We start from the raw sequence: 57,671 nt of genomic DNA, 5'->3' as shown, positions 1-57,671 counted from the left end.
GAAATTCGCCGTCTTTGAAGTGCGCAGCAAATCAAAACTGTAGACACCCCAGTTTGGCGGTTCATGTAAAGGATCTTGCTATGGTGGATAACCACGATGGCAGGGTCCTTTTTCATATGTCCGAAATCGTTGGGAATGGGAATGAAATCCAAACGTATGTTCCACCAATCAGGACTTATGTTATACTAGTAATCAGCATCTTTTTTGATAGAGTCGAACCATCACGCAAGATTTGACATACATTTTTGATCTTGAACTACTAGATTCAAAGGGCATGATTTCACCGGATCAGCAGCTGGTTTTGAAGGTGAATGAGTCTCTTTCGGCAAGATGTAAAGGAGGCATAGCATGGGCGTTCAATTTGTTATCGGCAGGTCGGGCAGCGGCAAGAGCACGTCGATCCGCCAAGAGATGATCGAACGGTTGGAGCATAATCCCAAGGGGGATCCGATGATCCTGATCGTTCCGGAGCAAGGGTCCTATGAAGCGGAGCACGCGCTCGTCAATGCGGGAGGCATTCGCGGCATGATGCGCGCGCAGGTGCTAAGCTTCCGCCGTCTGGCTTACCGCGTCATGCAGGAAACCGGCGGAGCCGCTAAAGTGGCGATCAGCGAGGAAGGCAAGCGGATGCTGCTGTATAAAATTCTGCGGAGGCGCAAGGAAGAGCTCCACATGTTCGGCGCCTCGGGAGAGCAGCATGGCTTTGTCGGCAAGCTGAGCGAGCTGTACACGGAAATGAAGCGCTATTGCATTGACGCCTCATGCGTGGAGGAGCAGCTGGGACAGATGGTATCGGGCTCCGGGAATTCACCGATGCTGCGGCGGAAGCTGGAGGACATCGTAACGGTCTTTCGCGATTTCGAGCTTGAAATTTCACGGTTTTACATGGATGAGGAAGACACGCTGGCCTCATTGGCCGATGGTGTGGCCGAATCGGAATATATCAAGCGTGCCGACATCTGGATCGACGGCTTCCACGGCTTTACGCCGCAGGAGTACCGGGTGCTGCGGGAGATCATCGCAAACGCCAAGCGAGTGACGATCGCGCTGACGCTGGACAAGCCTTACAGGAACGGGACGGTTCCGCATGAGCTGGATCTCTTTCATCCTACTGCGGTGACGTACATAAAGCTCAAAGGGATTATCGATGAGATCGGGCTGGAGGCGGAGCACCGCATTCTTCATCCCGATGTTCTGCCGCGGTTTCAGGAATCTCCCATGCTTGCCCATCTTGAGCGCGGTTATGATCGGAAGAGACGCTGGGCGGAACCGGATGATGGCCCGGACACAGCGAGCAGTCCAAACCGCGGGAGGAAAGGTCTGCTTTTACACGCTGCCAGCCATCGCCGGGCCGAAATCGAAGGAGCTCTGCGCGAAATGCTGCGGCTGGCACAGGAGGAAGGGGCAAGATACCGCGAAATGGCTGTTTTTGTCCGGAATATGGGGGACTATGAGCATCTGATGGGTCCTTTGTTCAGGGAATACGGCGTTCCTTATTTTCTCGATCAGAAGCGGAGCGAGCTTCACCATCCGCTGGTCGAGTTCATTCGCTCTGCGCTTGATGTCATCGGTCGCCGGTGGCGTTATGAGGACGTATTCCGCTGCGTGAAGACGGATCTGCTGCTGCCGCTGGACGGTTCGCTTACCCGTGAGGACATGGACCGTCTGGAGAACCATGCGCTGGCCTCCGGAATCCAGGGCACGCGCTGGACGGACGGCCGTCCCTGGAAGGGAGTTCCAAGCCTTTCTTTAGAAGAGGGGGAAAGCGAGATCCGCAATCAGGACGGCATGGCGGCGATCGAGTACGCCAGGAAGGTGATAACGGAACCGCTGCATGCGTTCGAGAAGCGGATGAAAAAGGCTGCGAGCGCGATGGATCAGAGCACCGCGGTCTATCGGCTGCTGGAGGAGTGCGCTGTGCCCGAGAAGCTGGAGCTGTTAAGCCGGGCCGCACTGGATGCCGGGCGTCCTGAGGAAGCCCGGGAACACCGCCAGGTATGGGGTGCCGTGCTCGGCTTGCTCGACCAAATCGTCGAGATGATGGGCGCGGAGAAGCTAAGCACCGAATTGTTTACCGGCGTGCTGGGTACGGGACTTACGGAAATGAAAATGGCTCTTGTGCCTCCGTCTCTGGACCAGGTGCTCATCGGCAGCATGGACCGGACGCGGACGGGCGGGGTGAAATATGCTTTCCTTCTCGGCATTAACGACGGCGTGCTCCCGGCCCAGTTCCAGGATGACGGCATCCTGACGGAGCCGGAACGGGTTCATCTTGAAGACCGCGGGCTGGAGCTTGCCCCGAGCATATCCCGAAGACTGCTGGATGAACGGTTTCTGATCTATAATGCGCTGACTTCGGCCAGCAAACAGCTGTGGGTCAGCTACCCTGCAGCGGATGATGAAGGCAAGCCGTTACTGCCATCCGAGGTGGTGCGGCATCTGAAGCTGATGTTCCAGCTGGAAGAGGAGCCTTTGTTTCCAAGGCCGCATGCCGGGCAATCGGCCCTTGAGCAGGAGGGTTATGCGGTCCGTCCAGACAAGACGCTTGCTTATTTAGCGGGCCGGCTTCGCGACTGGAGGAATGGGGAGGAGATCCCGGATTTGTGGTGGCATGTTTACAACTGGTATGCGGAGCAGCCGGGTTTGCGGCCCCGCCTTACGACCATGCTCTCCTCCTTGTCTTACCGGAATGAAGCCCGGCCTCTCAAGCTGGAAACCAGCAGACAGTTGTACGGAACGAAGCTGCGGACAAGCGTATCCCGGATGGAGCGCTTTGTTGCCTGCCCGTTCTCCCATTTTGCCTCCCATGGGTTGAAGCTGAGAGAGCGGCAGCTGTACAGGCTTCAGGCTCCCGACATCGGACAGCTGTTCCATGCTGCCTTGAGCAGCATGGCCGTCAAATTCCAATCGCAGCATCGAAGCTGGGGAGACCTGACCGCCGAGGAATGCCTGCGCGAAGCGGAAGCGACCGTGGATCGGCTCGCACCCATGCTGCAGGGTGAAATCCTGCTCAGCTCCAAGCGGTACGGCTATATTTCGCGAAAGCTTAAAAACATCGTGGGCAGAGCATCGGTCATATTGGGAGAGCAGGCGAGGCGCGGCAAATTCGAGCCGATCGGCTTTGAACTTGATTTCGGTCCCGGAAAGCCGCTGCCACCCCTGGCGTTTGAATTGCCGAACGGGACCAAGATGGAGATTGTCGGGCGCATAGACCGGGTCGACATGGCTCGAGGCGAGCATGGCATCATGCTTCGAGTCATCGATTATAAATCGAGCCAGAAGGATCTGCGGCTGCATGAGGTCTATTACGGCCTATCCCTGCAGATGCTGACCTATCTGGACGTGCTGCTGACGTTTGCGGAGGAATGGCTGGGCGAGCAGGCCCTGCCTGCGGGAACCTTGTACTTCCACGTGCATGATCCGGTATTGCAGTCCGCCAACGGCATGACGCCGGAGCAGGCGGCGGAGGAGCTGCTCAAGCGCTACAAAATGAAAGGCCTGCTCCTGGCAGACCGCGAAGCGGTGTCCCTCATGGATTCGTTCCTTGAAAAAGGGCACTCTGCCATCCTGCCCGTCGCCGTCAAAACGGACGGCAGCTTCTACAGCAGCGCGGCCGTGGCAACGCCTGACCAGTGGGAGACCTTGTTGTCCGCCGTGCGGGAGAACATGCTGAACATCGGCTCCCGCATCACAGGCGGCGATGTCGCGATTAAACCGTACCGTATACAGCAGGAGACCGCCTGCACGTTCTGTTCTTTCCGGCCCGTATGTCAGTTCGACGACGCGATTGAGGGCAGCGAATACCAGCTGCTGGGCAAACCGGGCAAAGATCAGGTGTGGGATATGCTTGGACATCCGAAGGGAGGAGAGAGCCGGTGAGAGAGATGATAGCAAAACCCGAGGGAAGCATGTGGAGCGACGACCAGTGGAAAGCCATTGCGCTGTCGGGCGACGATATGCTGGTTGCAGCTGCGGCAGGTTCAGGGAAAACCGCCGTGCTGGTTGAACGGATCATTCGCAAAATCCTGGACGATGCCGCAGGGTTCAGCGTAGATCGGCTGCTTGTGGCTACCTTTACGAAAGCCGCCGCTGCCGAAATGCGGGGACGGATCCGGGAAGCGCTGGACCGTGAGCTGGACCGGGATCCGGACAATGAGCATATCCGGCGTCAGCTCGCTTTGCTTGGCAGAGCGTCGATTACAACGCTGCACTCCTTCTGCATGGAAGTCATTCGGCGATATTATCAGTTAATACCGCTGGATCCGGGATTCCGCATCCTGAACGAACATGAGGCGGATTTAATGCGGCAGGATATGCTGGAGGAGCTGTTCGAAGAGAAATACGGAGAGGCGGAGGGGGACCGGGAAAGCCGGTTTCTGCGCTTGGCGGACTGGTTCAGCGGCGAGCGAACGGACGATGCGCTGTACCGTCTCGTGCAGCGTCTATACGATTTCTCCCGCAGCCATTCATGGCCGTCACACTGGCTTAGGGAGACAGCCGCCGGCTTTCAGGTGGCCGATACGGAAGCCCTTGGTAACACGCCATGGGTCCAGAGCATCTTGGCGGATGCACGCCTGGCTCTGAACGGAGCGGCAGGGCTGCTGCAGCAAGCCAAGGCCATTGCCATGCAGCCGGGAGGGCCAACACCGTATGCGGACAATCTCGATGAGGACTTGCGACTGGTGGCTTCCCTGCTGGAGGCCATCGATACTTCGCCGTGGGAATCGTTGTACGGCATTTTCCGCGAGGCGTCTTTCGGCAAGCTCAAATCCGTTCGTAAGGATGAGGTGCTGCCGGAGCTGCAGGAGCAGGTCAAGGAACTGCGCGACAACGTGAAGAAAATCGTAAATGAGCTGAAAAATGCATTGTTCGGCCGTCCGGCATCGGAGTTTTTGCGGGAGCTTCACACGGCAGCGCCGCTGATGATGGAGCTGGCCGAGACGGTGATCGCGTTTGGCGAGCGATACCGGGAGGCCAAGGCGGCCAAAGGCATGGTCGACTTTAACGACCTTGAGCATTACTGCCTCCATATACTTCGCCATCCCGATTCCGTGCCGGGACATATGATGCCTTCCGATGCGGCGATGGAATACCGCGAGCAGTTTGATGAAGTGCTGCTGGACGAATATCAAGATACGAACAGCGTGCAGGAAGACATCGTACGATTGATTTCCCGGGAGATGCCGGGCAACCGGTTTATGGTCGGCGACGTGAAGCAGAGTATTTATCGGTTCCGTCTGGCGGAACCGGGACTGTTTCTCGATAAGTACAAGACGTTTTCTTCCGAGACAGGCACGTCCCAAACGGGCATCCGTATTGATCTGGCCCGTAATTTCCGCAGCCGGATGGAAGTGGTGGACGCCGTCAATTTGCTGTTCCGGCAGATCATGAACGAATCGGTAGCCGAGATTGCCTATGATGAAAGGGCCGAGCTTGTATGCGGAGCTTCCTTTCCGGAACAGGAAACGAACGGAGGCGCGAATCCCTACATGCCCGAAATGCTGCTGATCGACCGTGCCGGAAAAGGTCCGGAGGAGCAGTCCGATGAATCGGCTTCCGAAGAGGACGGGATTCAGCTTGAGGCTGAGGCGCTCGAAATGGAAACCGCCCAGCTGGAAGCCCGCGCCATCGCCCGCAAAATCCGCGAAATGACAGGCGAAAGCGGAAAACCGCTCATGGTTTACGATAAAGGGTTGAAAACGATGCGGCCCGCCGGGTATGGGGACATGGTCATTTTGCTGCGCTCCGCCATGGTTTGGGCACCGTTAATTATTGAGGAGTTAAGGCAGGAGGGAATACCGGCATTCGGCGAGCAGAACAAGGGATACTTTCAGGCTACGGAAGTGGAGATCATCTTATCGCTGCTGCAGGTGATCGATAATCCGGGGCAGGACATTCCTTTGGCTTCGGTATTGCGCTCGCCCATTCTTGGATTATCCGAGGAAGAGATGGCACAGGTTCGCCTGTGCGCGAAAGGGTCTTATTACGATGCACTGAAGGCGGCGGTCTCGTTAAGCGTCGCGCCGCCGGTCATGGATCCGGCACGCCCTATGGGCTTCGTCGACGGAAAATGGACGCCGGGCGCAGGACTGGAAGGCCTGGCCGAAGCCGCCGCCGGTCATGAGCTCGTAGCAGGCAGCCATCTTTCGGATGTCCCGCTAACGGCGGAGGGCCATGCTATCGAAATATCGGCGGAGCTTGGCGCCAAACTTGGATTGTTTATGGATCGGCTGCAGCGCTGGCGGCAGGAAGCGCGTCAGGGAAGCCTGAGCGATCTGATCTGGGGGATTTACAGCGAAACCGGATATTTGGATTGGGTTGGCGGCTTGCCCGGCGGCAAGCAGCGTCAGGGCAATCTGACCGCCCTATATGACCGGGCCGTGCAGTATGAACAGGACACAGCCTCCAGGGGGCTCTTCCGTTTTCTGACCTTTATCTCGCGTCTCCGCGAGCGCGGCGGGGATCTTGGCACGGCCGGAGGCACGGAAAGCCAGGGCAACGCGGTGCGCCTGATGACCATTCACAAGAGCAAGGGCCTGGAGTTTCCGGTCGTGTTCGTGGCGGGATTGTCCAAAAATTTCAACCAGCAGGATTTGAACGCCCCCTTCCTGATGCATAAAGAGCTTGGCTTCGGACCGAAGTTCGTGGATGAAGGCATGCGCGTAAGCTACCCGACGCTGCCAAACCTGGCGATTCGGCGCAGATCGCAGCTGGAGCTGCTGGCCGAGGAGATGCGGGTGCTCTACGTTGCGCTTACAAGGCCGAAAGAGAAGATGATCCTGGTCGGCACGGTGAAGGATTTGCCGAAAAAGGTGTCCGCTTGGGCACAGGCCGATTTTAACCCGGAGCAGCTTCTGCCGGATTACGTCCTTGCCCGGGGACGGAGCTACCTGGATTGGATCGGTCCGGCCGTGATACGGCATCCGTCTGCGGGTCCGCTCCGCGGACAGGCGGGATTGCCGGAAGAGACGAGCTCGCGCGCGTTAGCGGCAGACCGATCGCAATGGATATTCTCGATTGAAACGCCGGAATCCCTGGCGCAGGGCATGACCGGCATGAGCGATGACGTTCAGGCGGACAGCGAAAATCGGATGACGAAGCTGAATGCCCTACGCAGGCTCGAGCCTGTCCCGGAATCTGCGATTGCCGAAGCGGAAGAGGAGGGGACGGATGTTCAGCGGGCTTCCATCGATCAGCGGTTGTCGTGGAATTATCGTTATGAAGCGGTCAGTCAAATATCGGCCAAAACGTCCGTAACGGAGATGAAAAAGCTGCTCGCCCTGCAGGACAGCCCCTCCTTGGATTTGCTGGAGGAACGGGCCGTGAAACGTCAGAGCAGGGAACGTATAGACGCAAGCACTTCCTTCACGCTGAGCCTGCGGCGGCCGAAATTTATGGAGTCCACGAAGCTGACGCCCGCCGAGCGGGGAACCGTCTATCATACCATCATGCAACATCTGCCGCTTCAACGGCTGGAAGACGCTGCAGAACCGACAGCGGAGATCGAAGAAACCATCCGTTACCTGGTGGAAAAGGAGATCATCACCGGTGAGCAGGCTTCCGCGGTGGAAGCAGCCGAGATTAGACACCTTTTTGATTGCGACCTTGGAAAACGGGTGCTGTCAGCAGAGGATGTCTGGCGCGAGATGCCGTTTTCCTATGCGCTCCCAGCGGCAGAAGCTTATCAGGGGCTGGCTTTTCTGGACCCGATTTCGAAACACACGGCCCAAGGCTTGCCCGCGATGGAGCTGCTTCGGGACGAAACGGTGCTGATCCAAGGGGTTGTGGACTGCATGTTCAGGCATAACGGCCATCTTGTGCTGCTTGATTATAAGACCGACCGGGTGCTGGAGCATCGCGGCGGCCTGGCGGCCTTGGCTGACCAGTATCGTTTTCAGCTGGACCTGTATGCAAAGGCTTTGGAGGATATTTTAGGCGAGCCTGTGCATGAGAAATGGCTATACTTTTTTGATGGGGGACATGCCGTACAGGTATAACCTTTCGGTAAGTTATGTTTTGTTAGACGTTTGAAGCGGGAGAGGAGATTATCGATGCGTATTTTGCATACCGGGGACTGGCATCTGGGGCGCACGCTCGAAGGCCGAAGCCGGCTGGCCGAGCAGGAGCGCTTTCTGGATGAGCTGGTTGAGCTGGCGGACGATCAGCAGGCGGACCTGATCCTCATGGCGGGGGATGTTTATGATTCCGTCAATCCGCCTGCGTCAGCCGAGCAGTTGTTCTACGAAGCGGCCGCCAGACTTACGGAGGGAGGCCGCCCCATGGTGGTCATTGCAGGCAACCATGATCAGCCGGAACGGGTTGCATCGGTTACGCCGCTTGTTGCAGCCAGAGGCATCACGCTGATAGGGACACCTATCGCCGATGCGGTAACGGTTGCCGCAGCCCGTACCGGAGAAACGGCCAAGATCGCAGCTCTGCCCTACCCCTCAGAGGCCAGGCTCAACGAGCTGTTATCGGTCGACGGGGATGAGGATCAGCTTCGCCGCGCCTACAGCGAGAGAGTCGGAAAACTGATGAGGATGATGGCAAGGGAATTTTCTCCGCAGACGATCAATCTGGCGATGAGCCATATCTATGTCCTTGGCGGCGTCGAGAGCGATTCCGAGCGTCCGATTCAAGTGGGGGGAGCGTACACGGTTGATCCGTCGGCACTCGCTGTCGGCGCTGCCTATACGGCGCTGGGTCACCTGCATCGTTCCCAGGCTGTGAAAGGGGAGGGGATGATCCGCTACAGCGGATCCCCGCTGGCCTACAGCTTCTCGGAAGCGGGACAGGCGAAATCGGTGACCATGGTTGACGTATCGCCGGGAGGGGCTCCCATGATTGAGGAGCTGTTTCTCAGCAGCGGCCGCCCGCTCGTCCGATGGAAGGCCAAAGGCGGCTTGGATGAAGTCTACCGCTGGCTGGATGAGGGGCGCGATCCCCAGGCTTTCATTGATCTGGAGGTATCCTTAACGGAGGCCATGGGGCTTGCCGATATTCAGAGGCTGCGCAAGAGCAGGGACGGCATCGTCCACATTCGTCCGGTATACCCGGAGATGGAAGCGTTGGAGCTGGAGAGCGAGCGCTCAAGGCTGCCGCTGCCGGACCTGTTCCGAAAGTTCTACCAACGGCAAACCGGGGGAGCTGAGCCTGAGGATCACCTGGTCGATTTGTTTCTGGAGCTGGTTGAGGAAGAGGAGTCTGAGTCTGACGGCACGGAGGTGAAGTCTTAGAATGAAGCCGATTTTGTTGAAGTTATCCGGACTGCAGAGCTATCGAAGCACGCAGGAGATTGATTTTGAAACGTTGTGCGAAACCGGGCTCTTCGGTATTTTCGGACCGACGGGCAGCGGGAAATCCACGCTGCTGGATGCGATTACCTTAGCCATGTACGGAAAAGTGGAGCGCGCGGTTAACGGAACCCAGGGCATCATGAACCACTCGGAGGACGGTCTGTCCGTCTCCTTTACGTTTGAGTTGTCTTCCGCGGCCGGGCTGGAGCGATACCGGGTAGAGCGCAGGTTCAAACGGGTAAACGAGCTTTCCATCAGCAATACGGTGAGCCGTTTCATTCGCGTTACCCCCGAAGGGGATCAGGTGGTGGCGGATAAATTGGCCGAGGTCACCCGCTGCGTCGAAGAGAAAATCGGGCTCAAAATGGACGATTTTACCCGGGCGGTCGTGCTTCCACAGGGAAAGTTCGCCGAATTCCTTTCCCTGAAGGGGAGCGAACGCCGGCAGATGCTGCAGCGGCTGTTCCATTTGGAACGGTACGGGGATCAGCTTGCGATCAAGCTCAGCCGCCGTGTTAAGGATACGGAGGGTTCTCTGAAATCGGTCGAAGCGGAACAGCAGGGTCTTGGAAGTGCAGGCAAGGAAGCTTTGGCGGAAGCGACTGCGGTGCTGGAACATGCCAAGAAACACGCGGCGTTATCCCGCAATCAACTCCAAGCCGCCATGGAAGCCCATGAAGCTATGGGAAAAATTCGCGAGCTGGATATGGAAAAGCGGCGGCTGCAGGGGAAGCTGGACGAGCTTGCCCAGCATGAGGAAGAGATGCAGCGGTTGGAACGCCGCCTTGAGCTGACAGGGGCTGCGGCCGCCGTTCTCCCCGCGCTCGAGGCATGGCGCGAATCCGGCAAGGCATGGGATCAGCGGCGGCGGATTGCCGAAGGGCTCCTGGCGCAAGCCGCGTCCGCCCAGCAGGCGGCCGAGCAGGCGGTGAAGGCGGATGAAGCCGCCCAGGATGCGCTTCGGGCCGAGGAACCGAAGCTGGTGCTTCGGGAGCAGCAGCTGGAGCAGGCCGTTATATTGCAGCGGGAACGCGATGCATTACGGGAAGAACTGGCCAAGCTGGATGCGCAGCGAACGAAAGCGCGCCAAGAGCGCGAAGGGGTAACGGCACTGCTGCATAAGGAGCAGGAGCTGCTCGAACGAGGCCGCAGGCGGCAGGAGGAGCTGCAGGGCAAGCTGAAAGGGCTGGAGACCCGCTCAGGGGAGCGCCAGGCGCTTCATTTGGCGATGCAGAAGGTTCAAGCGCTTGAGGCTGTCCGAAGGCAAAAGCACAAGTCCGAGCTCGAACTGAAATCGCAGGAGGGCAAGCTGAAGGAGCTCGAGGCCAGATTGGGTACCATGCAGAAGCAGGAGCAGGAGCTGCAGCGCGACTACATACAGCTCTCCATGCAGGCTGACAGCTTGCAGCGTGACGCAGCCGAAGCATCGGCAATTGCCGATCGGATCGCCGCCGCCGCAGTCGAGGTAAGCCAGGCGATGAGCCGATCGCTTCGGGACAGACAGCTTCATGCGCTGTCCCTTTCGCTGGCCGCCGAGCTCCGGGCAGGCGAGCCTTGTCCCGTGTGCGGAAGTCAGCATCATCCGCAACCGGCCGTTTCGGCAGGACAGCCTGAAGAGACTTTGGATGAGGGCATGGACCGGCTGACGCGGATCACGCATCAAATCCAGGAAGCCAGACTGACCCTGCGGGGGCAGCATAACGAAGCGGAGTCGCTGGCGAGTCAATCGCGTTCGCAGATCGGCACTTTCGCAGACGGCGAATTGATTGACGCGATTTCCTTCAGGCAGAGCGGATCGATGGAAGCCGCGGTATCCGCCATGCCTGTCGCTGAAGGGTCGTACGACGCGGAAAAGCTTGCTTCGGATACAGCCTGGCTCATAGAAGCGGCTGATGCTCAAGCTGCTGCCATCGGACAATGCCGAACGGAAGTTTCCAAGGTGCAGCAGAGTCTCCTGGCATGTCGGCAGGAGCTGATGAAACAGAGCGCCGCGCTGGAGAATGGACAAGCGGCAGAGCACCAGATGCGGGATCAGTTAGCCGGGTTGGAAACCGAAGCTGCGGACATTTTGGCTTCCTGGCAGGAAAGCAAGCCGGAATTTCCTTTGGAAGAGGCAGCTGCCCGTTTTCAGCTCATGCAGGAGAAGGACGCGGAATCCGAATCGATTAAGGAAGGGCTCGAGCGCAGCGTTCCATTCATCGAAGAGAAAAAGGAGGCCGTCCTCCGCTTGGAGCAGCAGCTGCTTGAGCTCGAAAAGCTGCAGATTCAATGGGATGCGCAGCGGGAAGGAAAGGCGGATGGCCTGAAGGATAAAGAAGAGCGGCTTCAGGCATGGATCGGAGACCGGTCGGCCGAGGAAATGCTGGGCGAGTGCAGGACCAGGATGAAGCTGCTGAAGGAGTCTGCGGAACAAGCCAGGAGCGAATGCAGGAAGGCAGAGGAGGCGGCTCGGCATGCAGCCAAGGAAGCGGCGCTTGCGGAACAGGCGGAAAGAGCCGCGCAGGAGCAGCACGTGGCTGCCAAGCTTGCCTGGGAGAACCAGCTGGCCGCCTCTCCGTTCGCTACGGAGCATGCCGTCATGGAAGCCTGCTTGACCCCGGAAGAAAGCGAACGATGTGCCCAGCTCGTAAAAGCGCATCGGGACGGGCAGCGGGAATGGACGCTGAGGCTTCGCGACGTCGAGCTGAAGCTTGGCACCCGCCCGTTCCAAGAAGAGGACTGGGAACGGTGCACAGCCGAGCTTCAGGCGGCCCGTGCAACCGACGAGGAAGCGCTGCAGGCGAGAGCCCGGGCGGAGCGGGATTTGGAAGACCTGAACCAGCGTCACGTCCGGTTCATGGAATTGGAAGAGCGGCGCCTAAACCTCCAGCGAGAGAGCGAACGCTTGTCCAAATTGCAGTCCTGCTTGCGCGGCAACGCGTTTGTTGAATATATTGCGGAAGAACAGCTGATGCAGGTGAGCCAGTCGGCTTCCCAGCGTCTTCGCTATTTGACCAAGCAGCGCTACTCGCTTGAGGTGGATTCCGGCGGAGGCTTTGTCATTCGGGACGATGCCAACGGCGGCGTCCGGCGTCCGGTATCCACTTTATCCGGCGGCGAGACGTTCCTGACCTCATTGGCCTTGGCTTTGGCGCTCTCCGCCCAAATCCAGCTGCGCGGGCAATATCCGCTGCAATTCTTTTTCCTCGACGAAGGGTTCGGCACGCTGGATCCGGAGCTGCTGGAGACGGTCATCACCGCGCTTGAGCGCCTCCATACCGATAAGCTAACCGTCGGCATCATCAGCCATGTGCCCGAGCTTCGGGCCCGCCTGCCGCGCAAGCTGGTGGTACAGCCGGCGGAACAGGCGGGAGCGGGATCCCGGATTGCAATCGAATCCATGTAGCCGCAAAACATAAGGCGGTGTGATTTAAATCACGGAAACAGCAACAAGGGGCTGTTATAGTACAGTTAAGCCGACATATAGAAGAAGCACCGGGCTGGCGCTTGATCATGAGAGATTCCTTTCTTTTCCCTTGCTCTCGTGATGAAGCGCCTCCTTACTGGACAGCTGCGTTCCAGGGGTGCTTCTCTTTTTTTATATGGATCATCTTCCATTGATTGGACGCACTGCCCGTTTTCTTATATGATAAAAGCATGTAAACGTATGAAAGGGGTAACCGCGAATGGATTGTGTTTTTTGTAAAATCGTAGAAGGTGAGCTTCCTTCCACGAAGATACTCGAGAATGATAAGGTGCTCGTATTTCAAAACATCAACCCGGAAGCGCCGGTTCATGTCTTGATCATTCCGAAGAAGCATATCGCTTCCATGAACGATATTGGGGATGAGGACCTGCTGCTGATTGGCGAGATGCACAAAGCGGCTAAAGAGGCCGCGGCCAAGCTGGGCATTGCGGAGAGCGGTTATCGGTTAATCAACAACTGTGGTCGCGATGGGGAACAAACGGTGTTCCACGTGCACTATCACCTGATGGGCGGCCGCCGCTTAGGCGCATTAACCGGCATTTCCCCGGCTCATACATAATTTCTTGCATAGGAAGAAATATATCAGCCTCGCAGCGCATGGCCGCCGCGGGGGTGTTTCCATTGCACGGACTATCGTAAATTAAACGCCCAAGGTTGACACCCTATTTCGGTTTGCCCTATAATGAAGTTTGATGAACCGTGTTAATGCTCTTGGACGGTCTGGTCGGAGGGAGGGAAAACTGGTGTCTGAAACTAAAGTTCGCAAAAACGAGACAATTGATGCTGCACTTCGTCGCTTCAAGCGTTCCATTGCTAAAGATGGCGTATTGGCTGAAGTGAAGAAACGCAAGCATTATGAAAAGCCAAGCGTAAAGCGCAAGAAAAAGTCCGAGGCTGCTCGTAAGAGAAAGTTTTAGGAGGATCTGAACTAGCATGAATCTTAGCGAACGATTGAACGAAGATATGAAGCAAGCGATGAAGAGTAAGGACAAGTTCAAACTCTCAACGATTCGAATGGTTCGTTCGACGATAAAAAATCTTGAAATAGATTTGAAACGAAGTTTGGATGACAACGAAGTGCTTGATATTTTTAGTCGTGAAATCAAACAGCGCAAAGATGCCCTCCAAGAATTTGAAAAAGCGGGACGCGACGATCTTGCCGCCGATGCAAAAGCAGAAATTGAGCTCCTTAGCGCCTACCTCCCGGAACAGCTTACTGAAGAAGAAATTAAAGTCATTGTACAGCAGACCATCCAGGAAACCGGTGCTTCTTCAAAAGCCGAGATGGGTAAAGTAATGAGCGCTCTCATGCCGAAAGTTAAAGGGCGTGCAGACGGAAAGCTTGTCAATCAAGTTGTTCAACAATTTCTGTAACAACATAAGTGAAACACCCCTTGTTTTCTCAAGGGGTGTTTTTTCTTTGTCGTGAAGGAGCAGGGCTTGGAGAAGCCGAGCGCCTTGATCGATGGTTTTTTCCATGGATGGGCATACTTTTTGAAACGAAATCGTTTCTGATTCGTAATAACTACCATATGGGTGCAAGTAGATACATATGCTTATGCAAGAGGCAGGCCGCTGAACCTGTTTTGTCGAAATGAAGGTAGAGGTGGCCGAATTAAGTCGAAAAGGAGGGGAAAAGATGAGTAGAAAGTTGTGGATGCGCAGATTCCTGACATTAACGGCAGCGGTCGTGATGATGCTGATATCGATCGGAATGTATGCAGCACCTTTGAAATCGGCGATGGCGGCTAACATCGGGTCGGTGTACGTCATTCCGGTGAAGCAGCCGATCGAACGCGGCTTAACCAGCTTTATGGAACGCGGATTTAAGGAAGCCAAAGAGATGGCGGCAGGACTGATCGTCCTGGAAATCGATACGCCGGGCGGTCTTGTCGACCAAGCGGGTGAAATTGCTACCTTGATGAAGGGCAGCGAGATTCCGATCGTGGCTTACATTACGGGCGATGCGGCATCGGCCGGCAGTTACATCGCACTCAATGCAGACAAGATTGCCATGTCCGAGGGCAGCATGATCGGCGCGGCTTATATGGTGGATGCCAGAGGCAATCGGATCGAAGATGCCAAGCTGGTTTCCTGGTGGAAGAGCAAGATGGCAGGAGCTGCCGAGGCGGGTGGTCGAAACAAAGAAATCGCGATGGGCATGGCAGATATCAATCTGAAGGTCGATATGCCTGAAATCGGTTTGACGAAGCAGCCCGGAGAGATTATATCCTTGACGCATGATGAAGCGCTGAAGACAGGCTATGCGGACACGATTGCGAACAGCACCGAAGAGGTCATCACATGGATGGACTACTCCACGCAGGACGTATTCCGGATGGAGCCGACGTTCTCGGAGAAGCTGGCTACATTTCTTACGCATCCCGGGGTCATGACGCTGCTGTTGTTCATCGGTATCGCCGGCGTGATTATCGAAGTCATTGTTCCAGGCTTCGGCGTGCCGGGGATTCTTGGCGTGGTTGCATTCGTGCTCTATTTCTTCGGCAACCAGGTGGCCGGATTTGCCGGTTGGGAGACCTGGCTGCTGTTTGTGATCGGTATCGTGATGCTGGCGATGGAGCTGTTTGTGCCAAGCTTCGGGATACTGGGCATCATAGGCTCAGCCAGCTTGATTGCCGGCGTCGTCATGGCGGCCTATAGCACCTCTCATGTTGCTCTGTCCCTTGGGGTTGCAGCGGCATCGGCCCTGGTGGCCATCATTGTGGTTGCCCTCGTATTCAAGGAACGGGGAGTATGGCGAAAGTTCATACTCAGCGACAGCTTATCGAAGGAACAAGGGTATATTCCGAATGAAGACCGGGATGTACTGATCGGCCTGGTCGGAACTTCGATTACGCCGCTTCGGCCGGCTGGAACGATGGAACTTGAGGGACGGCGCCTTGATGTGGTTACCCTCGGCGGATTCATCGATTCCGGCCGACCGGTCCGCGTCATCAAGACGGACGGTACCCGAATTGTGGTAGAGGAAGAAAAAGGGTGAACCTCTGCGCGGAATTGTGTAGTATTAAAAGAGCCCGTGTTTAAACGTTCTGCGTGATGAAGGCAAATATTCAATATTGGAGGGTAAACGAATATGGAATTGGATGGTTCTTTGGTACCGATTCTTCTAATCGGGGTTGTCGCGATTATCCTGCTTAGCGTGTTTTTCAGTTTCTTCCCGTTAATGCTCTGGATCTCGGCGCTCGCTTCCGGCGTGCGCATCGGGATTATTACATTGGTGGCCATGCGCCTGCGGCGCGTAACGCCAAGCCGGATCGTGAATCCGCTCATCAAGGCTACAAAGGCAGGACTTGGTCTTAATATCAACCAGCTGGAGAGTCACTATCTCGCCGGAGGTAACGTAGACCGGGTGGTCAACGCCTTGATTGCAGCCCAGCGCGCGAACATACCGCTTGAGTTTGAAAGAGCTGCGGCGATTGATCTTGCCGGGCGCGATGTTCTGCAGGCGGTTCAAATGAGCGTTAACCCGCGCGTGATCGAGACGCCGGTCGTGGCAGCCGTGGCGAGAGACGGTATTGAAGTGAAGGTTAAAGCCCGCGTGACCGTGCGCGCCAACATCGACCGTTTGGTCGGGGGCGCAGGGGAAGAAACGATCATCGCCCGTGTCGGCGAAGGTATCGTAACCACGGTCGGTTCAAGTAATTCCCATAAAGACGTGCTGGAGAATCCGGATTCGATCTCAAGAACCGTGCTTTCCAAAGGTTTGGATGCTGGGACTGCGTTTGAAATCCTGTCCATCGATATCGCGGACGTCGACGTAGGCAAAAACATCGGTGCTTACCTGCAGACCGAACAGGCGGAAGCCGACAAGCGCATTGCCCAAGCGAAGGCGGAAGAGCGCCGTGCCATGGCGGTAGCGCAAGAGCAGGAGATGAAGGCCCGCGTCGTGGAAATGAGAGCGCGCGTGGTGGAATCGGAATCCCAAGTTCCGCTGGCGATGGCCGAAGCGCTTCGCAGCGGCCAGCTGGGCGTGATGGATTATATGAACCTGAAGAATATCGAGGCCGATACGCAAATGAGAGGTTCCTTCGGTAAGATGGGTGAGAACAATGACAACTCCGGAGACAACAAAACCAAGTAACCACGATGAGGTGAGCCTATAGTGAGCTGGTTAATCGAAAATTTTTACATTGTAGCTGTTATAGGCTTCTTCATCATCTCCGCCCTCGGAAAGCGCGGCAAGAACGCTGAGGACGGGAAAAACCCCCGTATGCCATCCTTCGGCGGCGAAGGGGACCGTCCTGCAAGACCGGGGCAGCAGCGGCCACAGCGGCCTGAAGCAAGACGGGTACAGACCGCTCCGCAAGTCTCCCGTCCGGCACCTGTTCAGGAAAGCCCCCGGATCGACAGGATCGATGAGGAAGAAGCGGATACCGGAAACGGATATTCTCTTGAGCATCAAGAGATTGACCGAATGAAACGAAGGCTTGAAATGAGTTCGAGCCACGACAGTATGGATCATCGAATCGAGATGATGCAGAGGGATCTGGACCGGATCCACTCCCATCTGAATCGGATGACACTCGATATACCGGAAACCGTTGTCGAAATCCACGACGAGGATCAGGAACAGGGCAAGAATGGCCGATCGGTTCTTGCTGAACAGGCTCGAAACGGCATTGTGTGGGCTGAGATATTGGGTCCCCCGCGCGCCAAACGCTCCATGAATCCTCGCCGGTAAACGGCGGGGCGTCTGAGGTGTTCAGAGCCATAGGTTAGGGTAAGTTTTAAGAAATTAGCTGCGATTCATAGATTCTTAGATTCATAGAAGCGGGAGACCGCCTCGTCAGATTTTTGACGGGGCGGTCTTTTTACTTTTCATCTCATAAAACGGCTACCTGGGGCATAAGGTGTACAGTACAGGAAGGGGGAAAGTCTCCATATGTCCCGCATCAGCCGCAAGCTGCAGAAATGGACCCAAGAAATGCTTGATTTGCCACAGGACCTGTTATTTGATTTACCGCGGTTGACCCTGATTGGCAATAAAGAGCTGCATATCGAAAACCATCGCGGAGTCCGGCATTTTTCCGAGGAACGACTTGTGTTGTCATTAACGCAGGGTTCTTTGGAGATTTCCGGGACCGGGCTTGCGATTCAGGCCATTCAAAGCCATGAAGTGACCATCATTGGCACCATTCATAATATTCAATACATAGGATTGGGGGAGAAACCGTGAAGATTCCGACGATGATCCATCTTCGAGGATATTTGAAGCTCGCCGTTCGCGGTGAGCATGTGGAAGCATTCATCAATTCATTGGCGGAGGCCGGGACCCCGGTTTGGGATGTAACACCGACAGGGGCGCATTCAGCAGAGTTTAAGCTGCTGCTGAAAGATTTCAAAGGGCTCCGTCCGCTGTTAAAACGGACAGGCTGCCGTACGCGCATCAAGGAGCGTTTTGGTTATCCTTTTCAAGCACGACGTTTGTTGAAACGCAAAGCGTTTGTTATCGGCGTCGTTGCGTTTTTTATGATCCTGCTGACGCTTTCGTCCATGGTATGGAACGTGGAGGTCGAGGGGAATGAAACGATTGCGTCGGAAGATGTGCTGGATGCGGCCAAACAGGAGGGCATTTATCCGTTTCAATGGATATTTAAGCTGCAATCGATGGACAAGCTGTCCGGGAATTTGACCGTCCGTCTTCCGGGAACCTCTTGGGTAGGGGTGGAACGCAACGGGACGCGCATACGCATTCAGATCGTCGAGGCAGCCGTGCCGGAGAAACCGCCTCTCCAGAGCCCAAGGCATCTGATCAGTACCCAGGACGCGGTAATTACTCACATGTACGCAGAGAAGGGGGTTCCTAAAGTAGGGATCAACAGCCGGGTGAAGAAGGGCGACATTCTGATCTCCGGGGTTCTTGGGGATGAGGAGAACTCGGAAAGAGTCGTAGCCAAGGGGGAAGTGAGAGGCCTGGTATGGCATGAATACGATATCGAAATTCCGTTGGTAAAAACGCATAAGGTCTATACGGGCGAAGGAAAGAAGCGCTCCTATATCGTGTTCGGGGATCGTGCCGTTCAGTTGTGGGGCTACGGGGAAATCCCGTATTCGCAGCAGGAGACCCTGACCTTCTATGATCCGCTGACTTGGAGGACGCGCGTGCTGCCGCTCGGCTGGATGACGGAAAAAATCATGGAGGTCACCGAGGTCCAGCGGACCATTACCGAGGATGAAGCCAAAAAAGAGGGAATCGAGGGGGCACGCCGCGATATTTTGGCGAAATATGGGACCGATTCAAGATTCGTAAGCCAAAAAATTTTGCATGATAAGAAAGAGAATGGTAAAGTTTATATGAAAGTGCTTTTTGAGGTGGAAGAGACCATCGCGAAAGAACTTCCCATAGTATACGATCAAGGAGAATGAGGCTATTTGTCACAGCAAACGACCAGCATTCAAATTTTACTTCAAAGCGCGTCAGAAGGTCTGTCCTTATTCGGACCACAAGATACATTTTTAAAATTAATCGAAAAAGAGATTCCTGCAACGATCGATTCACGGGAAGCCGTCATCACGATTCGGGGACAACATCGAAATGTGGAGAGTCTTCAGCAGCTGTTTGAAGTGCTGCTCCAGCTTGTGCGCAACGGCTACATTTTGACCGAGCGTGATATTCTTTATGCTGTAGAACTTGCCAAGGATCTGAGAGCCGATCAGCTGCTGGATCTGTACAAGGGCGAGATTACGACAACTTTCAAAGGTAAGCCTATTCGAGTAAAAACCATCGGTCAGAAGCACTATGTGACCACCATCAAGAAGCGGGACATCGTATTCGGCATCGGTCCTGCCGGAACAGGGAAGACCTATTTGGCCGTCGTTCTGGCCGTAGCCGCGCTGAAGGAAGGATCCGTCAAAAGAATCATTCTGACAAGGCCCGCGGTGGAGGCCGGAGAGAGCCTGGGCTTCCTGCCTGGAGACCTGCAAGAGAAGGTTGACCCTTATCTGAGACCTTTGTACGATGCCTTATACGACGTCATGGGCCCGGATCAAACGGCCAAGGCGCTGGAGCGCGGGTTGATCGAAATCGCGCCGCTCGCGTACATGCGCGGACGGACGCTGGACGACTCGTTTATTATTTTGGATGAAGCACAGAACACCACGCCGGAACAGATGAAGATGTTTCTGACACGGCTCGGATTCGGTTCGAAGATGGTCATTACAGGGGACGTGACTCAGATTGACCTGCCGCGGGGGAAAAAATCAGGACTTATCGAAGCTAAAACGATATTAAGCGGAATTGAGGAAGTCGGATTCGTCTATTTCGCCGAACAGGATGTTGTACGTCATTCCTTAGTACAAAAAATCATCGTCGCTTATGATAAAGCAGCAGAAAACCAAGATTAAAGGGGATTGTCGCAATGGCCTCCAAAGAACCATCGACGGACAAGTCCATATGGAGTAAAAACAGCGGATGGAAATATAGCGTGGCAACACGCTATATTCTGTTTCTGCTGCTTGCTTTGCTCTTTTATATCAGTCTAGCATCCAAGCTTTTGCCGGAACGCTATGACATCCAGGTCAATACGAAAAGCGAAAAGAATATCGTGGCGCCCGTTCAAATCGAGGACAACAAGGCGACGCTGAAGGCACAGGAGGCGGCGGCGGAGAACGTCCAGCCGATTTACCCTCTCGTCCCGCTGCGGAACGACGTTCTGGTTACGCAGATCCTTGACCGTATTGAACGTTTGAACCAGGACGTGGATATCAGCTCCGCCGAAAAGGTGGAGATTTATCGCAAAGAAATTCCGCGGATGGCCAGAGAATTCGTGCAAAATTTCGTGTCGGCCAACAGCACGAATGAAGCCTACTCCAAAGAGCTGCTTCAGGAAATGCAGCGGGTCATCGAAGAACAAACCTATCGGATTCCCGAGGAAACGTTCATTAAGATACCGCGGTTGAATTCGGAAGATATTATTCAGATGAAGCCCGTAGCCCGCGAGATCGTCTCCAGGCTGATGCTGAACGAGATCGTGGATGCCGACACGGCCCGCACCCGCGTGGCGGAACGAGTGAACACCAGCTCGTTGAATGATCGGACCGCCAGGGAAGTCGTTCAGGAACTGGCGAGTTTAACGATTACGGCCAACAAGTTCTATGACGAGGTCGCCACAAAGAATGCGAAGGTTGAAGCTCGCGAGAATACCCCGCCCGTCTTTATCAAACAAGGGGACATCCTTGTGGCAAAGGGTCAGCTCATCACGCCGGAGCTGTACGAGCTGCTCGGCAAGAACGGGCTGCTGAAGGACGACATCAACTATTGGCCGGAGCTTGGCGTTTTGCTCCTGTCCGTTTTGCTGTCCCTCGGCATACTGATGTTCATCCGGCAGTCGGAGCCGGGCAAATTCAAATACAACAACTCGCAGCTGCTGATGTTGGTCCTGGTGTACGTCATTACGCTGATCACCATGCATTTGACCGCATTTCTGCAGAGCGATTCCCAGATGTACGTGGGGTATTTGGCGCCTGTCGCGATCGGCGCGATTCTGGTTACCCTGCTGCTGGAGACCTCGCTTGCCTATTTCAGCGTCATTATCTTCAGCATCATGGCAAGCGTCATATTGAACGTTCAAGGGGAACTGTTCGACTTCAAGTTCGGATTATTCGCAGCCGTGACTTCCTGCGTGGCGATCTTCTCGATCCACCGCGCGAGCCAGCGGTCGACGATGCTGAAGGGCGGCATCATGGCTTCTCTCTTCGGCGCCTTGATCGTGTTCATTATGCTGCTGCTCAATAACGACACGTGGACTACGACGGAAACGCTGTATTCGATCGGCTTTGCCATCGCGGGCGGACTGTTAACGGCGATCCTGGTTATCGGGCTCATGCCGTTCTTTGAAGTCACCTTCGGCATCCTCTCGGCGTTGAAGCTGGTTGAATTGTCGAATCCGAACCATCCGCTGCTCCGCAAACTGCTGACAGAGACGCCGGGCACATACCATCACAGCGTCATGGTCGGTAACTTATCCGAGGCAGCTGCGGAAGCGATTGGCGCCAACGGACTGCTGTGCCGCGTCGGTTCTTATTATCACGATATCGGAAAAACCAAGCGCCCGATCTATTTCATCGAGAATCAGAACAATATGGAGAATCCGCATGATTCCATAGAACCGAAGCTGAGCAAATCCATTATCGTAGCGCATGCAAGGGATGGCGTGGAGATGCTCAAGGAGTACAAGCTGCCCAAGCCGATAAGGGATATTGCGGAGCAGCATCATGGCACCACGTTTTTACACTATTTCTACCATAAGGCGGTTCGCCAGGCGGAAGAGCAGGGCGTCGAGCCGGATTTCACGGAGGATGATTTCCGCTATCCGGGGCCGAAGGCCCAATCCAAGGAGTCTGCGATTGTCGGCATCGCCGACAGCGTGGAAGCGGCCGTCCGATCATTGCGTAAGCCAACGGTCGAACAGGTCGAATCGATGATCGAGAAGATTATCAAGGGGCGTCTGGATGACCATCAGTTTAATGATTGCGATTTAACGATGAAGGAACTGGACATCATCGCCAAGACGTTAAAGGAGACGGTGATGGGGATTTTCCATTCCCGGATCGAATATCCGGAGGATGTGAAGCGTCCCAAACTGTCCGCGCCGAACGGCGAAGCCTCGACCGCATCGGAGACGTCCGCAACGAGTGAGGAACAGAGAAGGAGCGTATAAGAATGAGCCTGCAGCTGGCATGGAATAATGAACAAGAGGATTTTCAGATTGGCGAGGAATTGATCGCCCTGCTTGAAGCGATTCTGCAGAAGGCCGGAGAGGCTGAAGGCGTAACCGATGGCGAGGTTGATCTGACCTTTGTCGATGATGAAGGGATCCATGAATTGAACCGGGAGTACCGGGGAATCGATCGTCCGACCGACGTGCTCTCCTTTGCAATGAATGAAATAACGAACGATGAGCTCGAGATCATTTATGAGCTGGAAGAGGGAGAAGAGCTGGAGAGCGTGCCGGATGTACTGGGCGATATCATTATTTCGGTCCCCCGGGCGAAGCTGCAAAGCGAAGAATACGGTCACTCCCTGGAGCGTGAGCTGGGTTTTCTGTTTGTTCACGGATTTCTTCACTTGCTCGGATATGACCATCAGGATGAGGCAAGCGAAGCCGAAATGATGGGCAAACAGGAAGCCGTACTTGCCGAAGTAGGATTGACAAGATAGTGAAGCCGCACAGACAATCGTTATACCGGGCTTTTAGGTGCGCTATGCGAGGCATCTTGACGGCTGTACAAACGGAACGCAATATGAAAATCCACATTGCTGCTGCCTTGATCGTGTTCATCGCAGCAGCTTTGCTGCAATTGGATCGAATCCGCTGGTTATTTTTGCTATTGGCGGTTTCCGTTGTATTCATCGCGGAGCTGGTCAATACTGCGGTGGAGGCCATCATCGATTTGATCTCGCCAGACGAACATGAGTTAGCCCGGGTGGCTAAGGATACGGCAGCCGGTGCAGCGTTCGTTGCAGCGGCGTTTGCCGTCGTGATCGGCATTCTGGTCTTCTATGAACCGGTATGGGAATGGATACATTCTTTAACAAACTGAACGATATAGGAGGAACTAGATATGGATGCAGGTTTGTTGATGCAAGAAGCGATTAAAGCGCGAACGCGGGCGTACATACCTTATTCGAAATTCGGCGTGGGAGCGGCCCTGCTGGATTCTCGCGGACAGGTGCATTTGGGCTGCAACGTGGAGAATGCCGCCTACGGACCGACCAACTGCGCGGAGCGCACGGCATTGTTCCGGGCGATTGCCGACGGTCATGAAGCGGGGAGCTTCCAAGCGATCGCCATCGTTGCGGATACGGACGGCCCGTGCACGCCGTGCGGCGTATGCCGGCAAGTGCTGGTGGAGCTGTGCAAGCCGGATATGAAGGTCATTATGGGTAACATGAAGGGCGACATCAAGGAGACGACCGTCAGCGAACTGCTGCCGGGGGCGTTCGGTCCATGGGATTTAAACAAGCAGTAGGACTCCAAATCATATAGTATGGAATCAATGTAGTACACAACACGTAGATACGGAACCGTAACGGAGGCATGGTATGCAAAAAAAACAATTTAAATCCGGTTTTGTGGCAATTATCGGCAGACCGAACGTAGGCAAATCGACGCTAATGAACCAAGTGATCGGCCAGAAAATCGCCATCATGTCGGACAAGCCGCAAACGACAAGAAACAAAATCCATGGCGTTTATACGACCAACGAATCCCAAGTGGTTTTTTTGGATACGCCGGGCATTCATAAGCGTCAGTCCAAGCTCGGAGATTATATGAACCAGACCGCTTTGAGCACGCTGGGTGAGGTTGAAGCGGCATTGTTCCTGGTTGACGCGTCCGAGGGCATCGGCGGGGGAGACCGGTATATCGCCGAGCAGCTGCAGAAGATCAAGACGCCGATTATCCTGGTGATGAACAAAATCGACAAGATTGAGCCGCCCGCTCTGCTGCCTCTGATCGAGCAATATCGGAAGCTGCATGATTTTGCAGAGATCGTCCCGATTTCCGCGAAGCTCGGCAGCAATGTGAACACGCTTCTCGAGCAAATCCAGAAGTATTTGCCGCCTGGCCCGCAGTACTATCCTGAGGACCAAGTGACGGACCATCCGGAGCAATTCGTATGCGCCGAGCTGATTCGCGAGAAAATTTTGCACATGACCAGGGAGGAAGTGCCTCATTCCATCGCAGTCACCATCGAGGACATGCGGGTAGAAGAGAACGGAACCGTCTATATTTCCGCCGTTATTTTCGTAGAGCGCGATTCCCAGAAGGGCATCATTATCGGCAAGCAGGGGGCGCTGCTTAAAGAAGTGGGCAGACAGGCCCGCCAGGATATTCAAAGGCTGCTGGGGTCCAAGATTTTCTTGGAGCTCTGGGTTAAAGTAAAAAAAGATTGGCGCAATCAAGAACGCGTTCTTCGCGATCTCGGATTTCACCGCGGGGAATAATGAAACCGGCTCAAATTCGAGGGAAATCATACGCGGCTGCCGCCTGCCAACAATTGCATTTCATAAATCTGCTCTAGAGGCACATCCTAATTTTCGTAGATGATGCAGACGTCATTTCCGAAGAGAGGATGAATACGAATGCGAGATTTTTCGTGGAAGTATTTTGCGATGACTGGAGATGTCGATGCGTATTTGCTGTATAAGGAAGCCGAGGGTGAATCGGTCCTTGCAGCTGCATCCGTTGAAGACGAGGCGGCCCCGAATGAAGAAGACGAGTAATCATTGGTTGTTCCAGGAATGGTTGGGGGAAAGCGCATGCTATATCGGGCGGAAGGGATTGTCATCCGCAGCATGGACTACGGTGAAGGGAACAAAATCATTACACTTTGCACCAAAGAATCGGGCAAGGTAGGCGTGCTGGTCAGAGGAGCAAAGAAGGTGAAAAGCCGTCATGCTGCTCTGACGCAGCTGTTTACTTATGGAGAATATGTGTTCTTCCGAAATGGTACCGGGCTTGGCAACTTGAACGCCGGCGAGATTATGGAATCTCACCACGGGCTCAGGGAGGACCTTGTAAAAGCCGCCTATGCTTCTTATGCCTGCGAGCTCTTGGATCGGGTGCTGCAGGATGAGGAGACGGGCGCTTTTTGGTTTCATCAGCTCAAGGCCTGCCTGGAAGCCCTTCAGGAGGATAAGGATCCCCAAATTATCATCAATCTGTATGAGATGAAAATTTTGCAGGCGGCAGGGTACGGGCCGGAGCTGGATGTTTGCATTTCATGCAATCAATCCAGAAAAGACGAAGATATGCTGGTGAGCCCCCGCCTTGGCGGCGTGCTGTGCCGTTACTGCAAACATCTGGATCCGCCGGCGATGGCCATCTCGACCAGAACGCTGAAGCTGCTGCGCCTGTTTGGACGCCTGGACCTGAGGCGGCTGGGCAATGTAGACGTAAAGGACGAAACGAAGGCCGAGCTCAAAAAAGTCATGCGAGCGTTGATGGATATGCAGCTGGGGCTGCGTTTGAAATCGCAAAACTTTTTGGACCAAATGGACAAGTACAACATTTGACGTAAGGTATGGAATGAGGTATTATATTTATCAGTTTATTAGTTTTTTGAATACTGGCATGCATTGAACGGGAAAGTAGTGAATAATCGATCCAATGATAGCGAGCCGGGGGCGGTGGAAGCCTGGCGGGAGATATTCATGAACAGGGCACCCGGGAGCATGGTGAAACGATAAAGTGGGTTTTGCTTATCGCTGGAGATCGTCAGATCACTCGGCGGCATAAGCAAGGCCAAGTAGGGTGGAACCGCGGGAAGCTACAGCTCTCGTCCCTATGTCTGTACAACAGGCGTAGGACGAGAGCTTTTTGTTGTACAGAGAAATGTTAGCATGATGGATTGGATTCGAAAAAGAAAACAAAGGAGCTAAAATCATGAATTTCCAGCAGATGATTTTGACGCTGCAGCAATTTTGGGCGGAACAGAATTGCATCATCGTGCAGCCGTACGACACGGAAAAAGGCGCCGGTACGATGAACCCGATGACGTATTTGCGTTCGATCGGACCTGAGCCGTGGAACGTGGCTTATGTTGAGCCTTCCCGTCGCCCGGCCGACGGCCGCTATGGGGAGAACCCGAACCGTTTGTATCAGCATCACCAATTCCAGGTCATTCTCAAACCTTCGCCTGACAATATCCAGGAGCTGTATTTGGAGAGCCTGAAGCGTCTTGGCATCAATCCGCTTGATCATGACATCCGTTTTGTCGAGGACAACTGGGAAGCGCCAACGCTCGGTGCATGGGGCTTGGGCTGGGAAGTATGGCTCGATGGTATGGAGATCACGCAGTTTACGTATTTCCAACAGGTTGGCGGCATTGACGCCAATCCGGTGGCTGTGGAGATTACCTACGGCATGGAGCGCCTTGCATCCTACATCCAGGATAAAGAGAACGTGTTCGATCTGGAGTGGGTAGACGGCATTACCTACGGAGACGTGTTCCATCAGCCGGAATTCGAGCATTCGAAGTATACCTTTGAGGTGTCCGACGTGAAGATGCTGTTTACGCTGTTTAACATGTACGAGGAAGAAGCGAATAAAGCGATGAACCAGCATCTGGTGTTCCCCGCTTATGATTATGTGCTGAAATGCTCGCATACGTTCAACCTTCTGGATGCCAGAGGCGCGATCAGCGTAACGGAGAGAACGGGATACATCATGCGCGTGCGCAACCTGGCTCGTCAGGTAGCTGCCACGTATTTGGAGGAGCGCGAGAAGCTGGGCTTCCCGCTGATTAAGAAAGGGGGCGCAGAGCATGTCTAAGGATTTATTGTTTGAAATCGGCCTGGAAGAAGTGCCGGCGAGATTTCTGCGCGCCGCGATGGAGCAGCTTCAGGACAAGTTGGTCAAATGGCTGGATGCTTCCAGAATCGCGCATGGCGAAGTCACGGCATTTGCCACCCCGCGCCGCTTGGCGGTATGGGTTCAGAACGTTGCGGATAAGCAAGAGGACGTCAGCGAGGAAGTGAAAGGGCCTTCCCGCAAGATCGCTCTCGATGACAGCGGGCAATGGAGTAAGGCGGCTCTTGGTTTTGCCAAAAGCCAGGGCGTTGATCCCGAGAGCTTTACGTTTAAGGAGCTCGGCGGAGTCGAGTATATTTACGTGACGAAGAATAGCGTCGGCGTGGATACGAAGTCCATCCTGTCCGAAGGACTGCTTGGAATACTGACTTCGATGACATTTCCGAAAAACATGCGCTGGGGAGCGCACGAATTCAAATTCGTCCGTCCGATTAAGTGGATGGTCGCGATGCTGGGCAGCGAGACGGTAGATCTGGAAATTACGGGCGTGAAGGCCGGTAACGTAACTCGCGGGCATCGTTTCCTTGGCGGAGAAGCCGTAATTCCGGAAGCGTCTGCTTACCGGGACGTGCTTCGCGAACAGCATGTTATCGTCGATGTGAATGAGCGCCAGGAGATGATCGTTTCGCAGATCCAGGCGCTGGCCCAGGAGAAGGACTGGAATATCGCGATCAAGGATGACCTGCTTGAGGAGGTATTGTTCCTGGTTGAGACTCCAACCGTGCTGTACGGATCGTTCGACTCCTCATTCCTTCATATTCCGCAGGAAGTATTGATCACTTCCATGCGTGAGCATCAGCGGTATTTCCCGGTGCTGGATAAGCAGGGACAATTGCTTCCGTATTTCGTAACGGTTCGCAGCGGGGACAGCCGCTCCCTCGACGTGATTGCGAGAGGAAACGAGAAGGTGCTGCGGGCCCGGTTATCGGACGCGAAATTCTTCTATGAGGAAGACCAGAAGCTTCAGATCAAGGATGCCCTGTCGAAGCTGGAGAGCATCGTTTTCCATGAAGAGCTGGGGACGATCGGCGATAAAGTCCGCAGAATACGCCGGATATCGGACCAACTGTCCGCGAAGCTTAACGTTTCTGCTGACGCAGCCGATTCCGTGAGCCGTGCGGCCGATATTTGCAAATTCGATCTGGTGACGCAGATGGTCTATGAGTTCCCTGAATTGCAAGGGGTCATGGGAGAGGATTACGCAAGAAAAGCCGGTGAGAAGGAGCATGTGGCCAAAGCGGTGTTCGAGCATTACCAGCCTCGCTTTGCCGGCGATTCGGTGCCTTCCACGATGGTGGGTTCCATCGTGAGCATCGCGGATAAAATCGACACCATCGTGGGATGCTTCTCCATCGGCATTATTCCGACTGGCTCCCAGGATCCTTACGCACTCCGGCGTCAGGCTGCGGGCATCGTTCAGATCATCTTGGAGCACAAACTTCCGGTGACTTTATCCGACGTGTTCGGCGTGGCGCTCGAGGTTCACGAGAACATTCGCGTATTGAAGCGATCGACTGACGAAATCCGCAAAGACCTTAAGGAGTTCTTCGGGCTTCGCGTGAAGAAGCTGTTGTCCGAAGACCAGCGTTATGATGTGGTGGATGCGGTCATTACGGCCGGATTCGATCATGTGGTGTCCGTCGTATCCCGCGGCCATGCGCTGATGAATGCCGTGGAGAGCGTCCAGGATTTCAAAACGACGGTAGAGTCCTTCAACCGGGTCAGCAATTTGGCTGCCAAGGCGGGCAAGGCCGCCGTCAACGCCGAACTGTTCACGGAATCGGAAGAAAACAAGCTTTATGAAGCTTGGAACGCGATTCGCGCAGATTACCATGCCGCGCTGCAGGCAGCGGACGGCGAACGTTCATTGTCCTTGCTGAGTGGACTGAGGGAGCCGATTACCGGGTTCTTTGATTCGGTCATGGTGATGGCTGAAGACGAAGCGGTTCGGGCCAATCGCCTTGCGCTGCTCTCCGGCATCGACGGTGACTTGAAGCGGTATGCCGATTTCACGAAATTGGTGTGGTAGTAGTGACAGCATGATTTTGCAAATGGTATAATGTATTGTTCAGTGAAAGCGACAGCCCGCGGTTCAGCGCGGGATGGCGCTTTCGCTATGAACGGACGGATTCAAGCAAGGGCAAGGTCATTGTTTATTTGGGCAGCAGGATTTTAATCGGCCAAAGACGTATATAATAATATACAGCATAATAAGGACCCAAGATTAAGATAAGAGCCGGTGATGCGTATGAACGAAAGCTCCATTTCGATCGTGGTTGACGGGGATGCTTGTCCAGTCAAGAAGGAAATCGCAGAGACTGCTCGTACATTCCGTGTGCCGGTGCTGCTTGTTTCTTCCTACGATCATCTGCTGCAAGCCGAAGAAGGGGTTACGACGATCCAGGTGGACCGGAGTGATCAAAGTGCCGACCTCTACATCGCCAACCACATATCCAGGGGGGATATCGTGGTGACGCAGGATTATGGACTGGCTGCGCTTGCGCTTGCCAAATCATGCCACGTGATCTCCTTTCGCGGCCGTATTTTCCATAATACGGATATCGATTTCATGCTGGATTCCCGTCACCATCAGGCGAAGGCGAGGAAACAAGGAAGGTATGGCAAAGGGCCCAAGAAACTGCTTGACGAAGACCGGAGGTTTTTTCAACATAAACTGACAAAACTTTTGCGTGAATTGCAGGAGAATGTCCACCCGTAGCGAATACTATTTACGTGCCAAAAGAGATGAAGGTGGTTTGGATGAGTACCGGACAAGGCAATATTCCGGATGATGTCATTGAGGAAGTACTGGCCAAAAGCGATATTGTGGATACGGTCAGCAAATACGTGCATCTTACCAAACAGGGGAAATACCTGAAGGGCTTGTGCCCATTTCACTCAGAGAAGACTCCTTCCTTTACGGTTACACCGGAACGCCAAATCTTTTACTGCTATGGCTGCGGTAAGGGCGGAAACGCCATTAAGTTTAGAATGGAAATCGAAGGATTTTCTTTTCCCGAAGCCGTCAAGACAATGGCAGAAGAGAATGATATCTCGTTGCCGGAAGGTCAAGGAGTTCCCGTAATTCCTCGTAATCCGGAAAAAGAACGTTTGATTGAAGCGTATGAGCTTAGCGCCAAGCTGTACCATTTCCTGCTGAAGAATACGGAACATGGTACGGAAGCCATGAAGTATTTAAGAGCCCGCGGAATGAACGACAAGATGATTGATCAGTTTCAAATCGGTTATGCGCCTGATCGTTGGGACACGCTGGTTCAGTTCCTGACCAAACGCTCCTTTGACTTGAAAGAGATGGAAAGAGGCGGTTTATTATCCGCAAGACATGAACAAGAAGGCTATCTCGACCGTTTTCGCGGACGAATCATGTTTCCGATACATGACCGCAGCGGCAAGGTCATCGCGTTTGCTGGCAGAATACTGGGGGACGGTCAACCGAAGTACCTGAATTCCCCGGAGACACTTCTATTTAATAAGAGCCGCACATTGTACAACCTGCACCAGGCCAAAACATCCATACGCAAATTGCGTCAAATTCTGTTATTCGAAGGATACGGCGATGTCATTTCGTCATGGGAAGCAGGACTGCACAACGGTGTGGCAACGATGGGAACCTCTCTAACGGAAAACCAAGTGGCAATCATGAAATCGGTGGCTGAAGAAGTTGTTGTTGTCTATGATGGCGATAAAGCCGGCATGGCCGCCGCGTCAAAAGTCATTCCAATGCTGGAAGGCGTTGGTCTCAAGGTACGAATCGCTTTGGTGAACGAAGGAATGGACCCGGATGATTATATCCGCAAGTTCGGTCCCGAGCGTTTCAGGCATGTGGTAGAAACAGCCGTTTCAACAACAAAATTTAAACTTATATATCTGAAGAAAAACCATATACTGCTAGAAGAAGATGGTAAAATTGCGTACGCCAAAGAGGCACTGCCCATTATCGCCGTACTGGATTCCTCAACCGAACGGGAGGTTTATTTGAGGGAATTATCCTCCGAGCTTCATCTTTCCTACGAAAGTCTTAAGCAGGATTGCAATCTGCTTCGGCAATCGATGCAAAAAAAGATGGGCGATGGGGATAATAAGGAAAAAAGGTGGAATAATGGTAGGCATAAAAAAGGGCGCCAGCCCGCCCCGGCACTTCTGCCTGCTTACCATGCTGCAGAACGGCGGCTGCTGTCGCTGATGCTGCAGGATGCGGAGGCCGCGCGATACGTTGGCGATCGCCTGGGAGAAGCGTTTAATATTGAAGATCATGCGGCAATCGCTGCTTATCTATATGCTTTTTACGCACAGGGCAAATCCCCGGATATCAGCCGTTTCATGTCATCGCTCCAAGACGATCGTTTGGAAATGACGGTCAGCTCGATCATGATGATGGAAGCACCCGCCGAGTGGAACGTTCAAGTGCTCGATGATTGCATACGCGAGGTGCTGAAATTTCCGCAGCAGAGAGAGATCGACCAGAAAAAAGAAGAAATGATAAAAGCGGAGCGCTCAGGTGATTTTTTGCGAGCCGCGCAAATTGCAAGTGAGATTATCGCCCTAGAAAGACAATGAAGCCCCGCGCATTGCTGTTTCTAGGGAGGAGGGAGTCGAATGATGGCGAATGATCAGCATACTGAACTAGAAACGGAATTTACGCTGGATCAAGTCAAGGATCAGTTGATTGAACAGGGTAAAAAGAGATCCGTATTAAGCTATAAAGATATTATGGAGAAATTGTCGCCATTTGATCAGGACACGGAGCAGATGGAAGAGTTCTATGAGCAGCTGGCCGACCTGGGCATCGATGTGGTAAATGAAAATGACGAAGAGGGCCCTCACCGGCAATCGGGAGATTCCGAATCCCATGATAATGAGGATTTTGGATTTGACGACGATCTTTCACTGCCTCCGGGGATCAAGATTAACGACCCGGTTCGGATGTACCTGAAGGAAATTGGACGGGTTCCGCTGTTGTCCGCGGATGATGAGATCGAGCTTGCCAACCGGATTGAACAGGGAGATGAAGAAGCCAAGCGCCGTCTGGCCGAAGCCAACCTGCGTCTCGTCGTAAGTATTGCGAAGCGTTATGTGGGTCGTGGAATGCTGTTCCTGGATTTGATTCAGGAGGGCAACATGGGTTTGATCAAAGCCGTGGAGAAATTCGATTACAAAAAAGGCTTCAAATTCAGTACGTATGCGACTTGGTGGATTCGCCAAGCGATCACGCGCGCGATCGCGGACCAGGCCCGTACCATCCGTATTCCCGTGCATATGGTAGAGACCATCAACAAGCTGATTCGTGTATCCAGACAGCTTCTGCAGGAGCTTGGACGTGAGCCTTCGCCGGAGGAAATTGCTGCAGAGATGGAACTCAGCGTTGAGAAAGTCCGGGAGATCATGAAGATTGCCCAAGAACCGGTTTCGCTGGAAACGCCGATCGGCGAAGAGGACGATTCCCATCTTGGGGATTTCATCGAGGATCAGGAAGCACTCGCTCCTGCTGACGCGGCTGCGTACGAGCTTCTGAAGGAACAGCTCGAGGATGTGCTGGATACGCTGACAGAGCGCGAGGAGAATGTCCTTCGCCTTCGTTTCGGACTCGATGACGGCCGCACAAGAACGCTGGAAGAGGTCGGCAAAGTATTCGGCGTTACGCGTGAACGGATACGGCAGATCGAAGCCAAAGCGCTCCGTAAGCTTCGTCACCCGAGCCGCAGCAAACGGTTAAAGGATTTTCTCGAATAGCTTAATCCACGGACCTTCTGCAGTAACGCAGCAGGTCCTTTTTTTCGAATGCAAGCAGGGTGAATGAGGTTTCTTGGTTCTGGAATTTCTTCCTGCATTTGTTGTATTGGTCTTTATTTTAGCTCTTTTCCAGACCCATTGCAAATGACTTGGCACCCGGTTGGTTTGCCGGATTTGCGGGTTTGCAGTTTGGTATCGTGTCTGTTAGGGTAATGAATAGATCGTGGATTGAACGAAAATATGGAATGTAAGGGTGTCAGCATTGAAATTATCAAGAAGATTAACGAAAATTCTGGAGAAGATTCCTCGCGGCAGCAAACTTGCAGATATCGGTTCGGATCATGCCTTGCTGCCCGTGGCTGCCGTGGAGTGCGGAGCTGCGGTTCAAGCTGTCGCCGGTGAGGTAAACCCAGGCCCATACGATGCTGCCGTCAAGCAGGTCATCGAATCAGGGATGACCGATGTCATCAGCGTGCGAAAAGGGGACGGATTGAATGTGCTCTCGGCCGGTGAGGCGGACGTGATTACCATTGCCGGCATGGGCGGCAGCCTGATTGCAGCGATTCTGGATCGCGGGATCGAGAAGCTGGCCGGCGTTCGCAGGCTTGTTTTACAGCCGAACGTGGGAGAGGACATTTTGCGCAGATGGTTGCATTCCCATGGCTGGGTGCTGATCGAGGAATGGATTCTGGAGGAAGACGGAAAAATTTACGAGGTGCTGGTCGCCGAGCCTTCGGATACAACCGACCTGACGAATGAACAGGTATACAAGGAAAGGACGATCGGAGACGGTGTCCGGCTTTCTGCGGACTGGCTGTTCCGTATGGGGCCTTGGTTGACGCAATCCCCGAATCCGGTTTTCCACGATAAATGGACGTCGGAGATGGAGAAGATGGGGTATATACTACAGTCGCTATCGCGTTCGGATCTGCCCACGGCAGCCGATAAGGCGAGCGAGATTCGATCGGATATCGAGTTTATTCAGGAGGTGCTGGCATGCTTGCCAAAGGACAAACCGTAATTCAATTCATGGAACAACTGGCCCCGAAGCACGTGGCCGAACCCGAGGACCGGATCGGGCTCCAGCTCGGAACTTTGCAAAAGGACATCCGCACGGTGCTGATTGCACTGGACGTGAATGACGAAGTGGTGGATGAAGCCATAGAGCTTGGGGCTGACCTGATTATCGCGCATCATGCGATTATCTACCGTCCGCTGAAGCAGCTGCAGACGGATACGCCGATGGGCAAGGTATACGAGAAGCTGATCAAACACGACATCGCGGTCTATGTAAGCCATACCAATCTGGACGTAACCGAGGGCGGCATGAACGATTGGATGGCGGAGGCGCTGGGCATCGAGGATACGTCGCCCATCCATGACATGCATAACGAGCAGCTGTCCAAGCTGGTGGTGTTTGTTCCGAAGAGCCACCATCAAGAGGTGCTGGATGCCGTGCTCGGAGCCGGCGCAGGCTGGATCGGAAATTACAGCCACTGCAGCTTCAATATCGAGGGCTTCGGCACCTTCGTTCCAAGAGAAGGCAGCACCCCTTTTCAAGGCAAGGAAGGAAAGATGGAACGGGCAGACGAGGTCCGGATCGAAACGATTGTTCCCCACACGATTAAGAACAAGGTCATCCAGGCTATGCTGAAGGCGCATCCTTATGAAGAGGTTGCCTACGATCTGTATAACATGGACCTGAAGGGAAGATCCCTCGGTCTTGGACGGGTCGGGAAGCTGAAGGAGCCCCTGACGCTGGCTGAGTTGGTCGACGTGGTAAAAGAGAAGCTGGAGGTCCCTCATGTTCGCGTAGTAGGAGAACTCGACCGTACCATACGCAAGGCAGCCGTTATAGGCGGCTCCGGAGGACGCTACATGATGAAGGCGCTGTTTCGGGGAGCAGACGTGCTGGTAACTGGGGATGTGGATTATCATACGGCACAGGACGCGCTGGCCGCAGGACTTACAATCATTGATCCGGGCCACAATGCCGAGAAGATCATGAAAGTCAAAGTTGCCGAGTGGATGGAGCAGAAGCTCCAGGAGCATAAGTACGAAACTCGGGTCGTGGCTTCCCGCATCAACACGGAGCCGTTCCAGTTTGTTTGATTTCGGAATGGGAAAATAATCAGCTGTTGTTAATGTTTAATGGTTGTGTACCGCATGGAATCACGATATAATATGTAATGTTGTCCGGAAAGTTTGACAGACAATCGCTGGCGGCCTCAAAGCCGCGAGAGGAAAGTCCGGGCTCCATAGGGCAGGGTGCTGGATAACGTCCAGTCAGCGCGAGTTGAAGGATAGTGCCACAGAAATGGACCGCCGATGGCCGCCTTAGGGCGGCACAGGCAAGGATGGAACCGAGGTGTAAGAGACCCCGAGGAACGCTGGTGACTTCGTTCCTGGTAAACCCCACCTGGAGCAAGACCTAATGGGACGCAGTCTCCTTCGAGGAGACAGCCTTAGCCCGAGGCGCGTCCGGGTTGGTCGCTTGAGCCGATTAGTAATGATCGGCCTAGATAGATGATTGTCGCTTATGGTGGCAGGGTAGTTCCCGCTATGACCACGAAGAGCACAGAACCCGGCTTACGGAAAACTTTCCCAACTGCACAACGATTTTATGAATATGCTATGGTACAAACGCGTATTTTCTTTTCACTCCTTGCGGGGGTGTATAGGAAATGCGCGTTTTTTCAAGTATCAGAAAGTATAAACTTCGAAGCTTGGGTCTTCCTGATATCGCAAGAAAAACTTCCTCTAACCGTGGTCTGTCTTCTGAGAAAGTACGTCGATAGACGTTTTTCTTCTGGATTTGTGAAAATATTGGGAGATCATGTGCCCTGTACGGATAATCGTCCATACCAAATAGCCCTTGGGATAATAAGCTATAATCATCAACGGAAAGGAGATGCAAACACATGTCTTGTCATAACGATTATCCATGTCCTCCGGTGTCCCCGATTGTGTGCGAACCGATTGTAGTCGTGAGAGACCACTATGTACCGCAAATCGTACCGGTTATTCATCCTATAAAAGTGGTGGATAAGATTCACTGCGTCCCGGTAGAAAAACATCTGTACACGTACAGCGAAGAAGAAGTCGTAACCGAAAATGGAGGCTATGGCGGCGTTACGGTATCCGGCAAGCGTTCCAAGAAAGCTACAGTGCGTACCAGCCGTACCCGCCGGAAGAAATAAACGTGACGGCATTGCCTCGGATCATGAATAAAGCAGCCAACGCGAGAGGGCGGAAGCTGCTTTATTCTTTATCTTTTATCGTTTGAGCCGTTTAGTTTGCGGAGCTCTTGCTCCAGATTGCGAAGGGTATGGCCGGGCCACATTTGAAGAGGCACTTCAGGGGCGCCAACCGACTTCAAGGACTGGAAGATGTCGATCTGACCATGACCGTAATATTTATCCCTTCCCTTGTCGCCAAGATCCACCGCTTGATTGATCATGACGTCCATGACCTCTTGATTGGTCAGGTCAGGATTAAGGGAACGGATGAGCCCCGCCATGGCGGCTGCATGGGGACTGGCCATGGAGGTCCCGGACAGAGCGGCATATTGATTTCCCGGGAAGGTGCTTGCGATATTGGTCCCTGGAGCGGCCACATCGATGTAATCGCCGTAGTTGGAATATTCCGCCCGCTTCTGATTGGAATCCGTTGCGGCGACAGCCAACACCTCCGGATAGGCGGCAGGATAGCCGGGGCGCTCCGTGTTGTCGTTGCCTGATGCGGCAACAAGCACAACGTCGCGATCATAGGCGTATTTAACGGCATCATGCAGGAACTGGGAGTCGGCATAGTTGCCAAGACTCATATTGATTACCTTGGCTCCGTGATCCGTGGCCCAAATAATGCCTTCCGCGACAGCATAGGTTGTTCCCGATCCGGATCCGTCGAGCGCTTTGACCGGCATGATTTTGTTGTACCAGCTAACGCCCGCAACGCCTTCGCCGTTGTTGACCAGGGCACCGATGATCCCGGCTACGTGCGTCCCGTGCCCCACATCATCCAGCGGCTGTTTGTCTTTCTCGACAATGTTGTATCCTTCCACCAGTTGTCCGTCCAAATCGGAATGCTGAAGATCCACCCCTGTGTCAATTACGGCGATGATGACATCTTCGCTGCCTTTGGACAGATCCCAGCCCCGGTTTGTCTCGATGACGGGCAGATTCCACTGATATTCCGAAAACAGGAGATCATTCGGAATATTGACTTGGGCATTCGCCCCATCCGGGAAATCCGAGTTAACCCGGGATTGAGGGCTGCGATCATTGGTTAAATAAATGTAGTGAGGCTCCGTGTATTTGATTTTCCACTTCTGCTGGAAATAGGAGCGAAGCTTCTGGTAATCCATATCTTTGGAACGGAAAACATAGGCATAACCCAGTTTCCTTGGCGTTTCGCATGATATTTCCTTGGAGATATCCAACAGCTGCTGCTTTGACGGTTCATTTTGAAAGGACACCACGATTTCATTTTCGTAAAAATGACTGGCCTTTTCATTATCATGGCCGGTTTTGACGGTGATGTCGGAGAGGGTATCCGCATGGATGGACTCGACCCGGAATTTTCCTTCCTTCGGATACGGAATTAAGCGGAGATTCCGCTTCTGGTGATTGCTTACCTCTTGGAGCACGGCTTGATTGACCAGGGCGGCAGCGCCATATCTGCCATCCTTGGACGGTTCGGCCACAACAAAATAAGGCTGCCCCGCCGCGTTGAATTTGGGGGAATCATAAGGTTCCCCGCGTTTCAATTTCTGCTGCGCCAGTTGAAAATGATGGGCGATCCGATTTTTGTCGGTTTTGCTCATTTTGGGAAGCTGGCCTTGAATGTCCGCCATCTTGTTTTCCTTGAGGTTATACCAGCGTACTTGCTGAAAATGCTTGTGCATCTTTTGCTCTTTCTGCGTATACGCCTTGACTTGCCCCGCGCTGCGCAAAGAATCATTGTTCAGCATTTTGCGGAGGTGTCCCCTGGCATCGAGACGGTTTAATTGATCCGTTGCCTGGATATCGCCCAGCATGGTAAAATGCTTGGCCTTGTTCTCCTGCTGGGGTTTTAAGGGCCGTGACGGTTCAGCTGTTGGAGCCGGCTGTTTCGAGCCGGGGATGAACAGCAAGATCAAAAGCGCGCCAATAACTGACGCTGCCCCTATAATGCTCCAAAAGGTACGAGATTTCACATATTTTCCTCCTCGCCGCATTTCAGGATGTAAGTAATCTTAGCGTGGGAAGAGTGTATCCTTTTTATGCGTGCAAGAAATCTTTAGTCAATAAGAGTGAATACGCCAAAAAAATGTACTAAAAATAACCTTGTAAGTGTATTCATGATAGGGATTTCGTTATCCCAAAATTTGTGTTAGGATAGTACATATTAGCATGACCGTCAGGCCGTTTTGGCCTGCAGGTCACAACCATTTAAGGGGGATCTATCGTAATGCCAGCAGACAATCTTCAGAAATTATGCTCAGAATCCAGAGAAAAGTTGAAATCTGCTATTTCGATTATGGAAACGTTTTTGAATGAACATGCTTTATCTCAATTGGTAACGGAACAGGACGAGGAAACCGTTCACTTTTACAAAGGATTTCTGTCGGATGTTCGCCATTTGCTCGTATTTTCTGAAGTTTCCTATGAGAAGCTAGGCGTTGTACAGCGTCGCCCTAATTTTGATATCGATTTTGCCGAGAAGGCTTTGTATAATTTGTATCATCGCTGCGTGAACAGCTTCTTCTATCCCAAAAATGAAAGTTATTCCGAAGATGGCCGTTACGCCTACACCGGACAGGATGCCATCCGTTTCCGGAAGAAGCCGGTACGTCCCGCACGTGACGTCATCATGAACATTACCAAGATTTATGAAGAGCTTCGCGACGATCTTGCTTATTACGAGAGCGATTATTTGACGGAGCGCCGGATGCAATCCGAGAGAAGCCACGCTTAGTATAATTATGGAAGACTCAAGAGATGCCAGCCGTTGGCATCTCTTTTTTGCGTTCCGCGCCTAAGGCACCAACTGACAATCGTTATCGTGCATACCGGCCCTAAACATAGGAAAAAATGTTGACGAGGTGATGCTAAAATGGCCAACGAAGCCAAACCATTAGTGAAGTGCAGTGTCAGCAATTGCCATTACTGGGGAGAACAAAATTTATGTCATGCCGAGATGATTATGATCGAGATTGACCGTCATGCGAATGTGAAACTTAACGAAGAGTATGGGGCAGAGCCTTACGTAGACGATCATCAGGATGTTGCTGACAAGTCTTCCGAGACCTGCTGTCTGACCTTCAAGCCGAAGGGCTGACGGGCACAAGCTCCGGATAAAGTCCGGGTGCCGGGCACTTTAGGATGATGGAAATGGAGGAAGCGAGCTATGGATAAAAAACATCGCAAAAATAAAATGAAGGTTGTTCAAGGCAAGCGAAACCGGGTAGACTTCCCGCGGAAGGATCACCGCGAGGAATATGCTGCCGAGGTGGCTCCGCCGATGGAAACTTCGGTACGGCATGCAGACGAGGATAAGACGGATCTCTCCACCGGCCGGGCGGTCGGATACGTAGGCCTGGTATTAGGGATTGCCTCCTTGTTCATGTGGTCGGTCATTCTCGGACCTATCGCGGCTGTCGTGGGTTATTACGCATACAGCAAAGGCAGCAGAACGACAGGTGCTTGGTCCATAGGACTCGGCATTCTGGCGACGCTCAGTTATTTTATCTTGATTCCTTTCAGCAGATAATGATTGATTTATTTATCATCGTTTAATATGGGCGGGTCAACCGGGAAGGGTTGGTCCGCCTATTTTTTGTCGAATAGGTATAGCAGATTGTTCCAGTTCCGTGATAAAATAAGGACAAGTTTGAAATTTAACGGCAGAAAGTGAGTTAAACGATGCAAATAGATCCGATATCATGGAAGCAAATGACGGATGTATCACAGATGAATACGAATTCCACCGAATCGTCAGCCGGATTTGTCAATGTGCTGAGCAGCCTGCTTAACGAAGAATCCACTTCCAAACCGGTTGAACGTTCCATGACACAGCTGGCGCCCGGCGTCACCTTTAAGGACGGGCTGTTGTGGCAGCAGTTAGGCGTTGTGAATGAATCCGTTTCGTCGAGCACCTCGATAGAAGCAGTGGTCAACGACACCGGGGCAACAAAGCCTACGACTTTTGAGGATTTAATCACGGCGGCAGGGGAACGCTATGGCGTGCCGGTATCGTTGATCAAAGCGGTCATCGACGCGGAATCCTCGTTTAATCCGCATGCGGTCTCGTCTGCAGGTGCCAAGGGACTGATGCAGCTCATGGACGGTACGGCGAGAGGACTTGGGGTAAGCAACCCTTTTGATCCGGCTCAGAACATCGAGGGCGGCACCAAATATTTGTCCAATCTGATCCAACGGTTTGGCGGAGAGATAGCCATGGTGCTTGCTGCCTATAATGCAGGACCGACACGCGTCGCGGGTTTGGGTGTATCCAGCGATGAAGAGCTGATGTCCGTGGCTCATGAATTGCCCAAGGAAACCCAGGCATACATTAGCAAAGTCATGAACGCCCAGTCGAAATACGCATTGTAGTCCGATTGGGGCGAATAGTAATCTGATAGAGGATCAAACGATAAGCGCCGCTTTGCCCAAGGCAAGATGGAGTGCGGCTTTACCGTTTGGTCTTTTTGTGTAAATATAAAGGTCTGGAATCATAAGCTATGCAATCTGCGATGCGTAAGATGGAAAGGGGAAATTACCTTGATATATTGGGATCACGCTGCAACGACCCCTCCTTTTGATGAAGTGGTGGACACGATGGCGGAAGTCATGAAGCTTCATTATGCCAACCCGTCAGCCCTTCACCGTTCAGGCGAAGCGGCCGCCAAATTGCAGAAAAGGGCAAGAGAGGTGTGCGCAGCCGCGCTGGACGTTCAGCCGGATGAGATCGTATTTACGTCCGGGGCAACCGAGGGCAATAACATGGCGATAAAAGGGGCTGCGATGCAGTACAGCAGCCGGGGCAAGCATATCATCACGACGGGAACCGAGCACCCGTCCGTATATGAATGCTGCAGACAGTTGGAAACGCTGGGCTGGGAAGTGACGTACCTTCCCGTGGATGCCGAAGGCATGGTGGATCTGGCTGCCTTGAGCGAAGCGGTCCGTAAAGATACGGTGCTGGTCAGCATCATGCATGTGAATAATGAAACGGGGGCCGTACAGCCGCTTGAGGAAGTGGGGCGTATCGTGAAGGAACGGAACCCGCGCACGCTGCTGCATGTCGATGGCGTACAGGGATTCGGCAAGGTCCCGGTCTCGCTATCCGGGTGGCAGGCCGATTTGTACAGCTTGTCCGCACATAAGTTCAACGGTCCAAGGGGAATGGGGGTGCTGTACATCAGGCGAGGCGTCCAGCTCTTTCCCTTGATATCCGGCGGATCCCAGGAGAGCGGGCATCGGGCGGGCACGGAGAATGTTGCCGGAGCGGTAGCGATGTCGAAGGCCATGCGATTGTCCAGGGAAAATCAGCCTGAGCTTTATGCCAGGATGACGGAGATCAGGGAGCTGCTGTTTCAGGGCATCCGCAAAATTCCGGGCTTGGTGTTAAACAGCAGCGAGCAGAGCGCACCGCACATCATTCATTTTTCGTATCCGGGATTAAAACCCGAGGTGATGGTCCATGCTCTGGAAGAGATGGGCATGCTCGTATCGACCAAATCGGCTTGTTCGTCCAAATTCAGCGAACCCAGCCGGGTGCTGTTGGCGATGGGAAAAGACAGGGAGGCAGCTTCCTCCGGAATTCGTATCAGTCTTGGCAAGGAGCATCAGCTGGGCGATGCAGCGCGGCTGGTCGAGGTATTGGCGAAAGTTTGCGGGAACCTGCGTCCCGTCATAGAAAGAGAGGGTAATCGGAGATGACTTACGATAAACTGCTGCTTCGCTTTGGCGAGTTTACCCTGAAAGGCAAAAACCGCAACCGGTTCGAGAGATCGGTGCTGAATCATATTCGAAGCGTGCTCAGACCGTATCCGGGCGCGAAAATCATCAAGGAATACGGCCGCCTGTACGTCGAGCTTAACGGAGAGTCTCCCGAGGCGCTGATTCAAGTGCTGAAGAAGGTATTTGGCCTGGTTTCCATCAGTCCGGTTCGCGTTTGTTCTTCGGAACCTGAACGCATTATCGAAACAGCGGTTGAATTTGTGGGGCAGAAGGAACTGGAAGGCACGGTAACCTTCAAGGTCAATGCCAGAAGAGTATGGAAGCAATTCCCTCATTCCTCGCAAGAGATGAATCATTTGGTCGGATCGCCATTGCTGCGGACCTATCCCCAGCTTAAAGTGAAAGTGAAGCAGCCCGATATGGAGCTGCGCGTGGAAATTCGGGAGAACGAGACGTATTTGTACTATGAAGTGATTCCCGGCGCCGGCGGTTACCCCCTTGGTACGAACGGGAAGGCGATGCTGCTCCTCTCCGGAGGAATTGACAGTCCTGTAGCGGGCTGGTCAGCGATGCGCAGGGGACTTGAAATTGAGTGCGTCCACTTCTACAGCTTCCCCTACACCAGCCAGCTTGCGAAGGAAAAGGTCATGGAGTTAACGAGGCTGTTATCGGGCTATACAGGAAAAATCAAGCTTCACCTGGTGCCGTTTACCGATGTGCAGACCTCCTTTGTCGGCATCGGCCAGGATAATCTGATCATTACTTTTATGCGCAGAGCCATGTTACGGATTGCTTCCTCGCTTGCTGAGCGGGAAGGGGCACTGGCGATCGTGACCGGGGATAGCTTAGGACAAGTGGCCAGCCAAACGCTGCCGAGCATGAATGTGATCGGAAGAGCTACCGAGCTGCCGCTGCTCCGGCCGCTCGTCATGATGGATAAGAACGACATCATCAACATTGCGATGGACATCGGCACATTTGACACGTCGATTCTGCCGTATGAGGATTGCTGCACGTTGTTTGTTCCTAAATCGCCGACGACCAATCCGAATCTGAAGATTATCGAGAAGGTGGAGGCTTCGCTTACCGAGCTGCCTGCCTTGATTCAAGCGGCGGTTGAAGGCACGGAGACCGTGATCATCACGCCGGACAGTAAGATCGGCGAGCTTGGCGAGAAGCGTGAGGAGCCCGTAGTCAACGAAGACTGGTTCTAAATCGGGTATGAAGCTGCGGCCGCCATGGCGCCGCCGACAGAGCGTCTTATGCTATTCGATTAGATAAAAACCATAAAACGCCCCGAGGCTTACGATAAGCCTCGGGGCGTTTTTATGGTATGTTGAGACCGTTAGGACAGGGTGGACGACTGACGGCGAGCGGCTGATTTTTTTTTCAGATGTCCTGCCGTCAGCACGCCGACGATGATGGCGGCAATGAACAGATACTTTATAATCTGGTGCCCTTCAAAGTACCCCATAAAATGCTTCTCCTCGGTAATCATGGAGGATGCCGTATATGCAAGCACCGCTGAACCTACATAGATAATCCATGGGAAGCGGTTGATCAGCTTGATGAACAGGGTGCTGCCCCATACCACGATGGGAACGCTGATGAGCAGGCCCAGGGTTACAAGGATCATGTTATGTTTGGCCGCGCCGGCAACGGCAATGACGTTGTCCAGGCCCATGGCGGCATCGGCTACGATGATGGTGCGGATGGCCGCGCCCAGGTTGCTGCCAGCCTTGATATTGCCGTGATCATTATTGTCGTCGGTCAACAGCTTGTAAGCAATGCCGATCAGGAGCACGCCTCCCACAAGCAGCAGCCAAGGGATGTTGAGCAGCCAGACGACAAGGATGGTGGCTATGATGCGGAGAATTACAGCACCTGCCGTACCGTAGATAATGGCTTTTTTCTGGGTTTCCTTCGGAAGATTGCGTGCCGCCAGGCCGATCACGATGGCGTTGTCCCCGGCCAATATCAAATCCAAAAACACAATGTTGATTAATGCAAGAAAAAATTCAGCGGCTGTGGTTTCCATGAATGTCACTCCTCTTAGAATACGTTCCACCATTAAACAAAGTGGATTTATTATAGGCCTATTTTTCCCGATGTGCAAGCATAGCCTGGACAAAAACCACATATGTGTAGAGTGGGGGTGTTGTTCTGGTGGAGACGATTTTTTTGTTGGGACAAATATTAGTGATCAATCTTGTACTCAGCGGCGACAATGCCTTGGTCATTGCTATGGCCAGCAAGGATCTTCCGGAAATACACCGCAAACGGGCCGTTTGGATCGGGACGGCGGGGGCCGTACTTTTGCGCTGCATTCTGACTTTTGTGGCCGTTCTGCTGTTGAAAATTCCGTTTCTGCAGGCTGGCGGCGCATTGCTGCTCATCTGGATCGCGGTCAAACTGATGATGCAAAAGGAACATGATCCTGCGAGCATGGCCAGGGCTTCCACGATATGGGGCGCGGTCAATACGATTCTGATCGCCGATTTTGTCATGAGCCTGGACAATGTCTTGGCAATCGCGGGGCTTGCCAATGGCGATCTCTCCCTGATTGTCATCGGGATTATATTAAGCATTCCAATTGTTGTATGGGGAAGCGGGATGATCTCCAGGCTGCTTCAAAAGTTTCCCGTACTGCTCTATATAGGTGCCGGTATTCTAGCTTTTACAGCAGGCGAAATGCTCATACAGGATTCTCGCGTCGGCCTGCTGCTGGCTTATTGGATGCCCTATGCGCACAGCTTGCTGCCGATTATCGTGGCGGGTTTCGTTGTTCTCATCGGCGGATTGCAGACGGTAAGACGGACCGGCGCGTAAACGGGGACATTACTGCAGGCTGCGGTGTTGGACATACTCATGCGGAAGCCGTAAACCGGATAAATGGACGACTGTCTCTCGCAGTCGTCCATTTCTTGTGATGCTAGGCCGATGCCTCGTGGGCCGGGCGGGGTAATTTTTAAGCGGAACAAGCTCGGGATATGGTTTTTTTTGTCGGTTTGGGCTAAAATTAACGTAACTGCTTCTGTTAGAAACCGCTGTTTATGGTGATACATATATTGAAGAGAGGGTGATCAAATGTCCTCCAGAAAAGATTTGGCATTGGGTATTTTCATCGTTGTCGCTGGAGTCGTTATTTTGCTCGGCAAGCTTGGCGTGTTCGGATTTCTGGGCAGAACGTTATGGCCGCTCGTCCTGCTGCTGCCGGGTATTTTTTTGCATATCCTGTTTTTTGGTCGCCGGGCTTCTGCCGCCGTACTGATACCGGGCGGCATTCTGACGGTATACGGGCTTCTGTTCCTCATATGCAATATCGGCGGCTGGGGACTAATGGCCTCACTATGGCCTGTTCTCATTCTCGGTGTGGCCGTAGGCCTGTTTGAGTATTATCTGTACGAGAGCCCGCGTCCCGGCGCTGCACTGCCGATTGCGCTTGGTCTGACGGCGCTTTCCGTTGTGATATTCATCTTCACCTGGCTTCAGACAGGAGCGTTCTACATTATTGCGCTGATCTTGATCGCGGCGGGCGCTTGGATGATCTTCGGCCGCAATCGTTCGAGACGCAATAATAAATGGAGCCGAGGCTGGTAATCGGGAAGAGGTAAAAGTTGCTGGAAGTTTTCTGAAAAGACTTGATTTTCCCGCTCGTTTACCTATATTATAGGATGTATGTTGAAGCGTCGGCATGTCGTCCGGCGCTTTCTTTGTGGCTCATTCGAATAGAAGGGATTTGAGATATATTTATGCAATCAAGAGATCAGATTCGCAACATTGCCATTATTGCTCACGTTGACCATGGCAAAACAACACTTGTAGACCAACTGCTGCAGCAGTCCGGTATTTTCCGGGAGCATGAGACGCTGCAGGAGCGCGCGATGGACTCCAATGATTTGGAGCGCGAACGCGGTATTACCATCCTAGCCAAAAATACGGCTATTACGTATAAAGATTTCTTGATCAACATCGTGGATACGCCTGGACACGCCGATTTCGGCGGTGAAGTCGAACGTATCATGAAAATGGTCGACGGCGTTCTGCTCGTTGTTGACGCATACGAAGGCTGCATGCCTCAGACCAAGTTCGTTCTGGGCAAAGCGCTTGCCCATAACTTGACGCCGATCGTCGTTGTAAACAAGATCGACCGTCCGGCTGCTCGCCCAGCTGAAGTGATCGATGAAGTGCTTGACCTGTTCATTGAGCTTGGAGCGAACGACGACCAGTTGGATTTCCCCGTAGTATATGCATCTGCCCTAAACGGTACTTCTAGCATGGATCCGGAGAAGCAAGACGATAACATGCTTGCTCTTTACGAAACCATTATCGACCATATCCCTTCCCCTACCGAGAAAGTGGACGAGCCTCTGCAGTTCCTCGTTACCTTGATGGATTACAATGAATATCTGGGCCGTATCGCCGTCGGCCGCGTGAATCGCGGTGTCATTAAGCAAGGCCAACCGGTTGCCGTTATGCTTAGAGACGGTTCCACCAAGAATGCCCGTATCGAGAAGCTGTTCGGTTTCCAGGGACTGAAGCGGATCGAGGTTGCCGAAGCAGGCGCTGGCGACATCGTGGCGATCGCAGGCATCAAAGACATCAACATCGGAGAAACCATTGCGGATCCGCAGCATCCGGAAGCCCTCCCGGTTCTCAAAATTGACGAGCCTACCCTGCAAATGACGTTCCTGGTGAACAACAGTCCTTTTGCCGGACGCGAAGGCAAATGGGTGACATCCCGCAAGCTTCGTGACCGTCTCTTCAAAGAACTGGAAACGGACGTCAGCTTGCGAGTGGATGAGACGGACAGCCCGGATGCCTATATCGTTTCGGGACGCGGCGAGCTTCACCTCAGTATCCTGATTGAGAATATGCGTCGTGAAGGCTATGAGCTTCAAGTATCCAAGCCTGAAGTTATCGTAAGGGAAATCGATGGCGTCAAAATGGAACCGATCGAACGCCTCCTGATTGACGTGCCGGAAGAGAGCATGGGCGCTGTTATGGAAAGCCTTGGAACACGCAAGGCCGAAATGGTGAACATGGTGAACAACGGAAACGGTCAAGTCCGTCTGGAATTCCTGATTCCGGCTCGCGGGCTTATCGGCTACCGCACCCATTTCTTGACGCTGACACGCGGCTACGGCATTATGAACCACGCGTTCGACAGCTATGGCCCGCTGGTTGGCGGCCAAGTGGGCGGACGCCATCAAGGCGTGCTGGTTTCCACGGAAAACGGATCTTCGACGTTCTACGGCATGATGTCGGTTGAAGACCGCGGAACCCTGTTCCTGGAACCGGGAACCGAGATTTATGAAGGCATGATCGTCGGGGAGCATACCCGCGACAACGATATCGTCGTCAATATTTGTAAAGAGAAGCAATTGACCAACGTTCGTTCGGCAACGAAGGACGATACGGTGAAATTGAAAACACCGGTCATCTTCTCGCTTGAGCAAGCTCTGGAATACTTGAACGACGACGAGTATTGCGAGATTACGCCGAAATCCGTTCGTCTCCGCAAGAAGATTTTGAACAAGAGTGAGCGCGAACGCGCAGAAAAACATCGTAAAATGGCGCAAGCAAATCTATAATAGATAGAGATCTACTTGCCCAAAAGGAGTGAACCTATCATGCAGGAATGGTTTGCCGCGCACCCGCTCGTTTCGTATATCGTCATATTTGTGCTGATCACCTACGTTTACAACAAGGTATTCCGAGTGAAGCAGAAGCTTCCTCTGTTGAAGGAGATTCTCCTGTATATCTTGATGGCCCTGGGTTCGGCGATACTGCTTGTGTTTCAGATCGATAAGCTGCCGATTATCCAATGCTTGTTGGTCGCCGTGGCGTTGATGCTGATGGTGCGTATTCGATACTTTGTTGAAGATCGTCAGAAGAAGAAGGCTCAAGCCGAGCCGAAGTCATAAGGTTTGTAGAAATTTAGCATTTCAGGCAACAACCATACGGCAACTTTTTGTCAGTCCCCATCGTTTATAAGAGAGAGAAGTCAACCATGGTCCGGTAAATGCTTCGCAATTTGAAGCGTTTATCGGACATTCATCTAATTTGAATGAAATCAGGTGTTATGATATGAATCCTACTCATACCAGTCTCCCTCCAAGAGCCAAAAGTGGGGGGAAGGGCAAGAAACAGCCAGTTCCTAAAAAGAAAAAAAGCCCATGGAAATCATTTTTTAAATTTATTCTGATCGTACTGCTAATCGCAGTTCTGGCTGCAGCAGGTTATGCCGGATACTTGTACTTCAAGGGCAATGAGATCATTGAAAAAAGCGGGATCGACAAACCTGTAGCTCCAGGCCAGTCCGCAAAGGAAAAGCCGATCACCGTGCTTCTCTTGGGAACGGATCATCGCCCGGAGACGGGGACTTACTTGACGGATGTGGTCATGGTCGCCACCATGCATCCGGAAACCAATACGTCGACGCTGGTATCCCTGCCGCGGGATACGCTGATTGAACTTGAAGGATACAAGGCGACGAAGCTGAACGCCTACTACCCAAGATTTAAAGCAGCTTATAAAGCAGCCGAGAAAAAGGAGCCGGGCAGCGGCATTCCGGCAGAAGAAGAAATGAAAGTCATGATGAGCAAGTATCTTGGCGTTAATATCGATTATGTAACGGTCATCGATTTTCAGGGTTTCCGCGACGTCGTGGATACCTTCGGCGGGGTGGATGTTAACGTACAATACAACATGTGCCACCGGGATTCCGTGGATGGAACCGACATCAACCTGACGGTGGGTCCGCAAAAGCTGGACGGCAAGAAGGCGCTAGACTATGTGCGTTACCGCAAATCAATGAACTGTAATCCTAAGACCAAGGAGTCCAACGACTTTGATCGCAATGCCCGCCAAAGCGAAGTGTTGCATTCCTTGCTCGACAAGATGAAATCATTCGGCGGCGTTACGAAGGTCGGCAATGCGCTGGATGCGGTCAGCGACAACATGACCACCGATTTCGAGCAGGAGCAAATCCGGAACTTGCTTGGGACTTATTATGATATTGGAAAAGAAGACGTTAAATTCATGCCGATTACCGGTGAGTGGAGAAGTCCTAACGTTTACATTAATGCAAATGAACTCAATGCAGCCAAACAAGCGCTGCAAGATGAGCTAGCAGGGAAACACAACGCCGGCGATCAGGGAACAGAAGCGGATTCTGCAACGGCTCCGTGACAATTGAAGGCAAGTTTTATCGTATGTTATAATACAATGTATCAGATGGAGATCATTGTACAGGAGGCCGAAGGAATGTCCTACCTCATGATGCATACGACACACCCATTGATCCATAGTCGGCAGACGGGTTGCCCTGCCCCTGCATTGGTGCGGGCGGATTCCATTAGGGAATGGGAATCCTTCGGATGTCGTCCTTCTGATTCCATGTCGCTCATGACGGGTTCTTTCGACATGGGTGTCCATGTTGCACCGAATAAGCAGTCATACTCCAAAAATGTTAACGGTCATGTCCCTAGCGAAGCAGTTATGCCTGCTAGTGGCGTTGTTATGACCTTAAAAAAAGCCCAGTGAGCATCACTGGGCTTTTTTTGTATGAAATTTGGAGACTTGTGACGGACAAACTCGGGTCATGACGGGATATGTCCGCGCGTAAGACCGAATTCATCCTCAAGCTTATTTCCCGTTTTGTGGATGGGCCGGTGCATGACCGCGATGATTTGGATTTACCGTTTTAGCACCGTTTTGCTGCATATTTCCGTTTTGCTGCCCATTCCCGTTTCGCTGTGCATTCCCGTCTCGCGGCGTTACGTCTTTCGGCAATTGAGGGATGATACGGCCAACGATGTCTGCAAGTTCACTGGCAAGTCCGGAAACAGGATGTCCCTCCTGAATGTGCCGACCAAGCTCGGCAATGCGGTTGGCTACGTCCAAATCGGCGGTAACCAGCGCATTGGCGCCTGCCGGATCGGTTTGAAGGGCTTCCGCGACCGTGTATTTAATGGTTCCAACTTCTGCACGATCTAAATTTCCATCGACATTCAGCCCGACGACAGCCGTATTGCCCATGACAACACAGTTCGCGTTTTTAACGCCAGGCACGCTCTCAGCCAGTGATTTCAGGTGATTTGCGGTTGTAGCGTCAACTCGTCCGTTGTTATCATTTACGTTACCGACACGCCCCGTATTGGGGTTATCCGGTGTCCAACCGTCTACATTGTTGGTGGTATAACCTCTGTTCCCGTTCATGTTGCGAACACTGTTAGCAGTGGTTCCATCGGTTTGATTACGAGGAGAGGGTGATGCATTGTTATTGGCGGTCCCGCAGCCTGCGAGCAACAACACCGCCAGCATGATGGATAGAGCAGCTCTCATGGATTGATCTGTCCTTTCGTAATAGAATTCGCTAAATTACTCCAGTCGCTACGCTTATTATGTCCGGGACGGAAAGGTTTATGTGTGTACCTGATGAAGAAGCAGTGGAGGGATAAGATGAAAAAAATATTTGTACTGGATACGAACGTACTGCTGCATGATCCTCAATCGATTTATGCATTCGAGGAGCATGAAGTCATCATTCCTGCGGTGGTTCTTGAAGAGATTGATTCCAAAAAGCGAAATGCCGATGAAATCGGCCGCAATGCCCGTATGGTCTCCCGATTGCTTGATGGGCTTAGAGAACAAGGGCATCTTCACGACGGAGTTCTTCTGGAGAACGGCGGGACGTTGAAGGTTGAGCTAAATCATCGCAGCTTCGTCAAGGTACAGGAGTTATTTAGCGAAGCATCGAACGACAATCGTATTTTGGCTGTCGCGTTAAATTATAAATTGGAGGAGGAGCCGAAGGAGGACGGAAGACCCGTTGTTCTTGTCAGCAAGGATGTCCTCGTTCGAATAAAAGCGGATGTGCTTGGGCTAACGACACAGGATTATCTATCTGACCGCACGGCGGATCCAAGCGAATTATATCCGGGATTCTCAACGATCAAGGTGCATCCTTCTGTGATCGATGAATTCTACAGCTATCGTTATTTGCCGATTAAACCACTTCAACTCTCTTATCCGCTTTATCCGCACGAATTCGTTATTCTGAAGGACGAGATGGGAACCGGCAAGTCTGCCCTTCTTCATGTGAATGAAGATGCAACCCGTCTAGAGCCGCTTCATCTAAGCAACGAGCCCGTATGGGGCATCAGTGCCCGGAATGCTCAACAGCGCATGGCGATTGAGCTTCTCCTGAATGACGACATTCCGCTGGTTACCATTACGGGAAAAGCCGGAACGGGAAAAACTTTGCTGGCATTGGCAGCAGGACTATCCAAGGTGGAGGATGAGCACAAATACAAAAAACTGCTCATTGCGCGTCCGGTCGTTCCGATGGGGAAAGATATCGGATATTTGCCGGGAGAAAAGGAAGAGAAGCTGAGACCGTGGATGCAGCCGATCTATGACAACCTGGAGTATTTGTTCGACACCAAGAAATCCGGCGATATCGATAAAATATTGATGGGTCTGGGAAGCATCCAGGTAGAAGCACTGACTTACATCCGCGGTCGCTCCATTCCAGGTCAGTTCATCATCGTTGATGAGGCTCAGAACTTATCCCGCCATGAGGTCAAGACGATTGTTTCCCGGGCGGGAGAAGGGAGCAAGGTGATACTGATGGGGGACCCCGAACAGATTGACCATCCCTACCTGGATGCCGTTAGCAATGGGTTGACCTATGTGGTTGAACGATTTAAGCAGGAAGGTTTAAGCGGACATATTACGCTGACTAAAGGGGAGCGTTCCAAGCTGGCACAGCTGGCGGCCGATTTGCTGTAGCGTGATATTTCCCGAGAAATGATCTCACAAAGTAACTTGTACGAGAAGGACTGTCCGGAATTCATAGGACAGTCCTTTTAGCGATCGGGTCCTATTAGTAAAATATGGACTGGTAAATTATAAAAAAAGATAGGACAAGAGCACTATAAGTTTGGTAAAATAAGGGCATGCGACTATGGGAGGAGTGAAGAGGGGATATGAAGAGGAAGAAATATTGGTTCTTATTCGCCATTTTATTATTATCCTTATCCAGTTTATCTCCCAGCTTTGACTTCACTCATCATACGAGACGGGAACCGCCCGGGGATGAACCGATTCCTCCGCAGCAGAGGCCGGAGGTACCAGAGAGCGACCTGGGCCCCATCAAGGTCGGCGTCCAATTGAATCCGGACGAGCTGAGGCACCTGAAAGCGCTCAACGAACGCTTTATGGAAGAGACCGGAGCCGAGATCGAAATCACGCCTCTGGAAACAGCCAGTACGGAGAAAGAATCGTTTTTGCTTCATATGTCCCTTGGCGAAGGACCGGACATTATATTAACGGATTCCCATTACATTAAAGCGCTTGCAATGACGGGATATCTTCTGCCCGTCGATGCATCACAGACAACGGTGACCGGCGAGGATACCCTGAATGGTCTTCTGCCGCAGCTGCAATGGAACGGGTATCAATGGGGAATGCCTTTTGATATAGATCCCTATATCGTGACCTGGCAGACCGAAGGGAAGGACGGCGCCTCATTTAACATGCCGGAGAGCCGTCAGGCTTGGAAGGAATATATGGAGCTTCATAAGACGAGCCCTGTCCTCTCATTTGATCCGAAGGATCCTTACGCATTCGGCGCGGCGGTGCATTTGCTTGAAGGCGATCCTTCCAAGCCGGATCAAGAAGTACTTGAAATGTTAATCCGCAATCACCTTCGAAAGATGGAATCGTCCCACGGCGCAGCAGCTACGATAGAAACGGGGCAGGAACCTTCCTCTGGCATAGAGGAGGCTTCCGTGGCCATTGAGCCGTATTCGAGCTTCGCGGACCGAGAGGTAAGCGGATTGTCTTCCGCATTGGCCATGGGAAAGAGTCATTTGAATACGCCGGTTGTGCGAGCGAGAAGTTTTGCGGTAGCCGCACAGACGGAGTCGTCTGCGCTTGCCATGAAATGGATTACGTATATGACAAGCAAAGAGATGCAGCAGGAATGGAGCAAAACGTCAGGAACACTCCCCGTTGTATCCGAAATGTATGTCACGGGCACGAACCTGAGGGATCGGGGCATTTGGCAAAAAGCAGCGGTTCCCGCCCAGGTGCTGCTCTCTCGGAATGAGCCGGCCGCTTTGGATTTTGGCGATTCGGAAGGTTTCCAGACTTATAGCGAATCGGCATATCGATTGCTGCATGGCGAAATAACGGTTGAAGAATATATGAAATTGTACACGCCTGCTCAACCATAACAAGAAAAAAGCTGCCCTCGAGGGCAGCTTTTTCTATAGATCCAGCTCCATTTTGACCACTAATCGTTGATCGTCGCTTGCGACCTCCGTCGCTTTCAAGAAAGAAACCAGCTGCTTGGGATAAAAGTTCATGTCGAATTCTTCCTGCAGCGCTCTGCGCGTTGTGTCGGGCAATTCCAGCCGGTTGAACACAAGTTTGTCGACTTCAAACATAATGGCATTCTCCGGTTCGTTAATGACGGTGTATTTCCCTTCAATCAGCAGCGACAAATTTCCGCTTTCGCCGGAAGCTATTACTTTTCCATCGTCAAAATGAAACGCAAAGCTATTAAAGATTTCGTCTTCGGATCTTAAAAACGTGTTGAGATCATCTTCATGGATGTCGATGGTGTATACCTTGCCGTTGGTCTTCAGTATGTTCTTGCTGCCTTGGACGAACGACGGCAGATTTTCCATGGCGCTAGCCAGGGCCTGGAAATGACGCTTCACCTCGTACAGCCCTACATTCTCCCAATAGAGGGTAAACTCCTCGATCAGCCTCTTCATGGCATCCGGATTGCCGCTGGCTGTGAGTGCTCCATCTACCTGCTGCTCAAGCGCAAGCACCCGTTCGCGCTGCTTCACCAGGCTGTCCTTTACTTCGGCGAGCTGGGACGCATTCCGTGCTGCTTCAGCCTGAGCGGAAGCAAGGGAGCGGTACTGATTGTTATACACGGTAAGCGTATCCCGGTCGTTCTGAATAATAATATCGTAAAAGTCCATGACGCGGAAAAAGCCGGCTAAGTCTTTTGCAGACAGCAGCATGAAAAATAAGTTATCCCGCTCACCCATGTAATATGACCGAAGGACGGCGGCCGCCCGAGCTCGCCGGTCTTCAATGCGCAAGCCCATATCCTGGATTTGGGTTTGCAGCTCATTCTGAAGAGTCTGCAATTCCTCCATGCGTTTGGTTATCCGTTCGATTTCATGATCGATTTCCACGATGGAGAGGCTGTCCTCCAGAAGCTTGCGCGCCTCTTCCGAGTCAGGCATGACGGGGCTGACATCCTGCTGGGAATAAACCGCAGCGGGAGCGCCGATGAAGCAGAAGAACAGGGTTAAACACAGCAAGACCGGGAGGAGTGGGTATTTTACTCGTACTTTCAAACGGGAGTCCTCCTTGCATGGTTGTTAGTCGAAAGGATACCAACCATGGTCTGTCCCTTCATTTTTACCAATATATGACGCGTACGACTCAATTATCAACCTTTAGGCACTAAAAAAGCGATCCGGCAGCTAAAGCACCTGATCGCTCTTTTAAGTACTTGTTCTCTAATCGCAAGGAAAATCCACCAGCGCAGCCTCAGGTTGTCCAGGTTGACCGCCGGCGGATCTCGTTTATCGCTTGCATGGTTTACATATTAGAGTGGTTTGCCCATAATGAAGACCGTCCAGTAGCTAAAGCCTGTGAAGGTCACGATCATATAAGCCCAGAAGAGAAGAATATAGGTTCTCTCCGTGAATTTCAAATATCCCAGGATCACGAAAAATGCGGTCTGCAGGAAGAAAAGCAGTGCCATTTCAATATGATCTCCGGCAAAGGCCATCAACCCGATGGTCAGGGTGAAAAAGCCAAGGACTCGAAACATCCGTGCCACGATTATATCCTCCTCTCGTATGTACGCACATAATGCTGCTATGAACATTATAGCGTTATGGGAAAAACGTGTAAACGCCTAACTCAAGAAAACCCTTTATTTTTTATTATTAACCAGAAGCAGGACATTGAATTCGGGAACAATTTGGGTGAAACGCCCCTTTTCCCTCCGTAAGAGTATGATCTGTAATCAAAATGGAAATACATTTTAGTATCAAATAGATTCTATGAACTCTATGAGAGGCATAGAAATGAACTAAGCAGTTTTTATACCCTATTCAGCAGCCGATTTACGGTATTGAAGACGGTTATTTTAGGATGTCGTTAGGAGGGTTTTATGGTATGTCAGCAGTGAGACAGGATGCATGGAGCGCAGAGGACGACCTAATACTGGCGGAGGTAACCCTGCGTCATATTCGTGAGGGCAGCACCCAATTGGCTGCCTTTGAGGAAGTCGGAGAAAGAATAGGCCGGACATCGGCGGCTTGCGGATTTCGTTGGAACAGCTGTGTTCGCAAGAAATATGAGGATGCTATCAGCTTGGCGAAATCTCAGCGTCAAAAGAGAAGTTATTATAAAAAACAGCCTTCCGCCAGCGGACCTCAAGTTGCAGGATTGGCAGCTCCGGAAATGGAGCACGATGTTTATAAAAATGATGGCGCAAGCGAAGAGACGCTGTCCATCGATGCGGTGATCCGTTTCCTTCGTCAGTGGAAGGGCGGGCTGCAGGAAAGTTCACGCCAGTACAAACTGCTTGAGAAGAATTTGCGTGAAAAAGAGGATGAGCTTGCAAGGCTCCGCAGCGAGAATCAACGGTTGTTGAAGGAAGTAAGCGAAGTGAAAACCGATTACCATGTGGTCAATGACGATTATAAGGCACTGATTCAGATTATGGATCGGGCACGGAGGCTGGCTTTTTTGAATGAAGAGGACGAGGAACTGAAGACCCGCTTCAAAATGGATGCCAACGGTAATCTGGAACGAATCGAATAGGTAAAGGTTGTCCTGATCCGCCGTAACCCGCACTAGTGCATTTCATGCGCTTTGGCGGGTTATTTGTGCGTATTGAAGATTATTCTGATATATACTAAGACTAGCACATCATGTTTAAAGACAGTAATGGGGGATGATTATGAATATACATATCATCGGGGCCGGCTCTTTGGGCCTGTTGTATGCCGGCAAACTTGCGGCTTCAGGCTGCGGCGTCACGGTATGGTGCCGCAGCGAGGAGCAGGCGAGCAAACTCCGGGCATCCGGCATCACGATCGAGGAAATGGAGGGGAAGCCTCAGACCGTTGCCCCCCATGCTTTTTCGGTCCGTGCATGGGATGCCTTTGCCGAGTCGGGAGCGGCAGCGGATGCGGATTATCTCTTTCTCATGTTGAAGCAGCAAGGGATCGAAGAGATGGCTAGGGAAGTGCTGGCACCATTCGGACACCATCGCCGCAATCTCATATGTTTTCAGAACGGTACAGGCCATTTGGAACGACTTCGGGAGCTGCTGCCCATGTGGAAGCTCTATACGGCGATTACCACGGAAGGGGCCAAGCGTACAAGCAGTTCTTCGGTTCTGCACGCCGGCCACGGAACGACGACAATCGGCAAAATGATGCCTGTTGCGAGCTTTATAGGGGCAACATCCCGCGAAGATCATGAAATTGAGCTGGTTAAAGAGCTGAATAGAGCAGGATTTGAAGCTTTATTGTCGAATGAGATGGATGAGATGATCTATCGTAAACTGCTGATGAATGCGGTCATTAACCCTTTGACTGCATTGTGGCGGATTCCGAACGGAGCGCTGTTATCCTCCCCTGAACGGGTCGGGCTTATGAAGCAGCTGTATCATGAAGGAATCCTTGTATATGAAGCTGCCGGAATTCCGTATGGAAACAAGCTGTGGGAATGGATTGTAAGCGTCTGCCAATCCACTTCGGGTAACACGTCCTCCATGCTAAAGGACGTGATGGACGGCCGAACGACGGAAGTTGCCTGGATTAACGGAAGCATTGTCCAGCTTGGACACAAATATGGCGTTTCAGTGCCAAAACACGAGCTGATCACGCAGCTCATCGAGGGGATGAATCTATAGGGGGTCTAAGTATGGGGGTTTTACAGGGGCTGTTTAACACATTGAGTCTTTTTCCGTTCATTCCGTTTCTGATCGTGTATATCATAGTGCTCCAAAGAAATAAGAATCGAAAACAAGCGCTGGAGCTGGCCATGGATATCACCACCTTTTTTATGCTGTTCTCGGTTTCCGCCTTGTTTAATACTACGTTCCAGACCAAATTCGGATTTTATCTGATACTCCTGATGCTGCTGATCGCGGCGGGGCTGATCGGGAGTGCGCAAAACCGCTGGAAAGGCAAGGTAAACGGTAAAAGGCTGCTGCGGGCCGTGTGGAGGCTCGGCTTTGTGACAATGAGTTTTGGTTACATAGTTTTTACATTTTTTGGTCTACTCTCCTACATAATTAAGATGATGTAAGTACAATCTAATAACTAGTATTATATGAGAAATCTGTTTGATCATTGGATCAGGCAGATTTTTCAATTTATTGATTTCTGGATTTTTTTGACCACTGGTTGTATAATCGATAAGCATATACCTAAAATCTATGAGGGGGATACCGCAAGATGAAGAAACACAAGAAACTCCTGCTTCTCATGACGCTGATTCTTGCCTTCAGTTCAGTGTTGGCAGCATGCGGAGCTGACAAGAATGATCAAAGTGCCAACAACGGGGAAGCGGGCAACAAGCCGAAAGAACAAGTCTTTCGTATGAACCTTGCTTCTGACCCTCCAACATTGGATCCGGGATTGTCTCAGGACAATACATCGAATACGGTAATCAATGCTGTGTTTGAAGGTCTGGTTCGTAAAGGTGCAGACGGTACCGAAGAGCCAGGCGTAGCCAAAGAATGGAAAATTTCTGAAGATGGCCTCAAATATGTCTTCACGCTTCGCGAGGATGCCAAATGGAGCAACGGCGA

51 protein-coding genes and 1 other RNA gene (2 of these 52 running past the window's edge) are annotated in these 57,671 nt (G+C 52.6%); 47 read left to right on the top strand and 5 right to left on the bottom strand.

Going from position 1 to position 57,671, the window contains the following annotated elements:
• The 30 genes from JNUCC32_RS16625 to JNUCC32_RS16480 form a co-directional block, all read left to right on the top strand.
• Positions 1-43: the 3' portion of a class I SAM-dependent rRNA methyltransferase gene (locus JNUCC32_RS16625; RefSeq protein ID WP_192569239.1), read on the top strand. 1,331 nt of this gene lie to the left of the window's left edge; 43 of the gene's 1,374 nt are visible here — the last part of the coding sequence; its start codon lies beyond the left edge, outside the window; it ends in the stop codon at positions 41-43.
• 305 nt (positions 44-348) lie between these two features.
• Complete coding sequence (gene addB / locus JNUCC32_RS16620) at positions 349-3,879, top strand: helicase-exonuclease AddAB subunit AddB (protein WP_192569238.1); 3,531 nt, start codon at positions 349-351, stop codon at positions 3,877-3,879.
• 5 nt (positions 3,880-3,884) lie between these two features.
• Complete coding sequence (addA, locus tag JNUCC32_RS16615; protein WP_228469003.1) at positions 3,885-7,997, top strand: helicase-exonuclease AddAB subunit AddA; 4,113 nt, start codon at positions 3,885-3,887, stop codon at positions 7,995-7,997.
• 54 nt (positions 7,998-8,051) lie between these two features.
• Complete coding sequence (locus tag JNUCC32_RS16610; protein WP_192569236.1) at positions 8,052-9,236, top strand: exonuclease SbcCD subunit D; 1,185 nt, start codon at positions 8,052-8,054, stop codon at positions 9,234-9,236.
• Position 9,237: 1 nt separating this feature from the next.
• On the top strand, positions 9,238-12,681 hold the full coding sequence (locus JNUCC32_RS16605; protein WP_192569235.1) for an AAA family ATPase: 3,444 nt from the start codon (positions 9,238-9,240) through the stop codon (positions 12,679-12,681).
• 280 nt (positions 12,682-12,961) lie between these two features.
• Positions 12,962-13,321, top strand: coding sequence for a histidine triad nucleotide-binding protein (locus JNUCC32_RS16600; protein ID WP_015734194.1), 360 nt, complete (start codon positions 12,962-12,964; stop codon positions 13,319-13,321).
• 184 nt (positions 13,322-13,505) lie between these two features.
• Positions 13,506-13,679 (top strand): 30S ribosomal protein S21, encoded by a 174-nt coding sequence (gene rpsU / locus JNUCC32_RS16595; protein WP_005547957.1) that lies wholly within the window; start codon positions 13,506-13,508, stop codon positions 13,677-13,679.
• Positions 13,680-13,695: 16 nt separating this feature from the next.
• The gene (locus JNUCC32_RS16590; RefSeq protein WP_006209020.1) at positions 13,696-14,136 is read left to right on the top strand and encodes a GatB/YqeY domain-containing protein; all 441 of its coding nucleotides are present in this window, start codon (positions 13,696-13,698) and stop codon (positions 14,134-14,136) included.
• A gap of 265 nt (positions 14,137-14,401) precedes the next feature.
• Positions 14,402-15,763 (top strand): NfeD family protein, encoded by a 1,362-nt coding sequence (locus JNUCC32_RS16585; protein WP_192569234.1) that lies wholly within the window; start codon positions 14,402-14,404, stop codon positions 15,761-15,763.
• Between the two features lie 93 nt (positions 15,764-15,856).
• Complete coding sequence (gene floA / locus JNUCC32_RS16580) at positions 15,857-16,864, top strand: flotillin-like protein FloA (protein ID WP_036666067.1); 1,008 nt, start codon at positions 15,857-15,859, stop codon at positions 16,862-16,864.
• Between the two features lie 21 nt (positions 16,865-16,885).
• A complete protein-coding gene (locus JNUCC32_RS16575; protein ID WP_036666065.1) occupies positions 16,886-17,464 on the top strand; it encodes a single stranded DNA-binding domain-containing protein in 579 nt (192 codons plus the stop codon).
• Positions 17,465-17,665: 201 nt separating this feature from the next.
• Positions 17,666-17,959, top strand: a complete 294-nt coding sequence (yqfC, locus tag JNUCC32_RS16570; RefSeq protein WP_009590797.1) for a sporulation protein YqfC — start codon at positions 17,666-17,668, stop codon at positions 17,957-17,959.
• The gene (gene yqfD, locus JNUCC32_RS16565; protein WP_192569233.1) at positions 17,956-19,149 is read left to right on the top strand and encodes a sporulation protein YqfD; all 1,194 of its coding nucleotides are present in this window, start codon (positions 17,956-17,958) and stop codon (positions 19,147-19,149) included. Before yqfC ends, yqfD begins: the two co-directional genes overlap by 4 nt.
• Positions 19,150-19,155: 6 nt before the next feature.
• Positions 19,156-20,127 carry a PhoH family protein gene (locus JNUCC32_RS16560; RefSeq protein WP_009590792.1) on the top strand — a complete coding sequence of 324 codons (972 nt, stop codon included), beginning with the start codon at positions 19,156-19,158 and terminating at the stop codon, positions 20,125-20,127.
• Between the two features lie 14 nt (positions 20,128-20,141).
• Positions 20,142-22,442: an HD family phosphohydrolase gene (locus JNUCC32_RS16555; RefSeq protein ID WP_192569232.1), complete on the top strand. Its 2,301-nt coding sequence runs from the start codon at positions 20,142-20,144 to the stop codon at positions 22,440-22,442.
• 2 nt (positions 22,443-22,444) lie between these two features.
• Positions 22,445-22,942: an rRNA maturation RNase YbeY gene (ybeY, locus tag JNUCC32_RS16550; protein ID WP_015734199.1), complete on the top strand. Its 498-nt coding sequence runs from the start codon at positions 22,445-22,447 to the stop codon at positions 22,940-22,942.
• Positions 22,942-23,325, top strand: coding sequence for a diacylglycerol kinase family protein (locus JNUCC32_RS16545; protein WP_096773046.1), 384 nt, complete (start codon positions 22,942-22,944; stop codon positions 23,323-23,325). Before ybeY ends, JNUCC32_RS16545 begins: the two co-directional genes overlap by 1 nt.
• A gap of 21 nt (positions 23,326-23,346) precedes the next feature.
• Positions 23,347-23,754 carry a cytidine deaminase gene (cdd, locus tag JNUCC32_RS16540; RefSeq protein ID WP_009590810.1) on the top strand — a complete coding sequence of 136 codons (408 nt, stop codon included), beginning with the start codon at positions 23,347-23,349 and terminating at the stop codon, positions 23,752-23,754.
• A gap of 73 nt (positions 23,755-23,827) precedes the next feature.
• Entirely contained in the window at positions 23,828-24,730 is a 903-nt protein-coding gene (gene era, locus JNUCC32_RS16535) for a GTPase Era (RefSeq protein ID WP_096773047.1), read from the top strand.
• Between the two features lie 138 nt (positions 24,731-24,868).
• The gene (locus JNUCC32_RS16530) at positions 24,869-25,009 is read left to right on the top strand and encodes a YqzL family protein (RefSeq protein WP_009590824.1); all 141 of its coding nucleotides are present in this window, start codon (positions 24,869-24,871) and stop codon (positions 25,007-25,009) included.
• A gap of 36 nt (positions 25,010-25,045) precedes the next feature.
• Entirely contained in the window at positions 25,046-25,801 is a 756-nt protein-coding gene (gene recO, locus JNUCC32_RS16525) for a DNA repair protein RecO (RefSeq protein ID WP_015734203.1), read from the top strand.
• A 370-nt stretch (positions 25,802-26,171) separates the two neighbouring features.
• Complete coding sequence (glyQ, locus tag JNUCC32_RS16520) at positions 26,172-27,059, top strand: glycine--tRNA ligase subunit alpha (RefSeq protein WP_015734204.1); 888 nt, start codon at positions 26,172-26,174, stop codon at positions 27,057-27,059.
• Positions 27,052-29,127: a glycine--tRNA ligase subunit beta gene (glyS, locus tag JNUCC32_RS16515; protein ID WP_096773048.1), complete on the top strand. Its 2,076-nt coding sequence runs from the start codon at positions 27,052-27,054 to the stop codon at positions 29,125-29,127. The genes glyQ and glyS overlap by 8 nt, the downstream gene beginning before the upstream one ends.
• A gap of 213 nt (positions 29,128-29,340) precedes the next feature.
• A complete protein-coding gene (locus tag JNUCC32_RS16510) occupies positions 29,341-29,817 on the top strand; it encodes a YaiI/YqxD family protein (RefSeq protein ID WP_096773049.1) in 477 nt (158 codons plus the stop codon).
• Positions 29,818-29,858: 41 nt separating this feature from the next.
• Positions 29,859-31,676: a DNA primase gene (dnaG, locus tag JNUCC32_RS16505; RefSeq protein ID WP_015734206.1), complete on the top strand. Its 1,818-nt coding sequence runs from the start codon at positions 29,859-29,861 to the stop codon at positions 31,674-31,676.
• 42 nt (positions 31,677-31,718) lie between these two features.
• The gene (gene rpoD / locus JNUCC32_RS16500) at positions 31,719-32,849 is read left to right on the top strand and encodes an RNA polymerase sigma factor RpoD (RefSeq protein WP_036666181.1); all 1,131 of its coding nucleotides are present in this window, start codon (positions 31,719-31,721) and stop codon (positions 32,847-32,849) included.
• 262 nt (positions 32,850-33,111) lie between these two features.
• Entirely contained in the window at positions 33,112-33,870 is a 759-nt protein-coding gene (locus JNUCC32_RS16495; protein ID WP_192569231.1) for a tRNA (adenine(22)-N(1))-methyltransferase, read from the top strand.
• Positions 33,846-34,961 (top strand): Nif3-like dinuclear metal center hexameric protein, encoded by a 1,116-nt coding sequence (locus tag JNUCC32_RS16490; protein WP_036666052.1) that lies wholly within the window; start codon positions 33,846-33,848, stop codon positions 34,959-34,961. Before JNUCC32_RS16495 ends, JNUCC32_RS16490 begins: the two co-directional genes overlap by 25 nt.
• 88 nt (positions 34,962-35,049) lie before the next feature.
• Positions 35,050-35,456, top strand: an RNA gene (gene rnpB / locus JNUCC32_RS16485) — RNase P RNA component class A.
• 314 nt (positions 35,457-35,770) lie between these two features.
• Entirely contained in the window at positions 35,771-36,049 is a 279-nt protein-coding gene (locus tag JNUCC32_RS16480; RefSeq protein WP_192569230.1) for a hypothetical protein, read from the top strand.
• Positions 36,050-36,117: 68 nt separating this feature from the next.
• Here the strand turns inward: JNUCC32_RS16480 and JNUCC32_RS16475 are convergent, their stop codons facing one another.
• Entirely contained in the window at positions 36,118-38,046 is a 1,929-nt protein-coding gene (locus JNUCC32_RS16475; protein WP_192569229.1) for a S8 family peptidase, read from the bottom strand.
• A 254-nt stretch (positions 38,047-38,300) separates the two neighbouring features.
• On the opposite strand from JNUCC32_RS16475, the gene JNUCC32_RS16470 reads away from it, so the two are divergent.
• The 6 genes from JNUCC32_RS16470 to thiI all read left to right on the top strand — a co-directional run bounded on the left by JNUCC32_RS16470 (position 38,301) and on the right by thiI (position 43,008).
• On the top strand, positions 38,301-38,807 hold the full coding sequence (locus JNUCC32_RS16470; RefSeq protein ID WP_009592128.1) for a YpuI family protein: 507 nt from the start codon (positions 38,301-38,303) through the stop codon (positions 38,805-38,807).
• A gap of 138 nt (positions 38,808-38,945) precedes the next feature.
• Entirely contained in the window at positions 38,946-39,170 is a 225-nt protein-coding gene (locus tag JNUCC32_RS16465; protein WP_006209042.1) for a DUF1540 domain-containing protein, read from the top strand.
• 69 nt (positions 39,171-39,239) lie between these two features.
• On the top strand, positions 39,240-39,602 hold the full coding sequence (locus JNUCC32_RS16460; protein ID WP_009592139.1) for a hypothetical protein: 363 nt from the start codon (positions 39,240-39,242) through the stop codon (positions 39,600-39,602).
• 152 nt (positions 39,603-39,754) lie between these two features.
• Positions 39,755-40,444 carry a lytic transglycosylase domain-containing protein gene (locus JNUCC32_RS16455; RefSeq protein WP_192569228.1) on the top strand — a complete coding sequence of 230 codons (690 nt, stop codon included), beginning with the start codon at positions 39,755-39,757 and terminating at the stop codon, positions 40,442-40,444.
• 168 nt (positions 40,445-40,612) lie between these two features.
• On the top strand, positions 40,613-41,773 hold the full coding sequence (locus JNUCC32_RS16450; protein ID WP_192569227.1) for a cysteine desulfurase family protein: 1,161 nt from the start codon (positions 40,613-40,615) through the stop codon (positions 41,771-41,773).
• Complete coding sequence (gene thiI, locus JNUCC32_RS16445) at positions 41,770-43,008, top strand: tRNA uracil 4-sulfurtransferase ThiI (RefSeq protein ID WP_096773055.1); 1,239 nt, start codon at positions 41,770-41,772, stop codon at positions 43,006-43,008. Before JNUCC32_RS16450 ends, thiI begins: the two co-directional genes overlap by 4 nt.
• A gap of 131 nt (positions 43,009-43,139) precedes the next feature.
• Here the strand turns inward: thiI and JNUCC32_RS16440 are convergent, their stop codons facing one another.
• Complete coding sequence (locus tag JNUCC32_RS16440) at positions 43,140-43,832, bottom strand: TerC family protein (RefSeq protein ID WP_096773056.1); 693 nt, start codon at positions 43,830-43,832, stop codon at positions 43,140-43,142.
• Positions 43,833-43,960: 128 nt separating this feature from the next.
• Here JNUCC32_RS16440 and JNUCC32_RS16435 point away from each other — a divergent pair, with 128 nt between their 5' ends.
• From JNUCC32_RS16435 to JNUCC32_RS16415, 5 genes are all read left to right on the top strand, one after another.
• Positions 43,961-44,623: a TerC family protein gene (locus tag JNUCC32_RS16435; protein WP_036666043.1), complete on the top strand. Its 663-nt coding sequence runs from the start codon at positions 43,961-43,963 to the stop codon at positions 44,621-44,623.
• A gap of 258 nt (positions 44,624-44,881) precedes the next feature.
• Positions 44,882-45,394, top strand: a complete 513-nt coding sequence (locus JNUCC32_RS16430) for a hypothetical protein (protein ID WP_090911800.1) — start codon at positions 44,882-44,884, stop codon at positions 45,392-45,394.
• A 152-nt stretch (positions 45,395-45,546) separates the two neighbouring features.
• Positions 45,547-47,388 carry a translational GTPase TypA gene (gene typA / locus JNUCC32_RS16425; protein WP_009592389.1) on the top strand — a complete coding sequence of 614 codons (1,842 nt, stop codon included), beginning with the start codon at positions 45,547-45,549 and terminating at the stop codon, positions 47,386-47,388.
• Between the two features lie 39 nt (positions 47,389-47,427).
• Positions 47,428-47,721 carry a YlaH-like family protein gene (locus JNUCC32_RS16420; RefSeq protein WP_009592386.1) on the top strand — a complete coding sequence of 98 codons (294 nt, stop codon included), beginning with the start codon at positions 47,428-47,430 and terminating at the stop codon, positions 47,719-47,721.
• Between the two features lie 163 nt (positions 47,722-47,884).
• On the top strand, positions 47,885-48,988 hold the full coding sequence (locus JNUCC32_RS16415) for an LCP family protein (protein WP_192569226.1): 1,104 nt from the start codon (positions 47,885-47,887) through the stop codon (positions 48,986-48,988).
• A 456-nt stretch (positions 48,989-49,444) separates the two neighbouring features.
• On the opposite strand, the gene JNUCC32_RS16410 is transcribed toward JNUCC32_RS16415, so the two are convergent.
• Positions 49,445-50,143: a YhcN/YlaJ family sporulation lipoprotein gene (locus JNUCC32_RS16410; protein ID WP_192569225.1), complete on the bottom strand. Its 699-nt coding sequence runs from the start codon at positions 50,141-50,143 to the stop codon at positions 49,445-49,447.
• Positions 50,144-50,260: 117 nt separating this feature from the next.
• Between JNUCC32_RS16410 and JNUCC32_RS16405 the strand changes: the two genes are divergently transcribed.
• Positions 50,261-51,592, top strand: a complete 1,332-nt coding sequence (locus tag JNUCC32_RS16405) for a PhoH family protein (RefSeq protein ID WP_192569224.1) — start codon at positions 50,261-50,263, stop codon at positions 51,590-51,592.
• A gap of 197 nt (positions 51,593-51,789) precedes the next feature.
• Complete coding sequence (locus JNUCC32_RS16400; RefSeq protein WP_192569223.1) at positions 51,790-53,040, top strand: extracellular solute-binding protein; 1,251 nt, start codon at positions 51,790-51,792, stop codon at positions 53,038-53,040.
• A gap of 33 nt (positions 53,041-53,073) precedes the next feature.
• Here the strand turns inward: JNUCC32_RS16400 and JNUCC32_RS16395 are convergent, their stop codons facing one another.
• On the bottom strand, positions 53,074-54,186 hold the full coding sequence (locus tag JNUCC32_RS16395) for a coiled-coil domain-containing protein (RefSeq protein ID WP_096773063.1): 1,113 nt from the start codon (positions 54,184-54,186) through the stop codon (positions 53,074-53,076).
• A 254-nt stretch (positions 54,187-54,440) separates the two neighbouring features.
• Positions 54,441-54,677: a DUF2626 domain-containing protein gene (locus JNUCC32_RS16390; RefSeq protein ID WP_006209059.1), complete on the bottom strand. Its 237-nt coding sequence runs from the start codon at positions 54,675-54,677 to the stop codon at positions 54,441-54,443.
• A 341-nt stretch (positions 54,678-55,018) separates the two neighbouring features.
• On the opposite strand from JNUCC32_RS16390, the gene JNUCC32_RS16385 reads away from it, so the two are divergent.
• The 4 genes from JNUCC32_RS16385 to JNUCC32_RS16370 all read left to right on the top strand — a co-directional run.
• A complete protein-coding gene (locus JNUCC32_RS16385; RefSeq protein WP_090913118.1) occupies positions 55,019-55,669 on the top strand; it encodes an RsfA family transcriptional regulator in 651 nt (216 codons plus the stop codon).
• A gap of 139 nt (positions 55,670-55,808) precedes the next feature.
• Entirely contained in the window at positions 55,809-56,768 is a 960-nt protein-coding gene (locus tag JNUCC32_RS16380; protein WP_192569222.1) for a ketopantoate reductase family protein, read from the top strand.
• Between the two features lie 11 nt (positions 56,769-56,779).
• The gene (locus JNUCC32_RS16375; protein WP_192569221.1) at positions 56,780-57,166 is read left to right on the top strand and encodes a DUF3397 domain-containing protein; all 387 of its coding nucleotides are present in this window, start codon (positions 56,780-56,782) and stop codon (positions 57,164-57,166) included.
• A 149-nt stretch (positions 57,167-57,315) separates the two neighbouring features.
• On the top strand, positions 57,316-57,671 hold the 5' portion of the coding sequence (locus JNUCC32_RS16370; RefSeq protein ID WP_096773065.1) for a peptide ABC transporter substrate-binding protein. 1,309 nt of this gene lie beyond the right edge of the window; only the first 356 of its 1,665 coding nucleotides appear in the window; its start codon is at positions 57,316-57,318; its stop codon lies off the right edge, out of view.

This window comes from Paenibacillus sp. JNUCC32 (assembly GCF_014863545.1).
In the GTDB taxonomy this organism is placed as follows: domain Bacteria; phylum Bacillota; class Bacilli; order Paenibacillales; family Paenibacillaceae; genus Paenibacillus_AQ; species Paenibacillus_AQ lautus_A.
The sequence above is the reverse complement of the archived record's forward strand: the minus strand, read 5'-3'. Positions and strand labels throughout refer to the sequence as shown.

What these genes read in the sequence shown, in the direction of transcription:
- addB (WP_192569238.1), top strand. Translation starts at nt 349, where the DNA reads ATGGGCGTTCAATTTGTTATCGGCAGGTCGGGCAGCGGCAAGAGCACG.
- addA (WP_228469003.1), top strand. Translation starts at nt 3,885, where the DNA reads ATGATAGCAAAACCCGAGGGAAGCATGTGGAGCGACGACCAGTGGAAA.
- JNUCC32_RS16610 (WP_192569236.1), top strand. Translation starts at nt 8,052, where the DNA reads ATGCGTATTTTGCATACCGGGGACTGGCATCTGGGGCGCACGCTCGAA.
- JNUCC32_RS16605 (WP_192569235.1), top strand. Translation starts at nt 9,238, where the DNA reads ATGAAGCCGATTTTGTTGAAGTTATCCGGACTGCAGAGCTATCGAAGC.
- JNUCC32_RS16600 (WP_015734194.1), top strand. Translation starts at nt 12,962, where the DNA reads ATGGATTGTGTTTTTTGTAAAATCGTAGAAGGTGAGCTTCCTTCCACG.
- JNUCC32_RS16590 (WP_006209020.1), top strand. Translation starts at nt 13,696, where the DNA reads ATGAATCTTAGCGAACGATTGAACGAAGATATGAAGCAAGCGATGAAG.
- JNUCC32_RS16585 (WP_192569234.1), top strand. Translation starts at nt 14,402, where the DNA reads ATGAGTAGAAAGTTGTGGATGCGCAGATTCCTGACATTAACGGCAGCG.
- floA (WP_036666067.1), top strand. Translation starts at nt 15,857, where the DNA reads ATGGAATTGGATGGTTCTTTGGTACCGATTCTTCTAATCGGGGTTGTC.
- yqfC (WP_009590797.1), top strand. Translation starts at nt 17,666, where the DNA reads ATGTCCCGCATCAGCCGCAAGCTGCAGAAATGGACCCAAGAAATGCTT.
- JNUCC32_RS16555 (WP_192569232.1), top strand. Translation starts at nt 20,142, where the DNA reads ATGGCCTCCAAAGAACCATCGACGGACAAGTCCATATGGAGTAAAAAC.
- ybeY (WP_015734199.1), top strand. Translation starts at nt 22,445, where the DNA reads ATGAGCCTGCAGCTGGCATGGAATAATGAACAAGAGGATTTTCAGATT.
- cdd (WP_009590810.1), top strand. Translation starts at nt 23,347, where the DNA reads ATGGATGCAGGTTTGTTGATGCAAGAAGCGATTAAAGCGCGAACGCGG.
- era (WP_096773047.1), top strand. Translation starts at nt 23,828, where the DNA reads ATGCAAAAAAAACAATTTAAATCCGGTTTTGTGGCAATTATCGGCAGA.
- JNUCC32_RS16530 (WP_009590824.1), top strand. Translation starts at nt 24,869, where the DNA reads ATGCGAGATTTTTCGTGGAAGTATTTTGCGATGACTGGAGATGTCGAT.
- recO (WP_015734203.1), top strand. Translation starts at nt 25,046, where the DNA reads ATGCTATATCGGGCGGAAGGGATTGTCATCCGCAGCATGGACTACGGT.
- glyQ (WP_015734204.1), top strand. Translation starts at nt 26,172, where the DNA reads ATGAATTTCCAGCAGATGATTTTGACGCTGCAGCAATTTTGGGCGGAA.
- glyS (WP_096773048.1), top strand. Translation starts at nt 27,052, where the DNA reads ATGTCTAAGGATTTATTGTTTGAAATCGGCCTGGAAGAAGTGCCGGCG.
- JNUCC32_RS16510 (WP_096773049.1), top strand. Translation starts at nt 29,341, where the DNA reads ATGCGTATGAACGAAAGCTCCATTTCGATCGTGGTTGACGGGGATGCT.
- dnaG (WP_015734206.1), top strand. Translation starts at nt 29,859, where the DNA reads ATGAGTACCGGACAAGGCAATATTCCGGATGATGTCATTGAGGAAGTA.
- rpoD (WP_036666181.1), top strand. Translation starts at nt 31,719, where the DNA reads ATGGCGAATGATCAGCATACTGAACTAGAAACGGAATTTACGCTGGAT.
- JNUCC32_RS16490 (WP_036666052.1), top strand. Translation starts at nt 33,846, where the DNA reads ATGCTTGCCAAAGGACAAACCGTAATTCAATTCATGGAACAACTGGCC.
- JNUCC32_RS16480 (WP_192569230.1), top strand. Translation starts at nt 35,771, where the DNA reads ATGTCTTGTCATAACGATTATCCATGTCCTCCGGTGTCCCCGATTGTG.
- JNUCC32_RS16470 (WP_009592128.1), top strand. Translation starts at nt 38,301, where the DNA reads ATGCCAGCAGACAATCTTCAGAAATTATGCTCAGAATCCAGAGAAAAG.
- JNUCC32_RS16465 (WP_006209042.1), top strand. Translation starts at nt 38,946, where the DNA reads ATGGCCAACGAAGCCAAACCATTAGTGAAGTGCAGTGTCAGCAATTGC.
- JNUCC32_RS16460 (WP_009592139.1), top strand. Translation starts at nt 39,240, where the DNA reads ATGGATAAAAAACATCGCAAAAATAAAATGAAGGTTGTTCAAGGCAAG.
- JNUCC32_RS16455 (WP_192569228.1), top strand. Translation starts at nt 39,755, where the DNA reads ATGCAAATAGATCCGATATCATGGAAGCAAATGACGGATGTATCACAG.
- thiI (WP_096773055.1), top strand. Translation starts at nt 41,770, where the DNA reads ATGACTTACGATAAACTGCTGCTTCGCTTTGGCGAGTTTACCCTGAAA.
- JNUCC32_RS16440 (WP_096773056.1), bottom strand. Translation starts at nt 43,832, where the DNA reads ATGGAAACCACAGCCGCTGAATTTTTTCTTGCATTAATCAACATTGTG.
- JNUCC32_RS16430 (WP_090911800.1), top strand. Translation starts at nt 44,882, where the DNA reads ATGTCCTCCAGAAAAGATTTGGCATTGGGTATTTTCATCGTTGTCGCT.
- typA (WP_009592389.1), top strand. Translation starts at nt 45,547, where the DNA reads ATGCAATCAAGAGATCAGATTCGCAACATTGCCATTATTGCTCACGTT.
- JNUCC32_RS16420 (WP_009592386.1), top strand. Translation starts at nt 47,428, where the DNA reads ATGCAGGAATGGTTTGCCGCGCACCCGCTCGTTTCGTATATCGTCATA.
- JNUCC32_RS16415 (WP_192569226.1), top strand. Translation starts at nt 47,885, where the DNA reads ATGAATCCTACTCATACCAGTCTCCCTCCAAGAGCCAAAAGTGGGGGG.
- JNUCC32_RS16410 (WP_192569225.1), bottom strand. Translation starts at nt 50,143, where the DNA reads ATGAGAGCTGCTCTATCCATCATGCTGGCGGTGTTGTTGCTCGCAGGC.
- JNUCC32_RS16405 (WP_192569224.1), top strand. Translation starts at nt 50,261, where the DNA reads ATGAAAAAAATATTTGTACTGGATACGAACGTACTGCTGCATGATCCT.
- JNUCC32_RS16400 (WP_192569223.1), top strand. Translation starts at nt 51,790, where the DNA reads ATGAAGAGGAAGAAATATTGGTTCTTATTCGCCATTTTATTATTATCC.
- JNUCC32_RS16385 (WP_090913118.1), top strand. Translation starts at nt 55,019, where the DNA reads ATGTCAGCAGTGAGACAGGATGCATGGAGCGCAGAGGACGACCTAATA.
- JNUCC32_RS16380 (WP_192569222.1), top strand. Translation starts at nt 55,809, where the DNA reads ATGAATATACATATCATCGGGGCCGGCTCTTTGGGCCTGTTGTATGCC.
- JNUCC32_RS16375 (WP_192569221.1), top strand. Translation starts at nt 56,780, where the DNA reads ATGGGGGTTTTACAGGGGCTGTTTAACACATTGAGTCTTTTTCCGTTC.